Origin of the sequence: Streptomyces sp. NPDC002785 (genome assembly GCF_040295565.1) — a bacterium.
Taxonomy (GTDB): Bacteria; Actinomycetota; Actinomycetes; order Streptomycetales; family Streptomycetaceae; genus Streptomyces.
The window spans coordinates 1-43,619 of the sequence record NZ_JBEOVN010000043.1 but is presented as its reverse complement, the minus strand read 5'-3'; the positions used below and the strand labels follow the sequence as shown (position 1 = coordinate 43,619).

At 69.4% G+C, this 43,619-nt stretch carries 47 protein-coding genes and 1 pseudogene; 24 read left to right on the top strand and 24 right to left on the bottom strand.

All coding sequences use genetic code 11. The features are described 5' to 3' along the window. Both ABTZ94_RS13705 and ABTZ94_RS13700 read left to right on the top strand, forming a co-directional pair. Positions 1-920, top strand: a 920-nt coding sequence (locus tag ABTZ94_RS13705; RefSeq protein ID WP_351200681.1) for a C40 family peptidase, incomplete at its 5' end; no start/stop codon positions are given. 320 nt (positions 921-1,240) lie between these two features. Beyond that, a complete protein-coding gene (locus ABTZ94_RS13700) occupies positions 1,241-1,972 on the top strand; it encodes a phosphatase PAP2 family protein (RefSeq protein ID WP_351200679.1) in 732 nt (243 codons plus the stop codon). A gap of 74 nt (positions 1,973-2,046) precedes the next feature. On the opposite strand, the gene ABTZ94_RS13695 is transcribed toward ABTZ94_RS13700, so the two are convergent. Continuing rightward, positions 2,047-3,669, bottom strand: a complete 1,623-nt coding sequence (locus ABTZ94_RS13695; RefSeq protein WP_351200677.1) for an FAD-binding oxidoreductase — start codon at positions 3,667-3,669, stop codon at positions 2,047-2,049. Between the two features lie 87 nt (positions 3,670-3,756). Continuing rightward, positions 3,757-3,945: a hypothetical protein gene (locus ABTZ94_RS13690; RefSeq protein ID WP_351200675.1), complete on the bottom strand. Its 189-nt coding sequence runs from the start codon at positions 3,943-3,945 to the stop codon at positions 3,757-3,759. Positions 3,946-4,079: 134 nt separating this feature from the next. Here ABTZ94_RS13690 and ABTZ94_RS13685 point away from each other — a divergent pair, with 134 nt between their 5' ends. After that, the gene (locus ABTZ94_RS13685) at positions 4,080-5,039 is read left to right on the top strand and encodes an SCO4651 family lipoprotein (RefSeq protein ID WP_351200673.1); all 960 of its coding nucleotides are present in this window, start codon (positions 4,080-4,082) and stop codon (positions 5,037-5,039) included. 98 nt (positions 5,040-5,137) lie between these two features. Beyond that, on the top strand, positions 5,138-5,329 hold the full coding sequence (locus ABTZ94_RS13680) for a hypothetical protein (protein ID WP_351200671.1): 192 nt from the start codon (positions 5,138-5,140) through the stop codon (positions 5,327-5,329). Positions 5,330-5,407: 78 nt separating this feature from the next. Here the strand turns inward: ABTZ94_RS13680 and ABTZ94_RS13675 are convergent, their stop codons facing one another. Further along, the gene (locus ABTZ94_RS13675; protein ID WP_351200669.1) at positions 5,408-5,767 is read right to left on the bottom strand and encodes a metal-sensitive transcriptional regulator; all 360 of its coding nucleotides are present in this window, start codon (positions 5,765-5,767) and stop codon (positions 5,408-5,410) included. Positions 5,768-5,967: 200 nt separating this feature from the next. Here ABTZ94_RS13675 and ABTZ94_RS13670 point away from each other — a divergent pair, with 200 nt between their 5' ends. Further along, positions 5,968-6,588, top strand: a complete 621-nt coding sequence (locus ABTZ94_RS13670; RefSeq protein ID WP_266416320.1) for a DUF47 domain-containing protein — start codon at positions 5,968-5,970, stop codon at positions 6,586-6,588. Positions 6,589-6,593: 5 nt separating this feature from the next. Then, the gene (locus tag ABTZ94_RS13665; RefSeq protein ID WP_351200667.1) at positions 6,594-7,592 is read left to right on the top strand and encodes an inorganic phosphate transporter; all 999 of its coding nucleotides are present in this window, start codon (positions 6,594-6,596) and stop codon (positions 7,590-7,592) included. A gap of 232 nt (positions 7,593-7,824) precedes the next feature. On the opposite strand, the gene pstB is transcribed toward ABTZ94_RS13665, so the two are convergent. The 11 genes from pstB to mshD form a co-directional block, all read right to left on the bottom strand. Beyond that, a complete protein-coding gene (gene pstB / locus ABTZ94_RS13660; RefSeq protein WP_093899726.1) occupies positions 7,825-8,601 on the bottom strand; it encodes a phosphate ABC transporter ATP-binding protein PstB in 777 nt (258 codons plus the stop codon). A gap of 28 nt (positions 8,602-8,629) precedes the next feature. Further along, a complete protein-coding gene (pstA, locus tag ABTZ94_RS13655; protein WP_351200665.1) occupies positions 8,630-9,715 on the bottom strand; it encodes a phosphate ABC transporter permease PstA in 1,086 nt (361 codons plus the stop codon). Then, a complete protein-coding gene (gene pstC, locus ABTZ94_RS13650) occupies positions 9,712-10,707 on the bottom strand; it encodes a phosphate ABC transporter permease subunit PstC (RefSeq protein WP_351200663.1) in 996 nt (331 codons plus the stop codon). Before pstC ends, pstA begins: the two co-directional genes overlap by 4 nt. Before the next feature lie 163 nt (positions 10,708-10,870). Next, complete coding sequence (gene pstS / locus ABTZ94_RS13645; protein WP_351200661.1) at positions 10,871-12,010, bottom strand: phosphate ABC transporter substrate-binding protein PstS; 1,140 nt, start codon at positions 12,008-12,010, stop codon at positions 10,871-10,873. Between the two features lie 188 nt (positions 12,011-12,198). Then, positions 12,199-12,609 (bottom strand): NUDIX hydrolase, encoded by a 411-nt coding sequence (locus ABTZ94_RS13640; RefSeq protein ID WP_351200660.1) that lies wholly within the window; start codon positions 12,607-12,609, stop codon positions 12,199-12,201. Beyond that, positions 12,606-13,604, bottom strand: coding sequence for a CHAD domain-containing protein (locus ABTZ94_RS13635; protein WP_351200658.1), 999 nt, complete (start codon positions 13,602-13,604; stop codon positions 12,606-12,608). The genes ABTZ94_RS13640 and ABTZ94_RS13635 overlap by 4 nt, the downstream gene beginning before the upstream one ends. Beyond that, complete coding sequence (locus ABTZ94_RS13630) at positions 13,591-15,846, bottom strand: RNA degradosome polyphosphate kinase (protein WP_351200656.1); 2,256 nt, start codon at positions 15,844-15,846, stop codon at positions 13,591-13,593. The genes ABTZ94_RS13635 and ABTZ94_RS13630 overlap by 14 nt, the downstream gene beginning before the upstream one ends. A gap of 280 nt (positions 15,847-16,126) precedes the next feature. Then, positions 16,127-17,119 carry an ABC-2 membrane transporter-related protein gene (locus ABTZ94_RS13625; protein ID WP_351200654.1) on the bottom strand — a complete coding sequence of 331 codons (993 nt, stop codon included), beginning with the start codon at positions 17,117-17,119 and terminating at the stop codon, positions 16,127-16,129. Continuing rightward, complete coding sequence (locus tag ABTZ94_RS13620) at positions 17,116-18,012, bottom strand: ABC transporter ATP-binding protein (RefSeq protein ID WP_351200652.1); 897 nt, start codon at positions 18,010-18,012, stop codon at positions 17,116-17,118. Before ABTZ94_RS13620 ends, ABTZ94_RS13625 begins: the two co-directional genes overlap by 4 nt. Further along, complete coding sequence (locus ABTZ94_RS13615) at positions 18,012-18,419, bottom strand: GntR family transcriptional regulator (protein WP_351200651.1); 408 nt, start codon at positions 18,417-18,419, stop codon at positions 18,012-18,014. The genes ABTZ94_RS13620 and ABTZ94_RS13615 overlap by 1 nt, the downstream gene beginning before the upstream one ends. Before the next feature lie 90 nt (positions 18,420-18,509). Then, the gene (mshD, locus tag ABTZ94_RS13610; protein WP_351200649.1) at positions 18,510-19,433 is read right to left on the bottom strand and encodes a mycothiol synthase; all 924 of its coding nucleotides are present in this window, start codon (positions 19,431-19,433) and stop codon (positions 18,510-18,512) included. 378 nt (positions 19,434-19,811) lie between these two features. Here mshD and ABTZ94_RS13605 point away from each other — a divergent pair, with 378 nt between their 5' ends. After that, a complete protein-coding gene (locus ABTZ94_RS13605) occupies positions 19,812-21,635 on the top strand; it encodes a bifunctional metallophosphatase/5'-nucleotidase (RefSeq protein ID WP_351200647.1) in 1,824 nt (607 codons plus the stop codon). A gap of 181 nt (positions 21,636-21,816) precedes the next feature. Here the strand turns inward: ABTZ94_RS13605 and ABTZ94_RS13600 are convergent, their stop codons facing one another. Together ABTZ94_RS13600 and ABTZ94_RS13595 are read right to left on the bottom strand one after the other, a co-directional pair. Then, positions 21,817-22,500 carry a DUF5701 family protein gene (locus ABTZ94_RS13600; RefSeq protein ID WP_351200645.1) on the bottom strand — a complete coding sequence of 228 codons (684 nt, stop codon included), beginning with the start codon at positions 22,498-22,500 and terminating at the stop codon, positions 21,817-21,819. Positions 22,501-22,688: 188 nt separating this feature from the next. Beyond that, positions 22,689-23,132 (bottom strand): ATP-binding protein, encoded by a 444-nt coding sequence (locus ABTZ94_RS13595; protein WP_351200643.1) that lies wholly within the window; start codon positions 23,130-23,132, stop codon positions 22,689-22,691. A 247-nt stretch (positions 23,133-23,379) separates the two neighbouring features. On the opposite strand from ABTZ94_RS13595, the gene ABTZ94_RS13590 reads away from it, so the two are divergent. From ABTZ94_RS13590 to ABTZ94_RS13575, 4 genes are all read left to right on the top strand, one after another. Further along, positions 23,380-24,231, top strand: a complete 852-nt coding sequence (locus ABTZ94_RS13590) for a helix-turn-helix domain-containing protein (protein ID WP_351200641.1) — start codon at positions 23,380-23,382, stop codon at positions 24,229-24,231. A gap of 13 nt (positions 24,232-24,244) precedes the next feature. Then, positions 24,245-24,439 carry a DUF397 domain-containing protein gene (locus tag ABTZ94_RS13585; RefSeq protein ID WP_351200683.1) on the top strand — a complete coding sequence of 65 codons (195 nt, stop codon included), beginning with the start codon at positions 24,245-24,247 and terminating at the stop codon, positions 24,437-24,439. A 333-nt stretch (positions 24,440-24,772) separates the two neighbouring features. After that, positions 24,773-25,168 carry a hypothetical protein gene (locus ABTZ94_RS13580; RefSeq protein WP_351200639.1) on the top strand — a complete coding sequence of 132 codons (396 nt, stop codon included), beginning with the start codon at positions 24,773-24,775 and terminating at the stop codon, positions 25,166-25,168. A 295-nt stretch (positions 25,169-25,463) separates the two neighbouring features. Further along, positions 25,464-26,357 carry a phosphatidylinositol-specific phospholipase C gene (locus ABTZ94_RS13575; RefSeq protein ID WP_351200637.1) on the top strand — a complete coding sequence of 298 codons (894 nt, stop codon included), beginning with the start codon at positions 25,464-25,466 and terminating at the stop codon, positions 26,355-26,357. Between the two features lie 404 nt (positions 26,358-26,761). Here the strand turns inward: ABTZ94_RS13575 and ABTZ94_RS13565 are convergent, their stop codons facing one another. Beyond that, a complete protein-coding gene (locus tag ABTZ94_RS13565; protein ID WP_351200635.1) occupies positions 26,762-27,613 on the bottom strand; it encodes a LysR family transcriptional regulator in 852 nt (283 codons plus the stop codon). A gap of 81 nt (positions 27,614-27,694) precedes the next feature. Here ABTZ94_RS13565 and ABTZ94_RS13560 point away from each other — a divergent pair, with 81 nt between their 5' ends. Then, a complete protein-coding gene (locus tag ABTZ94_RS13560) occupies positions 27,695-28,189 on the top strand; it encodes a dimethylsulfonioproprionate lyase family protein (protein ID WP_351200633.1) in 495 nt (164 codons plus the stop codon). A gap of 226 nt (positions 28,190-28,415) precedes the next feature. On the opposite strand, the pseudogene ABTZ94_RS13555 reads toward ABTZ94_RS13560, so the two are convergent. Beyond that, positions 28,416-28,652 (bottom strand): annotated as a pseudogene (locus tag ABTZ94_RS13555) (histidine kinase dimerization/phospho-acceptor domain-containing protein); the annotation flags it as partial. Between ABTZ94_RS13555 and ABTZ94_RS13550 the strand changes: the two are divergent. The 5 genes from ABTZ94_RS13550 (at position 28,605) to ABTZ94_RS13530 (ending at position 32,217) form a co-directional block, all read left to right on the top strand. Beyond that, a complete protein-coding gene (locus ABTZ94_RS13550; protein ID WP_351200685.1) occupies positions 28,605-28,796 on the top strand; it encodes a hypothetical protein in 192 nt (63 codons plus the stop codon). The pseudogene ABTZ94_RS13555 and the gene ABTZ94_RS13550 sit on opposite strands and share 48 nt — an antisense overlap. A gap of 303 nt (positions 28,797-29,099) precedes the next feature. Continuing rightward, entirely contained in the window at positions 29,100-29,537 is a 438-nt protein-coding gene (locus tag ABTZ94_RS13545) for a hypothetical protein (protein ID WP_351200631.1), read from the top strand. Between the two features lie 54 nt (positions 29,538-29,591). Then, a complete protein-coding gene (locus ABTZ94_RS13540) occupies positions 29,592-30,902 on the top strand; it encodes a DUF7224 domain-containing protein (RefSeq protein ID WP_351200629.1) in 1,311 nt (436 codons plus the stop codon). Then, the gene (locus tag ABTZ94_RS13535; protein ID WP_351200627.1) at positions 30,890-31,474 is read left to right on the top strand and encodes a hypothetical protein; all 585 of its coding nucleotides are present in this window, start codon (positions 30,890-30,892) and stop codon (positions 31,472-31,474) included. Before ABTZ94_RS13540 ends, ABTZ94_RS13535 begins: the two co-directional genes overlap by 13 nt. Continuing rightward, entirely contained in the window at positions 31,471-32,217 is a 747-nt protein-coding gene (locus ABTZ94_RS13530) for an ATP-binding cassette domain-containing protein (protein ID WP_351200625.1), read from the top strand. Before ABTZ94_RS13535 ends, ABTZ94_RS13530 begins: the two co-directional genes overlap by 4 nt. A 139-nt stretch (positions 32,218-32,356) precedes the next feature. On the opposite strand, the gene ABTZ94_RS13525 is transcribed toward ABTZ94_RS13530, so the two are convergent. The 6 genes from ABTZ94_RS13525 to ABTZ94_RS13500 all read right to left on the bottom strand — a co-directional run bounded on the left by ABTZ94_RS13525 (position 32,357) and on the right by ABTZ94_RS13500 (position 37,927). After that, positions 32,357-33,784 carry a sensor histidine kinase gene (locus tag ABTZ94_RS13525; RefSeq protein WP_351200623.1) on the bottom strand — a complete coding sequence of 476 codons (1,428 nt, stop codon included), beginning with the start codon at positions 33,782-33,784 and terminating at the stop codon, positions 32,357-32,359. Beyond that, complete coding sequence (locus ABTZ94_RS13520) at positions 33,781-34,509, bottom strand: response regulator transcription factor (RefSeq protein ID WP_351200621.1); 729 nt, start codon at positions 34,507-34,509, stop codon at positions 33,781-33,783. The genes ABTZ94_RS13525 and ABTZ94_RS13520 overlap by 4 nt, the downstream gene beginning before the upstream one ends. 42 nt (positions 34,510-34,551) lie before the next feature. Next, positions 34,552-34,728 (bottom strand): hypothetical protein, encoded by a 177-nt coding sequence (locus ABTZ94_RS13515; RefSeq protein ID WP_351200619.1) that lies wholly within the window; start codon positions 34,726-34,728, stop codon positions 34,552-34,554. Positions 34,729-34,738: 10 nt separating this feature from the next. Then, entirely contained in the window at positions 34,739-35,842 is a 1,104-nt protein-coding gene (locus tag ABTZ94_RS13510; protein WP_351200617.1) for a S1C family serine protease, read from the bottom strand. Positions 35,843-36,004: 162 nt separating this feature from the next. Then, complete coding sequence (locus ABTZ94_RS13505) at positions 36,005-37,045, bottom strand: LacI family DNA-binding transcriptional regulator (RefSeq protein WP_351200615.1); 1,041 nt, start codon at positions 37,043-37,045, stop codon at positions 36,005-36,007. A gap of 78 nt (positions 37,046-37,123) precedes the next feature. Continuing rightward, on the bottom strand, positions 37,124-37,927 hold the full coding sequence (locus ABTZ94_RS13500; protein ID WP_351200613.1) for a winged helix-turn-helix transcriptional regulator: 804 nt from the start codon (positions 37,925-37,927) through the stop codon (positions 37,124-37,126). Positions 37,928-38,239: 312 nt separating this feature from the next. Between ABTZ94_RS13500 and ABTZ94_RS13495 the strand changes: the two genes are divergently transcribed. The 7 genes from ABTZ94_RS13495 to ABTZ94_RS13465 all read left to right on the top strand — a co-directional run bounded on the left by ABTZ94_RS13495 (position 38,240) and on the right by ABTZ94_RS13465 (position 43,520). Next, positions 38,240-39,148: an alpha/beta hydrolase family protein gene (locus tag ABTZ94_RS13495; protein WP_351200611.1), complete on the top strand. Its 909-nt coding sequence runs from the start codon at positions 38,240-38,242 to the stop codon at positions 39,146-39,148. 41 nt (positions 39,149-39,189) lie between these two features. Then, positions 39,190-39,444 (top strand): MoaD/ThiS family protein, encoded by a 255-nt coding sequence (locus ABTZ94_RS13490; protein ID WP_351200609.1) that lies wholly within the window; start codon positions 39,190-39,192, stop codon positions 39,442-39,444. Positions 39,445-39,454: 10 nt separating this feature from the next. Further along, positions 39,455-40,879, top strand: coding sequence for a hypothetical protein (locus tag ABTZ94_RS13485; protein ID WP_351200607.1), 1,425 nt, complete (start codon positions 39,455-39,457; stop codon positions 40,877-40,879). Positions 40,880-41,011: 132 nt separating this feature from the next. Continuing rightward, positions 41,012-41,701: an LmeA family phospholipid-binding protein gene (locus ABTZ94_RS13480; RefSeq protein WP_351200605.1), complete on the top strand. Its 690-nt coding sequence runs from the start codon at positions 41,012-41,014 to the stop codon at positions 41,699-41,701. Between the two features lie 358 nt (positions 41,702-42,059). Beyond that, positions 42,060-42,167 (top strand): putative leader peptide, encoded by a 108-nt coding sequence (locus ABTZ94_RS13475; protein WP_350983699.1) that lies wholly within the window; start codon positions 42,060-42,062, stop codon positions 42,165-42,167. Between the two features lie 168 nt (positions 42,168-42,335). Next, positions 42,336-43,181, top strand: a complete 846-nt coding sequence (locus tag ABTZ94_RS13470; RefSeq protein ID WP_351200603.1) for a sulfurtransferase — start codon at positions 42,336-42,338, stop codon at positions 43,179-43,181. Positions 43,182-43,232: 51 nt separating this feature from the next. Beyond that, positions 43,233-43,520, top strand: a complete 288-nt coding sequence (locus ABTZ94_RS13465; RefSeq protein ID WP_351200601.1) for a DUF1416 domain-containing protein — start codon at positions 43,233-43,235, stop codon at positions 43,518-43,520. The last annotated feature ends 99 nt before the right edge of the window (positions 43,521-43,619 follow it).

Genomic DNA, 43,619 nt, shown 5'->3' with positions numbered 1-43,619 from the left:
CCGGACTCGTCGGTTCCGGCAGCAGCGGAGCCGTCGGGCTGGCGAAGGGGGCCGTGCCCGCGAAGTTCCAGCCCCTGGTGCAGAAGTGGGGCAACCTCTGCCCCGCCATCAACCCGGCCCTGCTGGCCGCCCAGCTGTACCAGGAGAGCGGGTGGAATCCCCGGGCCGAGAGTCCCGCCGCCGCTCAGGGCATCGCGCAGTTCATCCCGGGCACCTGGGCCGGACACGGGATCGACGGAGACAACGACGGGGACCGGGACGTATGGGATCCGGCCGATGCGATTCCGTCCGCCGCGTCGTACGACTGCGAACTGGCCGGGTACGTGAAGAAGGTGCCGGGAGATCCGACGGACAACATGCTGGCCGCGTACAACGCCGGTGCGTACCGGGTGATCCGGTCGGGCGGAGTTCCGGACATTGCGGAGACGCGGAACTACGTCACCATCATCCGTTCCCTGGAGAAGAGCTTCGCCCGGCCCGTCGGACGGGTGCAGCCCTCGCAGCAGGCGGCCGGGGCGATCTACTTCGCGCAGAAGAAGCTCGGTACGAAGTACCTGTGGGGCGGCATCGGCACGGCCGAGCAGGGCGGGCGGTTCGACTGTTCGGGGCTGACCCAGGCCGCGTACCGCACCGTGGACATCGAACTGCCCCGGGTGGCGAACGATCAGTACAACGCCGGTCCGCACCCTTCGCGGGACGAGCTGCTCCCGGGTGACCTGGTGTTCTTTTCGGACGATCTGAACAACTCGCGGGCCATCCGCCACGTGGGGCTGTACGTCGGGGGCGGGTACATGATCAACGCTCCGTACACCGGGGCCGTGATCCGGTTCAACAAGATCGACACGCCCGACTACTTCGGAGCGACGCGCGTGACCAAGGACGGGGCCGCGGCCCTTCCGACCGCCCTCCCGGAGGGATGACACAGGGACGGCGGTGGCCGGAACTCTCCGTGAAGCTTGGGCCCTGAGCTGCGACGATGAGTCACTCTTCGATAACGTCATGGTGATCATTCGGTGGAGAGTGGAACGTACGCGCGGAGCGCGTCGTTCCCTGGGTGGACCGGACAGTGGTGCACTGACCGTGCGGCGCTGACCGGGCAAGTCCTCACGGGTGGAGCAGCTACGCAGCACGGATCCACGCAGTACGGATCCACACATTGATCGAACCGACACGGGGGTTCGTCAAAGCGGTGCACATGGGTGTGGACCGTGGCAGCCGACAAGACAAGGGGCCGCAGCAGATGGCTGGACTCGCACTGGATGGGTCGAACCCCGATGTCAGCCTGCTGTACGACATCAATGGGCTCGCGAAGTCCGCTCCCTCCTGGTTCGACCGGGTCATGGAGTTCGTCGGCGAGTACGGGATCATGCTCGGCATGGTCCTGGTGGTCCTGTGGTGCTGGTGGAGCGTGCGTCGGCGCGGTACGGCCGATGATTCGGTGACGGCGGTTGCCGGGATCGTCTGGGCGCCGCTTGCCGCCGGGATCGCGCTGCTCATCAACATCCCGATCCGCGGCTTCGTGGAGCGGCCGCGCCCGTTCCGGGACCACCAGGGGCTGGATGTCCTGGTGGACGGGAAGAACGACTTCTCCTTCGTGAGCGACCACGCCACGATGGCGATGGCTCTGGCCGTCGGGCTCTTCGTGGCCAACCGGAAGTTCGGCATCGCCGCGATCGCGCTCGCCCTGCTGGAAGGCTTCTGCCGGATCTACATGGGTGTGCACTATCCGACCGACGTCGTCGGCGGATTCGCGCTCGGCACGGCAGCCGCTCTGCTGCTCGCCCCGCTTGCGATGATGCTGTTGACCCCGTTGGTGGCGGCCGTTTCCCGTTCGGACCGGTTCGGGTGGCTCGTACGGTCGCGCCGGCCGGTGCCGTCGGCAGCGGCCGACGGGCGGGCCGGGGCGTTCGGGATTCCCGAGCCGCGGCCGGGGACGGGCGGCGGGAACGGGGAGAAGGACCTGGCCGCGTAGGAGGCGGCCGGGGTCCATCGGTGACCGGAGCCGGAGCCGAGCCCGTGACCGTGCGCCGAGCCCGTGACCGTGTGTCAGAGGGCCTGAGGGAAAGTGAAGAGGCGGCCGGGGTCGTACTGCTTCTTCAGCTGGGTGAGACGGTCGGCCGCCGAGCCGTAGTAGGCCCGGCGCCAGTCGGTCAGCGTCGGGTCCGTGTAGTTCTGGTACGCCGCTCCGGACGCGTACCGGCGCATGGCCGCGTGGGTGTTTTTCAGCCAGTCCTGCTGGGCGCCGCCCGCGGTGCCGGGGCGCCAGGCACCGATGTACTGGGCGAGTACGCGGGAGCGGCGGTGGACGAAGGCCGTCGCCTGCGGGGAGATCCGGTTGATCGCCCCGCCGAGCGCGGTGAGCGCGATGGAGCCGCCGCCTCCGCCCTGGGCCACGGGAATCCGGGTGAACGCCTCGGCCCGGTCGAGCAGGGCACGCACGCCCGCCGGGGGCAGGGAGCGGTCGTAGAAGTCGGACGCGGCGGCGTACGTCTCGCGCCGGAGCGTGCCCTGGGCGGTGCGGCCGGGCGTCGTACCCGGCAGATGGCACTGGGCATTGGTGATGCCCGAGCAGCCCGCGTACACGAGCATCGCCTCCTGGTAGCTGCGGCGGCGCAGCGAGACGGAGGAGGCCGGGGCACCGATCCGGTCGGCGAGGCGGTCGACGGCGTTCTGCAGGTCGCCGTACGTACCGAGGCTGAACGCTGCGACCGACACGGTCGGGTTGCGGCCGCCCGGTCCCGCCGCGAGATGTGCGGAGGACCAGATCTCGTCCGGCTGGTTCGGGCCCCACTCCTGCCAGGCGGCGATGACGGACCGGGCGCGCGACCACGGCCACGACATGTACGCGGTGACGGTCTGCGGGGCCGGGCGGGTACGGAACGTCAGCTCGGTGACCACGCCGAAGTTTCCGTTGCCCGCGCCGCGCAGTGCCCAGAAGAGGTCCGGGTGGTGCTTGGCGTCCACGGTGAGGGTCTTGCCGTCGGCCGTGACGACGGTTGCCGCGGTGAGGCTGTCGCAGGTCAGGCCGTACGCGCGGGACGCGACGCCGTGGCCGCCGCCGAGGGTGAGGCCGGAGATGCCGACCGTGGGGCAGGAGCCGCCGGGGATCGTCAGGCCGTGGCGGGCGAGGCCCTGGTAGACGTCGATGAGCTTGGCACCGGCACCGATCGTGCCGTTCTTGTCGACGCGGGACAGTGACGAGACGTCAAGGACGAGGCGTCCGTTGCCGCTCGACCAGCCGGCGTAGGAATGACCGCCGCTGCGGATGGACACGGGGGTGGCGGTGCGGCGGGCGAAGGCCAGGCACTCGCGGATGTCCGCCTCGTGCTTGACGTATGCGACGGCAGCGGGTTTCTGGCCGTCGAAGCGGGTGTTGTAGAGCTGACGGGCGGTCGGGTAGGCCGCGTCCTGGGGACGGATGAGGGCGCCGTCGAGACTCTTGGCCAGGGCGGACCAGTTCGCCGGGCCGGAGAGGGAGGGCTTCGACGGGACCGATGAGGCTGGTGAGGCGGCAGTGGAGCCCGTGGTGACCAAGGAGTCGCCGTTGGTGCCGGAGCTCGAATCGGAGCCGGACGCGCCGCTGCAGGCGGTCGCGGTGACGCCGGTGAGTGCTGCCGCGGCGCCCGCGGTGAGCAGGGTGCGCCGGTCGGGCAGGGGCGGCAGGTTCATCGGACCTCCGGGTCATGGCGCTCAGGGCCGGTCGGTGGGCAGAGGCCAGGGGGGTGGGAGAGAGATCAGGGCAGGGTGGGAGAGAGGTCAGGGCGCCGCGCTGTGTTCCGCGGCGTCCGTACGGGCCCGGTCCCGGGAGCGGCGGGCCGGCCCGGACCAGCCGCAGCTGCAGCGGGCGGTGCAGAACGAGCCGCGTTCCACGGTCGTGGGCTCGTGCCCGAAGGACGCGGGGGAGGGGGGAGTCTGCGGGACCTCTTCGGTGTGTTGGACATACACCCGTCCACGGTACTGGGCACGGCCACTCGGCGGTGCGGCGTACGGGAGCGGCGTTACGGGGGACACGGGCTGTCGTTATGCGGAACGGATGGGGGGGCTCGGGCAAACGGTACGTCGTTGGGGGTTGGCAGGCGATGGTGGTGCAGCAGCACAGGTCCGGAGGCGGGGCGCGCGCTGTCTGCGCCCTTGCCGTGGTGGGCATGATGGCGGCGACCGCCGGATGCTCGGGCGGCGGTGGCGGCGCCGACCGTGCCATGGCCGATGAACGGGGCGGGGCCGATTCCCTCGGCGCGGTCCACCGCGCGGCCGCGGTGCTCGCGGGTACGACGAGCGGGTCCGGGACGTGGACGGTGGCCGGAGCCGCCGCCCCCGGAGCCCGGTCCGTCGCCGGAAGCGCCGAGGTGCGTACGTCGATGGAGACCGCGGCGGGCGGGACACGGGTGACGATCAGGGGCCGGGGAACGTACGACTTCCGCAACCAGGTGGGCCGGCTCAAGGTCGTGCTGCCCGAGGACGTCGCCGGCGAGGACGAGCACCGTCCCATCACCGAACTGCTGGCCCCCGGCGCGCTCTACATGATGAACCGCGGCGCCGGAGTGCCCGCGGACAAGTGGGTCAGGATCGACACGACGGCCCTGGAGGACGGCAATCTGGTCACCGGCGGAGTGACCGATCCGATGGCCGCCGCCGAACTGCTGCGCGGGGCACGGCAGGTGACGTACGTAGGAAGGACCGAGCTCGCCGGGGTGACCGTGCGGCACTACCGGGGGACCTCGGACATCGGCCGGGCGGCGCGCGAGGCCTCGCCGAAATCACACGGGGCACTGGCCGCGGCGGCGAAGGGGTTCCACACGGACACGGTGCAGTTCGATGCGTATCTGGACGAACAGGGGCGGCTGCGCAAGGTGCGCCACCGGTTCAGCTTCGCCAACGAGGGGCCGGCGGTGCAGGTCGTGTCGACGACGCTGCTGTACGGATTCGGGGCGCCGCTCTCCGTACGGTTGCCGGACGATCGCGACATCTACACCGGGAAGATCCAACAGGGACAGCCGGGCGGCACACGGGCGAGGGTACGGACGAAGGCGGGGACGTAGGCATGCGGCGGGCGTGAAATGGTCCGTCCGTGCCATGCGCGTCGTGTGGTCCGCTCCCTACGCTAGGAGGTCGGCGACGGCAGTGAGAGGTGAGTGACGTGGTGACGCTCGGCACGCGAACCGTATCCGACCATGTGGCTCTCGCCGAGATCGAGCTCTGTGGTGAGCTGATGATCGCCGCGTCGGCCGCGATCGGGGAACGGCTCAGTGCGGACCGTATCGACGAGGTGCTGAACGTCCGGGTGATCGCCGAACGAACCACCGTCCCCCGGCAGACCGACCGGGGGTGAGTGCGGGGCCCCGCCCCGCACCAGGCATCCCAACCGCACCAGGCATTTCCCGTATCAGGTACCGGGCATTTCCCCGTATCAGGTACGGAGCAGGCGGGCGATGGCCTTCGTGGCCTCCTCGACCTTCGCGTCGATCTCCTCGCCCCCCTTGACCGCCGCGTCGGCGACGCAGTGCCGCAGGTGCTCCTCCAGCAGCTGGAGCGCGAAGGACTGGAGCGCCTTCGTGGACGCCGAGACCTGGGTGAGTATGTCGATGCAGTAGACGTCCTCGTCGACCATGCGCTGCAGACCGCGGACCTGGCCCTCGATCCGGCGCAGCCGCTTGAGGTGCTCGGCCTTCTGGTGGTGATAGCCGTGTATACCCCGGTCGTGGTCGGTGACGACCGGTTCCGTCTCCGCGGTGGCGGCGGTGGTCCCGGCGGCCTCGGTGGTGGTCATTGCTGCCTCCCGTTTTCCCTTTACCCTGCGATGTATATACCCCTGGTGGGTATATCCTAACGAATTCTGCCGAAACGTGACCGGGGGCCCGTGCTGATCGCAGTTCGCGATGCGCGACACTGAAGAATGCCGGTTAGCCGTGGCCGGATGATGCGCCTAGCATCAGCCTGACCGAATCCAAAGCACCCCGAGGACCCCACGTGCGCTTTCGTCTGACCCCCAGGGAGACGAGCTTCTACGACATGTTCTCCGCATCCGCGGACAACATCGTCACGGGCTCGAAACTCCTGATGGAACTGCTCGGGGCGGACTCTGCCTCCCGAGTCGAGATCGCGGAGCGCATGCGGGCAGCGGAGCACGCGGGGGACGACGCGACCCACGCGATCTTCCACCAGCTGAACTCCTCTTTCATCACGCCGTTCGACCGCGAGGACATCTACAACCTCGCTTCGTCGCTCGACGACATCATGGACTTCATGGAGGAGGCCGTCGACCTGGTCGTGCTGTACCAGGTCGAAGAACTTCCCAAGGGCGTCGCGCAGCAGGTCGAGGTGCTGGCCCGGGCGGCCGAGCTGACCGCCGAGGCGATGCCGGGTCTGCGGACGATGGACAACCTCACCGAATACTGGATCGAGGTCAACCGTCTGGAGAACCAGGCCGACCAGATCCACCGCAAGCTGCTGGCCCATCTCTTCAATGGCAAGTACGACGCCATTGAGGTGCTGAAGCTCAAGCAGATCGTGGACGTGCTGGAAGAGGCCGCCGACGCGTTCGAGCATGTCGCCAACACGGTGGAGACCATCGCGGTCAAGGAGTCCTGAACCACGTGGACACCTTTGCGCTGATCGTGACCATTGGTGTCGCGCTCGGCTTCACGTATACGAACGGCTTCCACGACTCGGCGAATGCCATCGCCACGTCCGTCTCCACCCGTGCACTCACGCCACGTGCGGCACTGGCGATGGCCGCGGTGATGAACCTTGCCGGTGCGTTCCTCGGCAGCGGTGTCGCCAAGACCGTCAGTGAGGGTCTGATCGCGACCCCCGAGGGGAACAAGGGGATGGGAATCCTCTTCGCCGCGCTCGTCGGTGCGATCATCTGGAACCTTGTCACCTGGTACTTCGGGCTGCCGTCCTCGTCCTCGCACGCGCTGTTCGGCGGCATGGTCGGTGCGGCGCTCGCCGGCGGGACGCTGGTGCACTGGGACGGGGTGCTCGACAAGGTCGTCATCCCGATGTTCCTCTCGCCGGTCATCGGCCTGGTTGTCGGCTACCTGGTCATGGTCACGATCATGTGGATGTTCCGGAAGGCCAACCCGCACAAGGCCAAGCGCGGCTTCCGGATCGCCCAGACGGTCTCGGCCGCAGGCATGGCGCTCGGCCATGGTCTGCAGGACGCGCAGAAGACGATGGGCGTCGTCGTGATGGCCCTGGTCATCGCCGGTGTCGAGAGCCCGAGCGACCCGATTCCGGTCTGGGTGAAGCTCGTCTGCGCGCTGATGCTCTCGCTGGGTACGTACGCGGGCGGCTGGCGCATCATGCGGACGCTCGGCCGGAAGATCATCGAGCTGGACCCGCCGCAGGGGTTCGCGGCGGAGACGACGGGTGCGTCGATCATGTTCGGCTCGGCGTTCCTGTTTCACGCACCGATCTCCACGACCCATGTGATCACCTCGGCGATCATGGGTGTGGGCGCCACGAAGCGGGTGAACGCGGTGCGGTGGGGTGTTGCCAAGAACATCATCCTGGGGTGGTTCATCACGATGCCGGCCGCGGCGCTGGTCGCTGCCGCGAGTTACGGGGTTGTGGTGCTGCTGTTCGGGTGACGGGGCTGTGGGGTTGCCGGGGTCGTCCGGTCGCCGCTTCGTCCTCGAGCGCCGGACGGGCTTGATTTCGGCCGGCTGCCTGTGATGCGGGGGCTCGATCTGCCGGCTGGGCCCGGTGCCCGCGCAATGGTTTGAAGACGGGTCCGCCCCGCTCCCCCTGCGAGGGGAGCGGGGCGGACCCTTTGCCTTACGGGTGGCACCGCCATGCAGCACCCAAAGGCCATCCTTGGGTCTATCCGAAGCGGCCCGAGATGTAGTCCTCGGTTGCCTGGACGGACGGGTTGGAGAAGATGCGTTCCGTCTCGTCGATCTCCACGAGCTTGCCGGGCTTGCCGACCGCCGCGAGGTTGAAGAACGCCGTGCGGTCCGAGACGCGGGCCGCCTGCTGCATGTTGTGCGTCACGATGACGATCGTGAAGCGCTCCTTCAGTTCGCCGATCAGGTCCTCGATGGCGAGGGTGGAGATCGGGTCCAGGGCGGAGCACGGCTCGTCCATCAGCAGCACCTCCGGCTCGACCGCGATCGCGCGGGCGATACACAGGCGCTGCTGCTGGCCACCGGAGAGACCGGAGCCGGGCTTGTTCAGCCGGTCCTTGACCTCGTTCCAGAGGTTGGCGCCCCGCAGGGACTTCTCGACGATGTCCGACAGCTGGTTCTTCTTGTACGAGCCGTTCAGCTTGAGGCCCGCCGCGACATTGTCGAAGATCGACATGGTCGGGAACGGGTTCGGACGCTGGAAGACCATGCCGACCGTGCGGCGCACGGTGACCGGGTCGACGTTCGCCCCGTACAGATTCTCGTCGTCCAGCAGCACCTTGCCCTCGACGCGGCCACCGGGGGTGACCTCGTGCATCCGGTTCAGGGTGCGCAGGAAGGTGGACTTGCCGCAGCCGGACGGGCCGATGAAGGCGGTCACGGAGCGGGGCTCCACGGTCATCGAGATGTCCTCGATGGCGAGGTGGGAGCCGTAGTAGGCGGACAGACCGCTGACGTCGATGCGCTTGGCCATCTGAATCACTGCTTCTTTCGTGCCGCGGTCAGCGGCCGGTCTTCGGGGCCTTCCAGCGGGCGATGCCGCGGGCCACCAGGTTGAGGATCATGACGAAGGCGATCAGGACCAGAGCGGCGGCCCAGGCACGGTCGTAGGACGGCTCGCTGCCGATCTTGTACTGCTCCCAGATGTAGAACGGGAGCGAGGACTGTGCACCTTCGAACGGGTTGGTGTTGATCAGCTGGCTGCCGAAGACCAGCAGCATGATCGGCGCGGTCTCACCGGCGATCCGGGCGATCGCGAGCATCACACCGGTGGTGATGCCGCCGATCGCGGTGGGAATGACCACCTTCAGGATGGTGCGCCACTTCGGGATGCCGAGGGCGAGCGATGCCTCGCGGAGCTCGTTCGGGACGAGCTTGAGCATCTCCTCGGTGGAGCGGACCACGACCGGGAGCATCAGGATCGTGAGCGCCAGCGAACCCATCAGGCCCGACGGCTGGAGCTTCGCCATCAGCATGATCGACAGGATGAAGAGACCGGCGACGATGGACGGGATTCCCGTCATCACGTCGACGAAGAAAGTGACGGCCTTGGCGAGCGCGCCCTTGCCGTACTCCACCAGGTAGACGGCGGTCAGCAGGCCGATCGGGGCGGAGATCAGGGTGGCGACGCCGACCTGCTCCAGGGTGCCGATCAGCGCATGGTAGACACCGCCGCCCGGCTCGATGCCGGGGACACCGGCCATGGAGTGGGTCAGGAAGTAGCCGTCGAAGACCTTGGCGCCGCGGCTGACCGTCGTCCAGATCAGCGAGAACAGCGGGACGACGGCAAGGAGGAAGCACACCCAGACGACGCTGGTGGCGAGGCGGTCCTTGGCCTGGCGCTGGTTCTCGACGACCGTCGTCGTGACGTACGAGATGACGAGGAAGAGCAGGGCGGAGAACAGTCCCCACTGGGTGCGGCTCTGCCAGCCGGCCGCGGCGCCGATGCCCACGCCCAGCACGATCGCGACGGCCGCGAAGACGAGGGGGGCCCAGCGGGGAAGGGCCCGGCTGCTGAGGCTGGTCCTGCTCACGGGCGCCATCGGGGTGGGGCGTTCCTGTATGCCGGTGTTGGCTGCCTGGCTCATGCGTTGGCCCCCGAGTATTCCTTGCGGCGGGCGATGATCAGCCGGGCCGCGCCGTTGACCAGCAGGGTGAGGACGAAGAGCACGAGGCCGGAGGCGATCAGGGCGTCGCGCCCGTACGCGTCGGCCTCGTCGAACTTCGCCGCGATGTTCTGGGCGAAGGTTCCGCCCCCCGGATTGAGCAGATGCCCGGAGATGAGGAAGCTCGGCGACAGGACCGTGGCGACGGCCATCGTCTCGCCGAGCGCACGGCCCAGGCCCAGCATCGAGGCGGAGATCACGCCGGAGCGGCCGAAGGGGAGCACCGAGAGGCGGATGACTTCCCAGCGGGTGGCGCCGAGGGCGAGGGCGGCTTCCTCGTTCATCTTCGGGACCTGGAGGAAGACTTCGCGGCTCACGCTGGTCACGATCGGCAGGATCATGATCGCGAGCAGGATGCCGACGGTGAAGAGCGAGCGGGCGACACCGACCTCGGTCTTCTCGAAGATGTACGTCCAGCCGAAGAACTGGTCGAGCCAGAGGTTCAGGCCCTCCAGGTACGGGACCAGGACGAGGGCGCCCCAGATGCCGTACACGATGCTCGGCACTGCGGCGAGCAGATCGACGACGTACGCGAGGGGCGCGGCCAGCTTGCGCGGCGCGTAGTGCGAGATGAACAGGGCGATGCCGACAGCGACCGGGACGGCGATGGCCATCGCGATGACCGAGCTGACGATCGTGCCGAAGAGGAGGACCGCGATGCCGAAGACCGGCGGGTCGCCGGCCGGGTTCCAGTCGAAGGTGGTGAGGAAGTTGCCTTCGTCCTTGGAGACGGCGAGCGCGGCGCGGTAGGTGAGGAACACGGCGATCGACGCCATGATCACGAGCAGCAGGATGCCCGAGCCCCTTGAGAGGCCCAGGAAGACCTTGTCGCCCGCGCTCCCGGTCTTGGGCCTGGCGGGCTTGCGCGCCACCGGCGGTGCCGGCGGCGTGTCTGTCGGTGTGGTGGAAGCCATGGTCTTTCCGGTCTGTGTGGGGGAGCGGTGTGGCTCCCCTGGCGGCGGTGCACCGGATGGGGTGGTGGCGGGCCGGTCCGGAGGGGTGCACCGGACCGGCCCGCCGTGTGTTGCTGGTGTTGCTCGCGTGCGTGAGGCTGTGTGTCTCGGCCGGGCGCCTCGGTTACGAGAGGGAGCCGATGGTCTCGCGGACCTTGGCGTTGATCTCGGTCGGGATCGGCGCGTAGCCGGCGTCGGTGAGGATCTTCTGGCCCTCGTCACCGGCGGTGTAGTTCAGGAAGGACTTGACCGTGGACAGGGTCTCGGCCTTGTTGCCCTTGTCACAGACGACCTCGTACGTCACCAGGACGATCGGGTAGGCGCCCTCGGCCTTGGTCGTGTAGTCGAGGTCCAGGGCCAGGTCCTTGCCGGTGCCCTTGATCTTGGCGGCGGCGATGGCCTTGGAGGCGTTCTCCGGGGTGGCCTTGACCGGGGCGGAGCCACCGGTGTTGATGTCGACAGTGGGGATCGACTGCGAGGTGGCGTAGCTGAGCTCGAAGTAGCCGATCGCGCCGTCGACCTGCTTCACCTGGGCGGCGACACCGGAGGAGCCGGACGCGGCCTGGCCACCGGGGGCCGGCCACTTCTTCTCGGCCTCGTACTTCCAGTCGCTCGGGGCGGCCGCGCCCAGGTACTTGCCGAGGTTCTGGGTGGTGCCGGAGTCCTCGGAGCGGTGGAAGGCCTGGATGGCCTTGTCCGGGAGCTTCGCGCCGCTGTTGAGCTTGGCGATCGCCGGGTCGTTCCACTTCTTGATCTTGCCGTTGAAGATCTTGGCGAGGGTGGGGGCGTCCAGTGTGAGGCTGTCGACACCCTCCAGGTGGAAGCCGATGGCGATCGGGCCGCCGACCATCGGGAGGTTGATGCCCTGGCCGCCCTTGCAGATCTTCTTCGAGTCGGCGACCTCTTCGGGCTTCAGCGCCGAGTCGGAACCGGCGAAGCCGACCGTGCCCTGGTTGAAGGCGATGATGCCCTCACCGGAGGAGGACGACTTGTAGTTGATCTCAACGTTCTTGCAGGCGCTGCGGTACGCGTTGGTCCACAGGTCCATCGCGTTCTTCTGCGCGCTGGAGCCGGAGGCGAGCAGCTGGCCCTTGGCGTCGTCACACTTGATGTTCGACGCGGCGCTCGTCTTGCCGCCGTTGCCGCCGGTGGACCCGTCGCCGCTGTTGTTGTCCGAACCGCACGCCGTGAGGACCAGGGCGCCGGAGACGGCGAGGGCACCGAGCGCGGTGGCACGAAGCCGGTTCTTGCGCTGAAGCTTCACTTTCGGGTGTTCCTTCCAGAAGCCGCCGAGGTCTTTTCGTTCTACGACGGCGTGCGTTGTGGTGGGTGCTTCGGCGTTGCGCCGCGCACCGTGCACTGCCGAAGTTAGGCAGAACAGGTGAAGCGGCCTACGGGAGAGAGTGAACGGGAGGTGAACCGTGTCGGACGGTGTGGTTCTGAAAGGCCCCGTCAGATGCTCGGCAGGCCGGCGAGCAGGGCGTCCAGCAGGTCCCGGTCGCGGGGCTGGGTGAGGCGGGCCCGGGCCGCCGCCGGGGAGAGCCAGTTCACCCGGTCGACCTCGGCGTTCGGTACGAAGGCGCCACCGGTCGTCTCGGCCGCCCAGTAGACGACCTCCTTGGGGCGCCCGTTCACGACGTAGCGGACCGTGGGGAGCTCGGCGCCCGGTGCGCAGTCGTGGCCCGTCTCCTCCAGAACCTCGCGCCGGGCACCGTCCAGCGCCGACTCGCCGCGCTTCAGCTTGCCCTTGGGGTGCGACCAGTCGTCGTAACGGGGCCGGTGGACCAGACAGATCTCCAGCTCGCCGGAGTACTCGGACCGGCGCCACAGCACGCACCCCGCGGCGCGCACGGGGCCGCTCATGGTGCGATCACGGCCGCGGAGGCGTGCGGCCAGCTCTCCCGGAACACACTGCGCGCCGCCCCCACCTCGTGCCGCTGATCGGCGTGGAGGATCCCCAGGGCGTACGCGGTCGCGGGCGCGATCCGGGGCGTGCGGGCCGCCGATGCCGCCGCCGCGGCCGCCTCCGACGCGTCCCGGTGCAGATCGAGCGCGTGCCCCGGCGCGGCCAGGACCGGGTCGGGGGCGCCCCGTACCACCTCGTGGGCGTAGCGGTGCAGGCGCAGCAGCAGCCGGGTCCGGTGCCAGGGCGCGTCCTGCGCCTCGTTGTACGGCTCGACCGCCTTGTCCGGGGGGAGCGCGGCCACCGCACCGAGCAGTTGCTGTTCGGCCCGGTCGGCGGGCCCGTGCAGCATCTCCTCGGCGGGAGCCGTGGCCGCCGGGGCGAGCGGCACCTCGGAGGCGAGCAGCGCGACGGCGTCGGCCACCGCGTGGAAGCGGGAGGAGCCGAGCGCCTGGAGCGCCGCGGAGTGGGCGCGGGTCCGGGCGAGGGTCAGCTGCCGTTCGAGCAGCGCCCCGGCCCGGGCCGCGCCGACGCCGAGGGCGGCGCGCTCCTTGTCACCGGCGGCATCGGAGCCGGATCTCGTGCGGGCGGCGGGCAGCGAGGTGCCGGACAGGGTGTGCAGGGCTTCGAGGAGCCGGTTCAGCCGGGTCGCGTAGGCGTGCTCCCGGGCCAGGGTGCCCGACAGCCAGGCCAGTTCGGCGCGGAGCTGCTCGGCCCAGGCCGCGTCCAGCGCCGCCCGGAACGTGTGCAGTGTGCCGCCGATCCGGCGGGACGAGCGGCGCAGCGCGGCGGCGGCTTCGTCGGCGGCGTGGGTTCCGGCGTCCGTGGGGGCGCTGTTCTCGCGGTGCAGGCGCAGGCTGCGGAGGAATTCGGCGGCCTGTTCCTGCAGGTAGGGCGCGAGCACCGCCCCTGCCGTAAGGTCCGCCTGCGTCGTCTGGTGGTCATGGCGTCGCACGCCGGCGCCTCCGGGCGTCAATGAGCATTTCCTGTACGTGCCGCAGCGGTTGGCCGTCCGCGTCCGTGGCGTGCCGGGTCCAGTTCCCGTCGGAACCGAGGTGCCAGGAGGAGGTGGTGTCGGCCATGCCGGTCTCCAGGAGCCGGCTGAGCGCGGCGCGGTGGGCGGGGTCGGTGACCCGGACCAGTGCTTCGATCCGGCGGTCGAGGTTGCGGTGCATCATGTCGGCGCTGCCGAACCACACTTCGGGTTCGCCGCCGTTGCCGAACGAGAAGATCCGTGAGTGTTCGAGGAAGCGGCCCAGTATCGAGCGGACCCGGATGTTCTCGGAGAGGCCGGCGACGCCGGGGCGGATCGCGCAGATGCCGCGTACCCAGATGTCCACCGGTACGCCCGCCATCGCGGCCCGGTAGCAGGCGTCGATGACCGCCTCGTCGACCATGGAGTTGACCTTGATGCGGACGTAGGCGCTCCGCCCGGCCCGCTGGTGCGTGATCTCCTTGTCGATACGGGTGATCAGCCCGTCGCGCAGGGACCTCGGGGCGACCAGGAGGCGGCGGTAGGTCTCGCGGCGGGAGTAGCCGGAGAGCCGGTTGAAGAGGTCGGAGAGGTCCGCGCCGACCTGCTGGTCGGCGGTCAGCAGGCCGAGGTCCTCGTACAGCCGGGCGGTCTTGGGGTGGTAGTTGCCGGTGCCGACGTGGGCGTACCGGCGCAGTGTGTCGCCCTCCTGGCGGACGACGAGCGAGAGCTTGCAGTGGGTCTTGAGGCCGACGAGTCCGTAGACCACATGGCAGCCGGACTCCTCCAGCTTGCGGGCCCACTTGATGTTGGCCTGCTCGTCGAAGCGGGCCTTGATCTCGACGAGTACGAGGACCTGCTTGCCGGATTCGGCAGCGTCTACGAGGGCTTCCACGATCGGGGATTCGCCCGAAGTCCGGTACAGGGTCTGCTTGATGGCCAGGACGTCGGGGTCGGCGGCGGCCTGCTCCAAAAACGCCTGGACGGAGGTGGAGAACGAGTCGTACGGGTGGTGCAGGAGTACGTCGCGTTCGCGCAGGGCGGCGAAGACGTCGGGCGCGGAGGCGGTTTCGACCTCGGCGAGATCGCGGTGGGTGCCCGCGATGAATTTGGGGTACTTCAGCTCGGGCCGGTCCAGGGACGCTATGCCGAAGAGCCCGGTCAGGTCGAGCGGTCCGGGCAGCGGGTAGACCTCGGCGTCGGACACCTTCAGCTCGCGTACCAGCAGGTCCAGTACGTACGGGTCGATGGACTCCTCGACCTCCAGGCGGACCGGCGGGCCGAAGCGGCGCCGCATGAGCTCCTTCTCCAGGGCCTTGAGGAGGTTTTCGGCGTCGTCCTCCTCGACCTCCAGGTCCTCGTTCCTGGTGACCCGGAACATGTGGTGGGCGAGGACCTCCATGCCCGGGAAGAGCTCTTCGAGGTGGGCGGCGATGACGTCCTCTATGGGCACGTACCGCTGCGGCGAGGCCTCCAGGAAGCGGGTCAGCAGTTGCGGCACCTTGACCCGGGCGAAGTGGCGGTGGCCGCTGACCGGGTTGCGTACGACGACGGCGAGGTTGAGCGAGAGGCCCGAGATGTACGGGAAGGGGTGCGCCGGGTCGACGGCGAGGGGGGTCAGCACGGGAAAGACGCGTTGCCGGAAGAAGGTGAACAGGCGGCCCTGTTCCTTCTCGGTCAGCTCGGGCCAGCGGATCAGCTGGATGCCCTCGTCGGACAGGGCGGGGGCGACGTCCTGCTGGTAGCAGGCGGCGTGCCGGGCCATGAGCTCGCGCGAGCGGGTCCAGATCAGGTCGAGGACCTCGCGGGGCTGGAGTCCGGAGGCGGATCGGGTGGCGACTCCGGTGGCGATACGGCGCTTCAGTCCGGCCACCCGGACCATGAAGAACTCGTCCAGGTTGGAGGCGAAGATGGCGAGGAAATTAGCCCGTTCGAGGAGGGGCGTCGCGGGGTCCTCGGCCAGTTCGAGCACCCGTTCGTTGAACGCGAGCCAACTGCGTTCCCGGTCCAGGAATCGGCCGGGGGGCAGTTCGCTGCCGTCGACATCGGGTTCGTACGCGTCGACGTCGGCGTCGATGTCGGGATCGAGGTCGGCCCGGGTCGAGAGTATGGCGCCGTTGGACGCCGACGAGGCGAGGGCGTGCGGCCGCTGCGCGGCGAGCGAGCCGACCGACGGCTGCACGGCGGGCTGGACCGGGACCTCGGAGCTGGGCTGCTGGCTCATGGCCCCATTGTTCCGCGTCGGGGGCTCGGAGGGCGCGCCGGAAGGTGCGCAGACCGCGGGAAACTCACGGTTCGTGTGATTCGCACGGTCGCCACCGGGATTTCTCCCGTTGCGGAGGGTCGGCACAGCTGGCTGCATCCTGAGAGGGTCGCAAGCCCTTCTTAATGGCTGGTAACGGCGACATGACGTGCAGGAAGCGGTGTGCGGTGGGTGGATGGGCCATATGCACCGTGTCCGGGCCCTTTCGAAGGGCCCGGACACGGTGCGTGAAGGCGGTCTCTCAGCCGTGGCGGCGGCGCAGCACCCGGAAGGCGAGGGCGACGGCGAGCGCGGCCAGGGCGAGCAGGATGCCGGTCTCGACCAGCTGGAGCGGCCAGAAGTGCGAGGCGGGGTGGTAGTCGACGAAGGTCGTGATGCCGCCGCGGTTCCGCAGGCAGCCCGCGAGGTCCCCGCCCGGGTCGGCCCGGATGCAGTCGGCCCAGTGGATCTCCTTGCCCGAGGTGGTGAGCATGCCCGACTCGATGTGCCAGATGTCACTGCTGGGGTAGTCGATGCCCAGGTGGCGGACGGTCGGCCAGAGCTCGTAGCGGCGCTTGCCGAGCCCCACCATGACCGTGCCCAGGACGAGGGCCGTGAGGCTCATGGACAGGACGGTACGGCGTACGACCACGGCGCACAGGGCGCCGACGGCCACGGCCAGCAGGGCGTAGGCGACGGCGGTCGGGCCGAGGGCGGGCTGGATACCGCTCTGAAACCAGTCCAGTCCGAAGGCGTGCGGGTTGCTGCCTATGCCCGACCAGCCCCATCGGTAGACGAGGACCAGAGTCGTCATCCCGGCGGTCGCCAGAGCCGCAGGAAGGGCCAGCCGGGCCGCCAGCCACTGGGCCGGGGACGCCGACTGGGCCCAGGCGAGCCGGTACGTGCCGCTCTCCAGTTCACGGGCGATCAGCGGTCCGGCGACGAAGACGCCGATGAGACCGGCGAGCAGCAGGACAGCGGTACCACCGCTCGCCAGATAGTTCTCGGCGGAGGTGCGCGCGTAGGTGGGCTGGTAGGAGCCGTCGCCGCAGCGGCTGGTGTCGCCGTCGGCGCAGAGTTCGCCGGAGCTCGCGACCGCGACCCATATCCGGAGCCCGACCACGATGGAGATGCCCAGCACCAGGAGGGCGCCGGCCGCCCACAGGGAACGGCGGTGCTGGCGGAGAAGGACACGGACAGGACCCTGCAACCCGGCGGCGGGTGCGACGGGCGTACGCAGACCGATGGCGCTCATACGGCAGCCACCTCCCTGGCGGCCTCGGTGCTCGGCGTCAGCAGCGCGGGCGCCTGTGGTGACCGCAGATGCGCCAGCAGCAGCTCCTCCAGCGACGGTTCCGCGATCTCCCAGGCCGCGTCGTCCACCGGGCCCTCCCTCCGTACCAGTGCGGTCAGCCGCCGCCCCGTCGTGCGGGACTCGACGACGGTGTGCGGTGCCAGGTCCTGTACCGGACCGGTGAGCAGGGCGTGCGCGGCGAGGAGCTCGTCCGTCTCGCCGCCGAGGCGGACCCGGCCGCCGTCGACGAGCAGGAGGTAGTCGCAGGCGCCCTCCAGCTCGGCGAGGATGTGCGAGGACATCACGATGGTGGTGGAGTGCTCGGCGGCCTCGGCCATCAGCGCGCCCATCAGCTGGTGGCGGGCAAGCGGGTCGAGGTCGGCCATCGGTTCGTCCAGCAGGAGTAGTTCGGGCCGCTTGCCGAGGGCGAGGGCCAGTGCGAGACGGGTGCGCTGGCCGCCGGAGAGGTTACGGACCACGGCGTCGCGCGGGAGCTGATCGGCGATGCGTTCGGCGGTGTCCTGGTCCCAGGTGGCGGGGTTCAGCTCGGCGCCCGCCCAGAGGGTCTCGGCGACGGTCAACTGCGGGTACAGCGGCTTGTCCTGGGCCACGAAGGCCATCCGGGCCCGTGCCTCCCCGGCCGCCCCGCCCAGCACCCGCACCGTGCCCTCCGCCGGCCGCAGGAAACCCGCCGCGAGGGCGAGCAGGGTGGACTTGCCCGCACCGTTGGGGCCGACGAGGGCGCATACGCGCCCGGCGGGCAGCCGGAACGAACAGTCGCGCAGTGCCCAGCCCCCGCCCCTGCTCCGGTACTTCATGCCGAGGCCGGCGGCCTCGATCGCAGCGCCTGTCATCAGGCCTGATCTCCCTCGAAAGTCTTGTCCAGTACGGCGGTGAAGAGCGCGCTCACGTCGTCCTTCTCCAGTCCGGCCGCGCGGGCCCGGCGGGCCCAGTCGGCGAGCTCGGCGCGCAACGGCGCGTCGTCGGCGGCCACAGCGCCGCCGAGGGTCCGCGTGACGAAGGTGCCGAGCCCGCGCCGGGCCTCGACGAGGCCCTCGCGCTCCAGCTCCCGGTAGGCCTTGAGCACGGTGTTCGGGTTGATGGCGGTGGCCTCGACGACCTCGCGTGCGGTGGGCAGCCGGTCGCCGGGCTCCAGCAGGCCGAGGCGGAGGGCCTGTTTGGTCTGCTGGACGATCTGGAGGTACGTGGCGACGCCGCTGCGCCGGTCGATGCGGTACTCGACCGCTGCGGACTCTGCCATGCTCACCCCTTTCACTAATTAAGTAGTGAAAGGGTGGCGCAAAGAAGGGGCGGCGTCAAGCGACGCCGCCCCCGGGTGAGTTGTGGCTGGTCAGGACTCCGTGCGGTACATCAGGTCCACCTCGTGCGTCGCGAAGCCCATCCGCTCGTAGACGGTCAGGGCCGCCTTGTTGTCCGCGTCGACGTAGAGCATCGCGGTCGGCAGTCCCTCGGCGGCCAGGTGGCGCAGTCCGATCGCGGTGAGCGCCTTGCCGAGCCCGCCGCCCTGCGCGTCGGGCCGGATGCCGACGACGTACACCTCGCCGAGGTGCTCATCTGCGTGCACCTTCGTCCAGTGGAAGCCGATCAGCTCGCCCTCGCGCTCGGCCAGGAAGAACCCCTTCGGGTCGAACCAGGGCTCCGCCTTGCGGTCGTCCAGGTCGCGCTGGGTCAGCGAGCCCTGTTCGGGGTGGTGGGCAAAGGCGGCGCGGTTCACGGCGAGCCAGGCGGCGTCGTCCTCGCCGGGCACGAAGGTGCGGACGGTGACGCCGGGCGGCAGCACCGGCTCCGCGATGTTCAGCGGGCTCAACGGGCGGCGCAGCTGACGCAGTTCACGGAAGAGGGAGAGGCCGAGGACCTGCGAGAGATGCCGGGCCGCGGACTTCCCGCCGTGCGCCCACACCCGCAGCCGCTTCCCGGTCGCGGCGAGCAGTGCCGCGCCCAGCGCCCGACCGTGTCCCTGCCCGCGGTACGCCGGATGCACGACCAGCTCGGCGGCCGGTGCCTCGACGGGGTCGGTGTCCTCCAGCTGCGCATACCCGACCAGGACCGACCCACTGGTGAGCAGCAGATGCCGCACCCCCTCACGCCGCCCGCCCCGCAGCTGCAGCCGCCCCTGCTCGGACACGGCCTGCCTGCCGTCGGACCGGGCGGCCTCGGCGAGCAGGTCGCAAACGGCTCCGGCCTGTTCGGGGGAGAGCACGTCGAGCGTCTGGAGCTCGCGTCCGGGGGCGGGGAGAGGTACGTCAGTCGTCATGTGTACGAGCGTACGGGGGGTGAGCGGGCGCCGGGCGGGTTGCGGTGGGACCGTCGGTACGTGCCGACGGGCGGCAGCCTTCCCCGGGCGCTTGCCGGCGTGAGCCGGGAGCCGGCCGACGGCCACTTTGTTCGTTGCCCGTCGATCCCGTGGCGCACACGCTGTACGACAGTCAGGTGCGTCATGACGTTTCCGCCCGCATATGTATGCCCTGTGGGTGATATGCGGAATTCGGCCCCGATTCCGACCGCATGGCAACCAGTTCGTAACCGCGGAAACCTGTCGCGCTACGCGCGTTGACCCTAGGCTGCGGCACGGCACGAAGTCTCCAGACTCGCCACCACTCCCAGACCTCCCGCTGAACTCACAAGGGGACCGATGTCAGCGACACCGCAGAAGAACCGCGCGTCCCGGCGGGTGCTCGCCGCCGCGGCCGGGCTCGCCACCGTCGGCGCGCTCGTCGCCGCGATGCCGGCCGGCGCCCAGGAACAGGGCCACCACACGCCGGCCCGTACCGTCGACGTACAGCTGCTGTCCTTCAACGACCTGCACGGGAACCTGGAGCCGCCGGCCGGCTCGGCGGGCACGGTCACCGAGACGCAGCCCGACGGCACGGCCAAGGCGATTCCGGCCGGTGGTGTCGAGTACCTCGCGTCCTCGCTGCGTACCGCGCGCAAGGGTCACCCGTACTCGATCACCGCGGCCGGTGGCGACATGGTGGGCGCGAGCCCGCTGCTGTCCGGTCTCTTCCACGACGAGCCGACCATCGAGGCGCTCAACAAGATCGACCTCGATGTGACGACCGTCGGCAACCACGAGTTCGACGAGGGCGCCACCGAGCTGGCCCGCCTCCAGAACGGCGGCTGCCACCAGGTCGAGGGGTGCTACGAGAAGGACAAGAAGTTCGAGGGCGCCGACTTCCCCTACCTCGCCGCCAATGTGACGAGCGAGAAGACCGGCGCGCCGATCCTCAAGCCGTACACGGTGTGGAAGAAGAACGGCGTCAAGATCGGCTTCATCGGGGTGACCCTGGAGGGCACGCCGAACATCGTCACGGCCAACGGCGTCAAGGGCCTGAAGTTCCACGACGAGATCGAGACGATCAACAAGTACGCCAAGAAGCTGGACCGCCAGGGCGTCAAGTCCATCGTCGCGCTGATCCACGAGGGCGGGGCGCCCGCCTCCACCGCGTACAACTACGACTGCGACAGCTCCGGTGCCGGTGACGGCATCTCCGGGCCGATCACCGACATCGCCAAGGGCATCACGCCCAAGGTCGACGCGCTGGTCACGGGCCACACCCACCAGGCGTACGTGTGCACGATCCCGGATCCGGCGGGCAACCCGCGCATGGTCACCTCGGCGTCGTCGTTCGGCAAGCTCTACACCGACACGACCCTCACCTACGACCGCCGCACCAAGGACATCGTCCGTACGTCGGTGAAGTCGGCCGGCGCCTCGAACCCCAAGGCGGCGAACCACATCGTCAGCCGGGACCAGCCCAAGGCCACTGACATGACGGCCCTGATCGCCCGCTGGAACGCCCTCGCGGCGCCCATCGCGAACAAGCCGCAGGGCTACATCACCTCCGACATCAACGGCCGCGGCTCCACGGCCCCCGAGAAGCCGCTCGGCAACCTGATCGCGGACGCCCAGCTGGAGGGCCTGGCCCCGGCGGACAAGGGCGGTGCGGTCGTCGCCTTCATGAACCCGGGCGGTATCCGGGCGGACCTGGTCCACAAGGCGACCGGCAGTGAGGGCGACGGGGTGGTGACGTACGGGGAGTCGTTCACCGTGCAGCCCTTCACCAACATGATGAACGTCGTCGACCTGACCGGCGCCCAGCTGATCAGCGCGCTCCAGCAGCAGGTCAGCGGCTCCAACGAGGCAAGCCCGAAGATCCTTCAGGTGTCCAAGGGCCTCACCTACACCCTGGACATGACGAAGGCGGGCGCGGCCCGCGTGGCCACCGACACCATCAAGCTGAACGGTGCGGCGATCGACCCGGCGAAGACCTACCGCGTCGCGATGAACGAGTTCCTGGCAGGCGGCGGCGACGGCTTCGCGGCACTCGGCCAGGGCACCAACAAGCTGGTCGGCCCCTCCGACCTGGACCTGTTCAACGCCTACCTGGCGGCCCACTCGACGGCCGCCGCGCCGCTGGCCCCGCCGGCGACGGACCGCATCACCGTCATCAAGTAACTCCCGTACGCGGCGGGGACTCCCGTACGCGACGGTTCGGGGCGGTGGGCCGGTCGGGCCCACCGCCCCTTTCTGTTGCCTGGCGGGAGTCGGCCGGGGCGCGGCCTCCCGGGCCACGCGCTCCAGCCGGTTTTGGTGGGGTTCTCCCACGCGGCCTTCCCCACCACCTGGTGGCGCGCCTTTACGAGCCCTGGACCCGGCGGCCCGTCGCGGAGGCGAAGCCCAGCCAGGTGTGCCGGTTGCCCGCCCAGCACCAGCCGACCTTGGGAGCGTCGCGGCGCTCGCGGCCGTCCCGCCCGGTGCCGTTGCTGATCCAGATCGCAGGCGTGCGGGCGTCCAGGGTGCCGTTGGCTTTGCACAGCCGGGAGCCGATGGTCATGAAGCAGCGGTTGCGTTCCAGGACGGCGGGCTGCTGCAGCACCCAGTGGATGCCCTCGGTGAGCAGCAAAGGCGTACGGGCCTCGGCCGTCAGGGCGGGCAATGCCTCGTCCGGGCTCCAGTTGGCCATCCGGTCGCCGCGATCGACGCCGGTGAGGAGGTAGAGCGGGGCGTCGGGCAGCGCGACCGTGTCGAGCGGAGCGAAGAGGTCGACATCGGGCATGTCGACAACGACGAACCCCGGCTTGCTCTCGCGGCGCAGCAGCGGCGCGAGGACGGAGGCAGGGGCCTGGTCCGGGTGAACGGCGAGCAGGGCGCCGTCGCAGCCCCCAGCGGCCTGGGCAGCGGCTTCGGCGAAGCCCCGAAGCTCGGCGGCGGGCAGTCCGGCGATCTCGTGCACTCCCAGCTCGATCAGCCGCTCGGCCTGCGCGCTCAAGGCGGGGAGCGAGGAGGGAAGGGTAGGGGTGGCGGACGTGGTTTCGGGCACGATGCTCCCTGGGATAGCGATGCGGACGGGCCCAGAGGGAACGCGATGGCTCGCGGGAATGTTCCCGGCGCCACTGTCGCCTCCGTCCGGTCCGGACGTGTCAACGACCCCTGCCTTCCCCGCGGCTGAAACGTGATTACGTGCTTCACCGGGCGGTTTTCCGCATGCCGGCGGACACCTCCTGGGTCTCAGGAGGCTGACCCGAGCGTGAACCAGACCGCCTTCCGGCTCGGAACGCCGCCGCCGAGGATGGTCGCGCCCCAGGCCAGGGCCAGCCGTTCCACGAGCAACAGCCCCTGGCCACCGATCCGTTCTGGTTCAACGCGGAAGTCCGTCGGCTCCGGCAGCGCCCAATGGGCGTCGTCCGTGACCGCGACCGTGACCCGCGAGTGCAGGACGATCGCCTCGACGCCGATCACTGACGTACGCGTATGGCGGTGCGCGTTGGTGACCACTTCGGTGACGCACAGGCGTGCGTCGTCGACGAGATCGCGGTGACTGCTGAGGTTGAGCAGCGATGCGATGAAGTCCCGTGCGAGCTTCGCGGCGCATGCGGTGCTGGGCAGGGCGAGCCGGTAGGTCTCGCCGTCGAGTGGGTTCGGCGGCAGGGGAGTTGCGGTGGCGGTGCTCATGTCGTTCTCCCAACGCGGTGCGGTCTGAACGGGTGCGTCGCACGTTGATCCGTGGCAATGGCCGGACGGGGGCGCGGTTCAACGCGCGTTCGTACGGCTGCACTTCGGGTTTACCGACGTGCGGCGCGGTGTTGTGAGGACCCTAACCGACACACCTCACATGTTGGACGGCTTTGTGTAATGTCATGAACGAGGTGCAGCTTCGTTAGGTCACGGGCCACACTGGGCTCGGGGAGAGGAGAGTCCGATGCCATCAAGGAAGGCGCCCACGGCGCGCCAGCGCCGACTCGGCGCCGAGATGCGCAAGATGCGGGAGCGTACGGGGCTTTCGCTCACGGAAGCGGCGGCGATGCTCGGCGCGGACCGCACCACCGTGAGCAACATCGAATCGGGGCGATTCGGTGTGAGTGCCGCGCGGGTGCGCACGTGGGCCGGTCACTATGGGTGCTCCGATCCGGCGTATGTCGACGCGCTTTCGGGCATGGCAACGGAACGTATAAACGGGTGGTGGGAGGACTATCGGGGCGAGCTCACCAGCGGGGCACTCGACTTGGCCGAGCTGGAGTATCACGCTGCCGGCTTCCGCTCGGTGGAGATCATGCACATGCCTGGCTTGCTCCAGACCGAGGAGTACGCCCGTGCTGTGTTCACGGAAACCGTGCCGCCGCCGAGTCCGGCCCGCCAACGGCGCCAGCTCTCCCACCGGCTGAAGCGCAGGGATGTGCTCGACCGCGCGGATCAGCCCCGCTGTACGTTCCTGATTCATGAGGCCGCGCTGCGGATGACCTATGGCGGCTCCGATGTCGCTCGCAGCCAGCTCGATCACCTGTTGAAGCAGTCGGACCGTGACAACGTCACCATTCGTGTGATCCCGTTCGCGGCAGGCGGTTTCCCGCATGCCAGCAGTTCGGCACACTACGTCTACGGGCCGGTGCCGCAGCTCGATACCGTGCAGACGGATACCGCGACCGGCCCGAGGTTCCTGGATGCCGAAACGAGTCTTGAGAACTGGCGAGTTGCGTTGGATCGGACGGAAGAACGTTCGCTCGCCCCGGAGAGTTCGCGAGACTTCATTCGTACCATCGCACTACAAGTATGAAGGCGTGAGAACAATAGAGATTCAGTGGAGAAAGTCGTCGAAGTCTTCGAATGCCGAGGGCAGCAACTGCCTTGAGCTTGCTGAGTACGGTGGCGAGATTCTGCTCCGTGAGAGCGAAAACCCGGACGTGGTTGTCCGTACGAGCCGCGCCAAGCTGCGCGCCTTCCTCGGTGGCGCCAAAGAGGGCGAGTTCGACGATCTGGCCTGATTCGTAGCGCTCTCGCTTCGGGCGGTCCCCATCGGCGCAGATGGGGGCCGCCCGTCGTGTGTGTGGATGGCTTGATTGGTTCGTCATGGCGATACATGTCGACGAGTTCGCCTCACTCGTTAGACGTCAAACGCTTGAAGCGGGCTCGCACAAAGGGCTAGCTTGCCGTGTGTCGCCCATCGGGCCGGCTCCCTGAGCGAGTCAGGCCCGCAGTGGCACAACTCCCCTGACTCCTGCGCCGGTTGGGGAGTTCGAAAAGGGCGCCCCTTGCCCACGCTCGTCACGCCGGCGGTGGGCAAGGGGTGGCCCCGATGCTGCGTCAGGAGCCCAGCCATGCGCGAGTCGGAAGAAGCCACCGTCCCCGTCACGACGGCGTACTGGTGCGAACGCGTTACCTACAGGTCCATGGAGGCCGACGAGGTGGCTGACGTATCACGGAGCACGGCCGCCGACCCCGCCGAGGCGGTCCGCCGCATCCGCTCGGCCGTACGCGACCTCGCGTCCGTCCTCGTGCCCATCGAGCGTTACCGCGCGCTGAGTTGGGTCGACGGCGGCGGATGCATCGGCGCGATGGGTGCCCTGCACCGCGGCGAACCCTGCGGCTTCTCGCTCAGTCACCGGGGCACGTGGATCGAGTGGACCGTACGGCCGTATCTCGTCATTCGCGTCGGCGGCAGGCATCTTCTGCCTGTCCTGTCCCACGAGGGCTCTGCCCGCAGAGGCGAATGAGGCCTGTCCGGAGGCCGGATGCTGTGCATCGCTCCGGTGAATGAGTCTGGGCGAGGTCGGGGCGGACTCCTCGCATGGACGGCTGAAGTGGCTGAGTCAGGTTGTTGACGGCTGATGACATACGAACCGTCACAGCCGAGTGCGGCCAGTCCGCCGCGCGTGAACGGGCCTCGGTCGGGGTGACCTTGAGGTGGCGGAGCCGGCCCGGCCCGAGAGCGCCGCCCTGTTCCGGTAATGACGTGCACCCGTCATAATCTGACGGCTGACCCCCCACGGCAGACGGAGGCACCCCCGCATGAGCCCGTACACCGGTACGCGTCGGAACTTCCTGGTCGGCGCCCTCGCCGCCACCGCCACTATTCTCAGCGGCGCGGCCCCCGCCGGTGCCGTCACCCGCCAAGCCCTCACCACCCAGGACTGGATGGGCACCATTCCCGGCACCACCGCACTGCCGCTCCTCACGATCCCCGGTTCGCACGACTCCGGCGCCCGCTACGGCGGCCCCTGGACCGAGTGCCAGAGCACCACGATCGCCGACCAGTTGAACAGCGGGCTGCGCTTCCTCGACGTGCGGTGCCGGGTCACCGGCGACTCGTTCGCGATCCACCACGGTGCCTCGTACCAGAACCTGATGTTCGGCGATGTGCTCGGTGCCTGCTGGGACTTCCTGGCAGCGCACCCCACCGAGACGGTGCTGATGCGGGTCAAGCAGGAGTACTCCGAGGAGAACGACGAGACGTTCCGCCGCATCTTCGACGACTACCTCGACCGCAGGGGATGGCGGCCACTGTTCCGGATCGACCCGGCGCTCCCGTCGCTGGGCGAGGCGCGCGGCAAGGTCGTACTGCTCGCCGACAACGGCGGGCTGCCCGGGGTCCGTTACGCCGACTCCGCGCTCTTCGACATCCAGGACGACTACATGGCGGAGCCGTTCGCCAAGTACCCGAAGATCGAAGCCCAGTTCCGCAAGGCCGCCCAGCAACCCGGGAAGCTGTACATGAACTACGTCAGCACGGCCGCCCTGATGCCGCCGCGCTGGAACGCGGACCGGCTCAACCCGCAGGTGCAGTCGTTCCTGGACGGATCGGAGGCGGCGGGCTGGACCGGGCTCGGAATCGTCCCACTGGACTTCCCCGCCACCCGGCCCGGCCTCGTGGAGTCACTGATCCGGCACAACCCGGGGCTCTGAGAGCCCGAAGCGGTGCCCCGCGACCACCTGCCCAGCCGGACTGCACATCGCGGGCATCTTCCTCTGGTCCGCCCGATGACCTGAACGAGAGCCCGCGCGATCAGGCAGCGAAGCTTCGGGCGGAGGTGGGTCGGCCGGGGGATGGCGCTGAGGCGTGATCCGGACGGAGGTCCGTACGACCGGCTCATCTCCACGTGCTCGGTTCGGTACATCCCGCTCCCGTGGCTGCACCAGGTGAAGCCCGCCGGTCGCATCCTGGCCGGGACGGGGTGATTGGCTCTGTACGCGAGAAGTTGTGCCAGAACCCGAGAAGGGACAGCAGATGTTCAACACTTCGGGAGGCAGTCCCGGAGGCCGCGGCGTTCGAATTGTTCACGAGCTGCGGCAGCATCGGTTGCCAGCGCTCAGCGACGGTACGCGGCTGTCGCGATCTCGATGAATGATCGGATCAACGGGTTGGTGTCACCTTCGTTCCACACCGCTACCACTCGGCTCGGCGTCATGTCGGTCAGCGGTACCACGGCCAGCTCCGCGGGCAGGTCGTGTCCGAGCGGGGCCAGGCCGACCGTGCCGTTCCACAGCACGGCCTGCAGGCATTCCTGGACTGCGCGCACCACGGGGCCCTCGCGCGGCCTGCCGCCGTTCCAGTACGACTGCCAGATGGGGTCGGTGCCCTGCGGAAACTGGAACCAGCGGCGGTCGCTCAGCTCAGCCAGCCGCAGCCGGTCGCAGCGGGCCAGCGGATCGTCGGCGCGCAGGACCACGCCGACCGGATCAGTTCGCAGCGCACGCACCGTCAGGGTGGTCTCGTCGAACGGCGCCCGGGTGAGGGCGACGTCGACCAGTCCGGCGCGCAGCCCGCACGTCGGGTCGGTCAGATCGGTGTCGCGGATGCGGATGTCGATGCCGGGGTGGCGTCGTCGGTAGGCGGCGGCCAGCCTGGATACTCCCGGGTCGGTGCCGTCGCCCAGGATGCCGACGGTGAGGGTCGCGACGCCGGCCGCCGCGCTCACGCGTACACGGACGCGGTCGGCATGGTCGAGTAGGGCCCGCGCCTCGTCGAGCAGCACCGTGCCCACCGGAGTGAGCGTGACGCCGGTGGGCGAGCGGGCGAAGAGCAGGGCCCCGACGTCGGCCTCCAACTGCTTGATCGCCCGGCTCAGCGGCGGCTGACTCATGTGCAGTCGGGTGGCGGCCCGGCCGAAGTGGAGTTCTTCGGCGACCGCCACGAAGTAACGCAAGGTCCGTAGCTCCACGCTGCAACGATACCCACGAGGTATCGCCGCTGCGGGATGGGTCTTGGACACTGGCAGGACCTCGGCGGTGCACTGGTGAGCATGACCGAAGAAGCGAAGACCAGCGAGCCGCAGGCCGACCCCGCCGTATCGGTGGTGGGTCCCGGCGACGGCGAGACGATCGTTCTGGGCACCACGCGCATGCGCGTCCTGGAGGACGGCAGCCACACTGGGCACCGCCTCGCGATCACCGAGTCCATCCTCGCCCCGCACACCCAGGGACCGCCGCAGCACCACCACGCCCAGCACGACGAGGGCTTCTACGTCCTCTCCGGCACCGTGCGGTTCACCGTCGGGGACGAGGACCACGACGCCACCACGGGCACGCTCGTGATGGTTCCGCCAGGCACCCCGCACACCTTCGCCAACCTGACCGACCAGCCCGCCGTCATGCTCAGCACATTCACCCCCGACCTGTACGTGCAGTACTTCCGAGACCTCCAGGAAGTACTCGCCGGCGGCCGGCCGCTGACGCCACAGGCCAACACCGACGCGATGAGCCGCTACGCAACCGAGCCCGCCACCGACCTCGCCTGAAGCCGATGGGACGGAACGGCCCAGCCACCCTTCTTGCGACCGGCGCGGCCGTGGCGCTGCCGCCTTTCCCGTCCGGCCCCCTCGGACGACGGACCGGGCCTTCTCCAGGGGCTTCCCTGGCAATCGACGCAATCGACGGGGCCCCGGCGAACCGGTGGCCCATGAACGGGAACGATGAACATCGCCTACTGGATCGTCGCCGGACTGCTCGCCCTCTTCTACTGCTGGGGTCCGCCGCGTCGGGGCGGGACAGTTCCTGGAGGTCGCCGATGAGCGAGGCCAACTCGGTCATCTGCGCCTTGACCGACTTCATCAGCGCCTTGCGGTCGTTTGGCGGGATGGCCCGGCCGGTGTCGTCGCTGCGGGCGAGGAGTTCGATGTTGGTGCGCAGGAACGTCAGCGGCGTCCGCAGCTCGTGGCCGGCGTCCGCGATCAGCTGGGCCTGGCGGTCGCGGGAGCTGGCGGCGAGATCCCTTACACGCTTGTGGGGCGTCACCGCCGCATCCGCCTCGTCGACCTGCGTCAGTACCTGCGTGAGGGCGACGCGCACTGCAAGGACGCGGCCGACGAACTGATTGAGCTGGACCAGGAGTTGGGTCTTACCTGAGAGGGTGCTCGATGTGGGCGAATCGCCCTCTCGGTTCCACTCGCTCTGCGCCCCTTTCCGGTCAGCCTGTTCAACCGGTAATAGATCCGGGTGCCTTCCGGTTCGTGTGAAGAGGCCAATGCTTTGGCGTGTTCGCGCATTTTCTCTTGTAGAGGTGCCCTTCCGCTTGACGGTCGGCTCCCTGTGGCGTCCTGAATTAGCCCTTGTGGCAAATGGTGACGGAGTGACTACAGTCACTTCTTCCCGCCACGTTTGGACTGGGCCGATCGTGTTTTGGGGCCACAGCACAACCGGGGGGAACTCGTGCGAATACGGCGTGCAGGAATTGTCGCCTCAGCCACCGCAGCAGCCACGCTGCTGTCCATGTCGGCGGCATCGGCCGAGGACTATCTGTGGTACGGCCACTGGCGCGACGCCGGTAAGGGTGCAGAATCCAGAAGATGGGGCGACGAGAAGTACTCGGAAGTCATCTACAGGAACTGCAGCGGAGCCAGAAGCTCCGGCGGTAGCACACCGTACAAGACTGACGTGCAGATGCACCGGGCCATGTCCATGTGGCCAGATACCAACTACGCCACGAAGTCGTTCACCGAGTGCTTCAAGGGCTATATGCATCAGAGCAAGGGCGCCTGGCACGACCTGCCCAAAGGCACCTACTACTTCAGTGTGGCGGGAGTCTGGGGCGGGGTAGGAAGACTGGACGTCGAACTCGTCATGGTCGACAACACGGCGGCGGACTAACAGGTCACAGGACTGTGATCCCGTGCACGGGGTGGCCGCCCCCCGATCCCGTGATTGAGGCGGCCACCTGTCTCGTACACCGCACCGACCGGGAAGACCGTGAAGCTCACCACCCTGTTCCGTACTTCGGCCGCGCTGTGGGCCGCTCCTTTCGCTCTTGCGCTGCCTCTGCTGTATTACCTCGGTGGGCCTGGACACCCCCCGGCCGACGGATTGGGGCACGCGCCTGAGATCGCGTCATATCCGCTGCGCTTCGCTTATCCGTTCGCCTACGCCGTGACATCGGCGCTTGCTGCCTGGGTGTCCGGAACCCTGCGAGAGGCCGGCGTGTGGGACATGAACCACGCCCGCTCCCGATACCGGATCGCGGCCCAGGCACTGATACCGGTCGTCGTCCTCGCGTGGACAATGCTGGTCCTTCCCCCGGTGATCGCACTTGCGGGGGAAGGCGTGTGGCCGACATGGGACAGCGTCTCTCCGCTGGTCGTTGGAATGATCGTGTGCGTGGAGCATGCGGTGATTGGATTCACGGTCGGCCGACGGGTGCCGAAGGTCATCGCGGCGCCGGTCCTCGCGGTGGTGACGTGGGTGGCAGTGGCGTTCACCGTGGCCATGGACCCCCCCTGGGTGCGGCACGTGTCGGGCGCGTTTCCCGAACAGCTGATGTTTGGCGAAGCACCCGCGTGGGGAGCGCTGTGGCCGCACACCGCGTTCACTGGCAGCATCGCTGTCGCCCTGATCGTGGGGTGGTCTCCGGTGAAGCACCGGGCAGTCGCGTGGGCGGCCGCCCTGGCCGTCGCCGTCGCGGGTATCACGAGTACCTACGAGGCGGTCAAGGACTACGGCTACAACCCTCCGCTGAAGACGTACGCGCTCACCATGAAGTGTGCTCACGCGGGTCGGACTGACATCTGCATGCCGAAACAGACAGCAGGGGCGCTGCCTCACGCCGTCGATGCCACCCGCAAGGTACTGGCCGACTTGGAACAGGCCGGTGTCCCGAGGCATCCGAAGACCATCATCGACACCTTGCCCGAAGGGCGCTTCCATACGCCGTCGACGGCCTCGACCTGGCGCATTCCCCTGACGGCCGCGACGGACCGTCACGACACCGCGTTCGCCGTCACTCTGGCCGCGACGGGCATGAACTGCCCGCGCCCGGATCCGCTTCTGCGCCGTGTGGTCATCGCGTGGGCCGCAAACGTCACGGGCACCACACAGTCGTGGGAACGGCTACGGAGGACCATCGACGGGCAAGGCTCGCCAGGGGATGTCGACGGCATGCTCCGAACCGTCCTCAACCGCCCGGCCAAGGAGCAGGCCGCCTGGTTCACCAACGCTTCCAGGAAGGCGTGCGAAGTCTGATGCGCTGGTGGCTCAAGACCCGCCGCGCCTTCACCATGGTGACGGCCGCGATCGTGGTGTCGATGGGGCTCACGGTATTGATCGGCGGAGAATACGTTTTCCTGCCGTCGTTCTTCTCCAACAGCCACCGGGCCGTGCTGACCGTGTTCCTCCCGGTCCCCGTTGTGGCGGTGCTGTCCCTGTCCCTGGAATCGAGGCTGGCCCCCTTCGAGACAGCCGCAGTGCGCCTGGTTCCCGCACGGGACGTGATACTCATCGTGGCCGCCCTCTCCGCGTGCCTGGGGCTCGCCGGAGTCCTCTGGTCGGCCGCAGGCGTGTCCGTGGCCCGCAACGCCGCGTTCTTGACCGGCTTGATGCTCCTGGCCCGGCCGTGGGCACGCCAGGCAGCCGTGATGATTCCGATCATGTGGATCGCCTTGGTCGTGTTCTTCTCCCACCGCCCCTACCCCGACCCCGACCCGTGGACCGTCCTGCCCGAGCCCGCCACCGCCGCGCATGCCGCCATCGCCGCTCTCGTCGTGCTCGCTGCCGGTGTCACCGTTTTCCTTCGTGCCCGCCAGGAGCCCTCATGACGATCCACATCGACAACGTGACCTATGCATACCGGCGATGGAGCAGGCCAGTTCTCGCCGACTTCACCTACACCCTCCCGGACGGACTGACCGTGCTCCTCGGCCCGAACGGTGCGGGCAAGTCCACCCTGCTCAAACTCGCCGCAGGTACCGTACGCCCCGCACACGGCACGGTCAGGCTCGATGAAACCCCCTCCACCGCAACCGCGTACCGGCGCGCGGTCGGGTGGCTGCCGCAACACGTGCAACCGATGCCGCAGCTCACCGCACGGGAGTACGTTGCCTATGCCGGCTGGCTCAAAGGCATGACAACCGCCACCGCGCATGCGAGAGCTGCTGCGGCGCTCGGCGACGTCGACCTCACCGAGCACGCCGACACGAAGACCCACCGGCTCTCCGGTGGACAGTTGCGGCGTCTGGGCGTCGCAGCCGTGCTTGTCCACGACGCCCGGGTTCTGTTGCTGGACGAGCCGACCGCAGGTCTGGACCCACAGCAACGCAGGGTGTTCCGCAACGTGCTGGCCACCCTGACCGGCAAGGTGCGGATTTTGATGTCCACGCACGACATCCAGGATCTCGCGGAGGAAGTCGACCACGTCACCGTCCTCCATGCAGGCCGGATCCTTCATGCCGGCACCACAGAGGAGTTTCTCGCCCAGACCCCGCCCGATACCGCCTTTGGCCGCGCTGCCGAAGGCGCGTACACCGCCCTACTCGGCCGCACCCATGACCAAAACAGCTGAGAGTCAACTTCTGTCACATCGTGATCGGAAACGAGCTGGTGGAACGCGCGGCGGCTCGGGCATCGGAGTGGGCGCCTTCACCACACACCACTGAACCAGCCGCAGATCGTGAGCCTCATCGTCGCGGCGAGTCCCCCGCTCACAGCTCCGGCGGCGGCTGCGGTGCACCCGGCAGCCTGATCGACGCCTCGGTGCCGTCTCCCTCCGCCGCCGGGCGCAGGGCCACTTCGCCGCCCGACTGCTGGACCGTGCGGGCGACGATCGAAAGGCCCAGGCCGGAGCCGGGGAGCTGGCGGGCGGACGGGGAGCGCCAGAAGCGTTCGAAGACGTGGGGGAGTTCCTCGGCGGGGATGCCGGGGCCGTGGTCCCGTACCGTCAGTTCGCCGTCCCGCAGCGCGACCTCGATCGTGCCGCGGGGCGGGCTGAACTTGACCGCGTTGTCCAGGACGTTGACCACCGCCCGCTCCAGCGCGGCCGGTTCCGCCCGTACGTACCAGGGGGCCAGGTCCGCCCTGATCGTCAGCTCGGGGCCGCGCAGGCGGGCGCGTTCCAGGGCCGTGTCCGCGATGTCGTGCAGGCCCACGACCTGGAGGGGGCCGGGGTCCGCCGCGTCGGGGCGGGACAGTTCCTGGAGGTCGCCGATGAGCGAGGCCAGCTCGGTCATCTGCGCCTTGACCGACTTCATCAGCGCCTTGCGGTCGTTTGGCGGGATGGCCCGGCCGGTGTCGTCGCTGCGGGCGAGGAGTTCGATGTTGGTGCGCAGGGACGTCAGCGGCGTCCGCAGCTCGTGGCCGGCGTCCGCGATCAGCTGGGCCTGGCGGTCGCGGGAGCTGGCGAGGGAAGCGGTCAGCGAGTTGAAGGAGCTGGACAGCCGGGCGATCTCGTCCTCGCCCTCGACCGGGATGCGGACGGTGAGGTCCTCGGTACGGGCGACGTGCTCGACCGCCTCGGTGAGCTCGTCGACGGGGCGCAGGCCGGTACGGGCGACCCAGAGACCGGCCGCGCCCGCACCGACGACGCCGATGCCGGAGACGACCAGGAGGACCCAGGCGAGGGTGGCGAGCGGTTCGGTGATCTCGCTCAGCGGGCGGGCGACGGAGACCGCGAAGCTGTTCGGCAACAGGCCCGGCACCGGGTTGCGGGTCTCGTACGTGTAGCTGTAGACGCGCATCTTCGTGCCGTTCTTGGCCCTGGCCGTGTGCAGGGTGTTGTCGCGCACGCCGGCGGCCACGGCGATGTCGGAGGCGGTCACCCCGATCGGTGACGCCTCGGCAGCGGTGCAGGTGCTCCCGGACACGGTGACGAGCTGCACGGCGTATGTCCCGCCGATCTGCGGTGCGGCGGCCTGGCCGGGGCGCGTGCAGGCGGCGACCAGGGCCTGCACATAGTCGTCGTCGACCTTGACGTTGCGCAGCGAGGTGTCCAGCTGATGCTCCAGCTGCGCCCGCGTCACGAACCAGCAGGCCGCCGCGACCGCCGCCACCGCGACCGCCACCGCTGTCGCCACCAGCAGCGCGAGCCGGGAGCGCAGCGGCAGGGCGCGGAGCCGGCGCAGGGTCCCGGTCATCCGTCACCGCCCCCGGTGCGGAGTGCGTAACCGACCCCCCGCACCGTGTGCACGAGCCGCGGTTCGCCGCCCGCCTCCGTCTTGCGGCGCAGATACATCACGTACACGTCCAGGGAGTTGGAGCTCGGCTCGAAGTCGAAGCCCCACACCGCCTTGAGGATCTGCTCGCGGGTCAGCACCTGCCGCGGGTGCGCCAGGAACATCTCCAGCAGGGTGAATTCGGTACGGGTCAGCTCCACCCGGCGCGTGCCCCGGGTGACTTCGCGGGTGGCCAGGTTCATCCGCAGATCGGCGAAGGCCAGCACATTGTCGTCGGGGACGCCGCCTGCCGCGGCGGCATACGAGCTGCGGCGCAGCAGGGCCCGGATGCGGGCGAAGAGCTCGTCCAGCTCGAACGGTTTGACCAGGTAGTCGTCGGCGCCCGCGTCGAGACCGGTGACACGGTCGCCGACGGTGTCGCGGGCGGTGAGCATCAGGATGGGTGTGGTGGTGCCCGCGGAGCGGAGCCGGCGGGCCGCCGTCAGTCCGTCCATCCGCGGCATCTGGATGTCGAGGACGATGAGGTCGGGGGCGTACGACTCGGCCCTGGCGAGGGCGTCGAGACCGTCGACGGCGACCTCGGTGCCGTAGCCCTCGAACGCGAGACTGCGCTGCAGGGCCTCACGCACGGCGGGCTCGTCGTCGACGATCAGGATGCGTTGCGGATCGTCTTCGGCGGGGCTCATCGTTCGTTGTCCTCTTCTCGTTCCGTGCGTACCGGGCTGCTCTCAGACTCGCACGGCCGCGGCACGTCGTCGCGCGGCCCGGCGCTTGCGGCCTGCGGCGGCATGGACCTCCGGGGCGCGGAGCGTCCCGGTGCTCCCGTGCGTGGCCAGTTCCGTTACGAGGGCGAGCGGCAGGGCCAGGTCGGCCGGGCCGGTGGGGGTGTGCGTGGGGTGGTGCATGGCTGTCTCCTCAGGAGCTGTTGCCGGCCCGCAGGGTGTCGAGGTCGGCCTTGAGTGTGTTCACCGGGATCGCGAAGCCGAGACCTACGCTGCCCGCCCCGGCGCTGCTGGATCCGCCGGACGAACTCGCCGAGTACATCGCGGAGTTGATGCCGATGATCTCGCCGTTCATGTTGATGAGCGCCCCACCGGAGTTACCGGGGTTGAGCGAGGCGTCGGTCTGAATGGCCTTGTACGTGGTGGTGGAGTTGCCGGTGTCGCCGTTGAACTGCCGGCCGCCGAACTCGAACGGCCACTGCTCGCCGCCGCCCCGTCCGCCCTGCCCCTGGCCGCTGCCGTCCTCCTTGGCGACCGTGACATCACGGTCGAGGGCGGAGACGATGCCGCTGGTGACGGTGCCGGTGAGGCCCTCCGGCGAGCCGATCGCGACGACCTGGTCGCCGACCGCGAGCGCCGAGGAGTCGCCCAGCGTGGCCGTCTTCAGCCCGCTCGCACCCTGGAGCTTGATGAGCGCGAGGTCCTTGCCGGAGTCGGTGCCGACGACCTTCGCGTTGTACGTCTTGCCCGTGCTGAGCGTCACCTTGATCGACGAGGCGCCGGAGATGACGTGGTTGTTGGTGACGACCTCGCCGTCGGACGTGATGACCACGCCGGAGCCGGTGGACTCGCCCGCGTTCGAGGTCGCGTTGATCTCGACGATCATCGGCGAGACGGCCTGGGCGACACCGGCGACGGTGCCCTTGCTGCTCTGCGCGACGGTGGTGCCGGGGACGACGCCGCTGCCCGTGCTGTTCGCATCGTTGCCGGTGAGCTGACCGATGACGGTGGCGGTGCCGCCGCCGACGACCGCCGCCGCGATCGCCACGGCCGCCAGGAGGGCCACCGGCCGCCGGGCCCGGCGCCGGGGCGCGGCCGGCTCGGGTGCGGGCTGCGGGAGGCCGGAGCCGTAACCGCCGTTCCCGCCGCCGCCCTGGCCGGGCCACACGGTGGTTCCGGGGCCCGTCGCGATCGGCTGCGCGGGCTGGTGGGACGGCGGCGGCGGGTAGGACGCGTCACCGTTGCCGTACGAGGGGTACATCGGGTACTCGCCGCTCGGGCGCTGGCTCTCTGTCATGTCCAAGAGCGTGTCCGGCGAAGATGAGAGAAGCCTGAGCACGTGCTGAGAAGCCCGACAGAACCTCGTATGCCCGATATAAGGGAGTACGGAGATAGGGCTACGAGGGAGTACGGGGATACGGCATGAGGGAGTAACGGGAGTACGGCCCGACAGGGCCTGTCACGCCCCGGCCGTGGGCTCCCCGCAGCCGCACGACCGCCGTACCACCAGCGCCGACGGGAACTGCTTCAGCCGCTCCCGCCGCGATCCCGACACCCGCAACGAGTCGTCGAGCACGAGGTCCACGGCCGCCCGTGCCATCGCCGGGCGGTCCGAGAAGACCGTCGTCAGCGGCGGATCGGTCAGACCTGCTTCCTTCACGTCGTCGAAGCCCGCCACCGCGAGATCCCCGGGCACATCGATCCGCAGCTCGCGCGCGGCGCGCAGCACACCGATGGCCTGGTCGTCCGTCGAGCAGAAGATCGCCGGCGGCCTGTCCGGCCCCGCGAGCAGCTTCAGCGCCACCTGATAGGCGTCGTAGCGGTTGTACGGGGCCTGGAAGAGCAGGCCCTCCGTCGAGCGCCCCGACTCGTGCATCGCACGGCGCCAGCCCTCGACGTGGTCGGCGACCGGGTCACCGACCGCCGGGGTCGACTCCACGCCGCCGAGGCACGCCACGTACTCGTTGCCGTGCTCCAGCAGGTGCCGGGTGGCCAGCTGGGCGCCGCCGATGTCGTCCGTGACGACCGCGACGTCGTCGATCGCCTCGGGCCGCTCGTGCAGCAGCACGACCCGCGCGTCCCATGCCTCGATCTCGGCCGCCGCCCGCTCGCTGGGGCCCTGGCTGACCAGGATCAGCCCGGAGACCCGCATGCCGAGGAAGGCCCGCAGATAGTGGACCTCGCGCTCGTCGCGGTAGTCGGAGTTGCCGACGAGCACCATTTTTCCGCGTTCGGCGGCAGCCTGTTCGACCGCGTGCGCCATCTCCGCGAAGAACGGCTGCCGGGCGTCCGGCACGATCATCCCTATGAGGTCGGTCCGCCGCGAGGCCATCGCCTGGGCGACCCGGTCCGGGCGGTAGCCCAGCTCCTTGATCGCGGCGAGTACCCGCTCGCGCGTGGCCGGGGCGACCGGCCTGGGTCCGTTGTTGATGACATAACTGACGACCGCGGTCGACGTACCCGCCAGTCTCGCCACATCGTCCCGCGTCACCTTGGCCACGCGCGGCAGTCTACGCGGATGGACCAGGCGGGTGACAGATGGATCAGGCCAGGCTCGCGGGGTCTGGAACGCACCCCGCTACCGGTTGGCAGGCCGGACCGGGGCTTCTTCCGCGGCCTCGGCCCCCGTCGGCTGCTCCGGACGGGGTACGGATTCGGCGGCCGCCTTCGCCGCGGCCCGCGCCTTGGTTTTCTCGGCGGCTCGCTCCAGCTTCTCCGATGCGACGAAGCGGTAGCCGACGTTGCGGACCGTACCGATCAGCGACTCGTGTTCGGGGCCGAATTTGGCGCGCAGCCGCCGCACATGGACGTCGACCGTCCGCGTACCGCCGAAGTAGTCGTAGCCCCAGACCTCCTGGAGCAGCTGGGCGCGGGTGAAGACCCGGCCCGGGTGCTGCGCCAGATATTTGAGCAGTTCGAATTCCTTGAAGGTCAGGTCCAGGGCCCGGCCCTTCAGTTTCGCGCTGTACGTCGCCTCGTCGACCGACAGATCACCGTTGCGGATCTCCATCGGGGAGTCTTCGGAGCTGATCTGCTGCCGGCCGGTGGCCAGCCGCAGCCGGGCCTCGACCTCGGCCGGTCCCGCCGTGTCCAGCAGCACGTCGTCGATGCCCCAGTCGGCGGTGACGGCCGCGAGACCGCCCTCCGTCACGACGAGGATCAGTGGACAGCCCGGTCCGGTGGACCGCAGCAGCCGGCACAGCGACCGCACCTGCGGCAGATCGCGGCGGCCGTCGATCAGGATGACGTCGGCACCGGGGGTGTCGACGAGAGCGGGGCCTTCGGCCGGTGCCACCCGCACGCCGTGCAGCAGGAGACCGAGGGCCGGAAGCACCTCCGTCGACGGTTGAAGCGCATTCGTCAGGAGCAGCAGTGAACTCATCGCCGCCCACCTGCCCGGGTCGTCGGTCGGTGATCGTGCACAGTTCGCTCGCCCATTACGTCGGTCCTCCTCGTTCCCTGCGAGAGGGGCACTCCCGGGCTCGGGCCCGGGGGAGTATGCGGCACTTCTTCGTACGTTTCCTGTTGGCTTTCGCACTGCTTGCCGTACGACGTCTGCCATACGGGTTTCACGGGTGCGGTCCCGCGCCCCGGGGCCGCTGAGCTTGTGGAAACTTCGTCGTAACAACGCTTGGAAAGCACGAAAGGACCCGGGGGCTGCTTTGCCCGGATCCTTCCCAGCAGAATAGCCCACATGAGTTCAGTGTCCGAGGGACGATTTCGGAGTTCCTCTGTTCCCTTGATCACGCCGGTGATCACGCCGGGTCCTGTGCGCACCACATTGCGGACCGATGACGGGGTCCATATCGAGGCGGTGTACGAGCCGTGTGCGGCCGATGCCGGGAATGCTGCGGAAACATCCTTCGACGGTACTGCGATCGTGGTCGCGCACGGTTTCACCGGTTCGGTGGACCGGCCCGCGGTGCGGCGTGCCGCCGGGGTTCTCGGCCGGCGTGCGGCCGTGATCACGTTCTCCTTCCGGGGGCACGGCGGGTCCGGCGGGCGGTCGACGGTGGGCGACCGCGAGGTGCTGGATCTGGCGGCTGCGGTGGAGTGGGCGCGCGCTCTCGGGCACCGGCGGATCGTGACCGTCGGGTTTTCGATGGGCGGTTCCGTGGTGCTGCGGCACGGGGCCCTGTACGCGGGACGATCGACGGCCGGCGCGGAAGCCGGTGGCGTTGCGGAGCGTGAGGGGTGCATCGAGGCGCGCACGGAGGCGCACGCGGATGCGGTGGTGGCCGTGAGCGCCCCGGCCCGCTGGTACTACCGGGGCACGGCCCCGATGCGCCGGCTGCACTGGGTGGTCACCCGGCCTGTCGGCCGGCTGGTCGGCCGCTACGGGTTCCGCACCCGGATCGACCGCGGCGACTGGAATCCGGTGCCGCTCTCGCCGGTCGAGGCGGCCGGCCTGATCGCCCCGGCCCCCCTGCTGATCGTGCACGGCGACCAGGACCCGTACTTCCCGCTGGACCACCCCCGGATGCTGGCGGACGCGGCGGGCGACGGCGCCGAGCTGTGGCTGGAGCGCGGCATGGGCCATGCCGAGAACGCCGCTGACGAGAGCTTGCTCACCCGCATCGGCGACTGGGCGGTGGCGCGGTGATTCATGATGGACAGCTGATGCGAGACGAAGGGAGCGCCGCCATGCCTGCGGGAACGATCCGCTACTGGGCCGCCGCCAAGGCCGCCGCCGAGGTCGCGGAGGAGCCGTACACAGCCGCGACCCTCGCCGAGGCGCTCGACGCGGTGCGAGAGCGGCACCCCGGTGAGCTCACCCGAGTGCTGCGAAGGTGCTCGTTCCTCATCGACGGTGTCCCCGTGGGGACCCGCAGTCATGAGACCGTACGCCTTGCCGAGGGCGGCACGGTCGAGGTGCTCCCGCCGTTCGCAGGAGGGTGAGCCGCAGAACATGAGCAGCAACGATCAGCAGCATCCGTACGGACAGGACCCGGGCTACGGGTACGGGCCGGGGTACGACCCGCTGAACGGCCAGGAGCCGCAGCCCGCGCAGCCTTACGGACAGCAGCAGCCCTCGCAGCCGTACGGGGAACAGGTGTACGGCGGGCAGCCCTATGGCGCGCAGTCGTCCGGGGACCGGTCGTACGGCGACCAGTCCTACGGTCAGCAGTCGTACGGGGGCGAGTCCTACGGCGCGCAGTCGTACGGTCAGCAGGCCCAGTACGCAGCCCCGTACCAGGCACACGGCCCGTACGACCCGAACCAGGCACCCCGGGCGAACCCCGGGTCCGTGTGGCCGACCGGGCACACGCAGGAGCCCGCCGCGCACGACCCACAGGATCCCGGTGTCGCGCAGACCTGGGAGGGCCAGACCTGGGACACCCAGTACCAGCCGGCAATCCAGCCCGCGCAGCAGCCCGCTCCGGCCGCCGCCGAGCCCGGTTATCGCCGGCCGCAGGGTGCCTCCGGCTCCTACCCGCTGCCTCCCGAGGCCCCGGTCGCGCCCGCCGCCGCCGAGCCGGCCCGGGCAGCCGCACCGGCCGACTCGGCCCCGGTCGCCGCTTCGTCCGGGAATGACGCCGCCGGATACAGCGCGCCCACCACCCTGGGCAACAGCCGGATCACCGACGCCCAGCGCGCCCGCGCCGAGGGCCGCTCGCCGATCATCGCGCCGGGTATGCAGCCCGCCGGGATCACCGCGGGACTCGGACTGCTGCTCGCCCTCGGCGCCGCGATCGGGCCGTACGCCCTGGTCGTACCCCTGGTGCTGCTCCAGGCCGTGACCGCGGCCGGCTGGTTCCGGCTCAACGGCATGTGGCCGGCCCGGCAGGGCATCGCGCTCGCGTTCGCCGGTGGCTTCGTCGCCGACATCGCGCTGCTCGTCGCGGGCCGCGAGAACGGACCGGCCGCCATCCTCGGCACCCTCGGCATCTGGGTGCTGCTCACCGTGGTCCTCCAGTTGCGCAGCCACGCGAGCGCCGACGAGCGGATGCAAGGGCTGATGGCCACGGTGGCGTCGGCCGCCCTCGCCGTCCTGGCCGCCGGACATCTCGCGGCGGTCCCGGACGCGGTGACGGTGGGCGCGGTGGCCGTCGCGGTCGCCGTCCTCGTCCGCGTGCTGCCGCTGCCCGGACCCGTATCGGTCGTGGTGGCGCTCCTCGCCGCCGCGGGCGCCGGTGCGGTGGCCGGGGCGTTCACCGACTTCGGTACGAAGGGTGCGCTGCTCGGCCTCGCTGCGGGCGGTTGCGCACTGATCGGGCTGCGGGTGGCGAGCTACGACTACCCGTCGCGGTTCGTCCACATGACGGCCGGTGTGGCGCTGCCGCTCACTGCCGCGGCCCCCGCCGTCTATCTGATCGGCCGCGCGATCTCGTAGCGCGGACCGGTATCGCCCCCGGGAACCGAAGGGGGGTGTCCGCTCGTCGATCACCTCGGGCGCGCCGTGCATCCATAGTGGACGCATGGGCGCCGGGGGTCCGGCCGGATGCAGGGTGGGGGAAGAGCGGGCATGCGTGCACTGCGAATACTGCTGGTCACAGTGGTGGTTCTGGGCGGGATCTTCGTCGCCGTCGACCGGGCGGCGGTGTACTTCGCCGAGTCGGAGGTCGAGGGGCGGGTCCAGGTCACCGGCGCCACGATCGGCTCGACGGACGTCTCCATCAGGGGATTTCCGTTCCTGACGCAGCTCGCCGGAGAGCAGCTTGACGAGGTCGACGTCAAGATCACCGGCATCGAGACCGACACAGGCGGCCGCAGGGTCCGGATCAGCCGGATGAACGCGGCGCTGCACGAGGTGAAGTTCACCGACGGCTACTCCAGCGCCACCGCCGCCCGGGCCACCGGCACCGCCGTCATCTCGTACGAGGACTTGACCGAGGCCGCCGGCGACGGCGTCGCCGGCGAGTACGGCGGCAACGGCAAGGTGAAGGTGACCGGCACGGTCGACATGCTCGGCCGCCCGCTCTCGCGCAGTGTGCTCTCCACCGTCACCCTGGTCGACGGCCACACGGTCAAGGTGCGCGCGGACAAGGTGCCCGGCGAGGGCATCCCCGGGCTGGAGGATCTGGTGCGCAAGAAGACCGACTTCGAGCGGGAGGTCGGCGGCCTGCCCAGCGGTCTGAAGCTGCAGAAGGTCCAGCCGACCGCCGACGGCCTGGAGATCTCGGTGACGGGCGCGGACGTACAGCTCGCCGGATAAGACCGGCCAGCACATGGGGGGCGGCGTCGCGGGGCCGGCCACGCACATCTGCCGCGTTGTCCATCACCATGGCTCCGCCATACCCCAGTCCAGTTGCACGCACCCAGCCCCGCTGCCTTCTCCCCACCCCCCCATTTGCCGGTCGGTCCAAGACCGACCAGGCAGAGGCTTCAACGGCCCTGCGCGCCACATACTGAGACGGTCGCGTCCGATCTGTAGATGGCTGGCAGGGACCGACGTCGAGGGAGTGACGCGCGAGGCACCGTAACGCTGCTCGCGTCTCACATCGCGGACGATCGCGTCTCGTAATGCGACACGGCGGTGACACGCGCGCCCGCACCTCCCTACGATCGGTCCCATGCAGTGCTCTATTGGCGGTCTCCCACAGCGGGGACGGGCGGATCTCACGAAGCGGCGGGCAGTGGACCTGTGCCGCGTCGCCGCCATGCTCTGTCGCACTGTCTGAGCGGGAGCCTTCGGCGCCCCGCATCCTCCCGGCCCTTCGACCGACGTCAGGGCCCGTCCCGATCGCCTGTGCACGTGTGCCGCACCCTGCGCCGTCGTGCATCCGCAGCACGCACCGTCCGCACCGTCTCGCACCATCTCGCCGCAAACTGCCCCGGAGGAGAACAGAATGAGCCGCAGTGACGTCCTGGTAGACGCCGACTGGGTCGAGGCCCGCATCGACGACCCGAAGATCGCTCTCGTCGAGGTCGACGAGGACACGTCGGCATACGAGAAGAACCACATCAAGAACGCGATCCGGATCGACTGGACCAAGGACCTTCAGGACCCGGTCCGCCGTGACTTCATTGACCAGGCCGGCTTCGAGAAGCTGCTGTCCGAGAAGGGCATCGGCAACGACACCACTGTCGTTCTGTACGGCGGTAACAACAACTGGTTCGCGTCCTACGCGTTCTGGTACTTCAAGGTCTACGGTCACCAGGACGTCCGCCTGCTCGACGGCGGCCGCAAGAAGTGGGAGCTCGACTCCCGCGACCTGGTCGACGGCGACCAGATCCCGTCCCGCCCGGCCACCGAGTACAAGGCCCAGCCGCAGGACGAGTCGATCCGCGCCTACCGCGACGAGGTCGTGAAGGCGATCGGCATCCAGAATCTGGTCGACGTGCGTTCGCCCGACGAGTTCAGCGGCAAGCTGCTCGCCCCGGCGCACCTCCCGCAGGAGCAGTCCCAGCGCCCCGGCCACGTGCCGACCGCCCGCAACATCCCGTGGTCGAAGAACGCCAACGACGACGGCACCTTCAAGTCGGACGACGAGCTCAAGGCCCTCTACGAGGACGAGCAGGTCGACCTCGCGAAGGACACCATCGCGTACTGCCGTATCGGCGAGCGCTCCGCGCTCACCTGGTTCGTGCTGCATGAGCTGCTCGGCCAGGAGAACGTCAAGAACTACGACGGTTCGTGGACCGAGTACGGCTCCCTCGTGGGCGTGCCGATCGAGCTCGGCGCCAACAAGTAACTCCGCACGACCCGGACCAGCACGACCCCCGACCCGTAAGGACAGAACACCATGTGTGGAGCAAAGGCCGGCGGCCCCGACGCTTCGACCATCAAGCCCGGTGAGACCACCATCCAGGGCAGCGTGACCCGCGACGGCGAGCCCGTCACCGGTTACGTGCGCCTGCTGGACTCGACCGGCGAGTTCACCGCGGAGGTCCCGACCTCGGCGACCGGACAGTTCCGCTTCTACGCGGCCGAGGGCACGTGGACGCTGCGCGCCCTCGTCCCGGGCGGCAGCGCCGACCGCACGGTCGTGGCGCAGACCGGTGGCCTCTTCGAGGTCGCGATCGCCGTCTAGTGCTGTGACCGGAAAGGTTTGCCGGAAAGCTCGCGGCGTCCGGTGCGGTGCATCGCAAGGCGGAGCATCACCCGCGTACTGGATGTACTCGGGTGATGC

Coding starts and splice junctions, on each gene's coding strand:
- ABTZ94_RS13595 (WP_351200643.1), bottom strand. CDS start 23,132: ATGAGCACCGCCACCGCAACTCCCCTGCCGCCGAACCCACTCGACGGC.
- ABTZ94_RS13640 (WP_351200660.1), bottom strand. CDS start 12,609: ATGAGCGGCCCCGTGCGCGCCGCGGGGTGCGTGCTGTGGCGCCGGTCC.
- mshD (WP_351200649.1), bottom strand. CDS start 19,433: ATGACGACTGACGTACCTCTCCCCGCCCCCGGACGCGAGCTCCAGACG.
- ABTZ94_RS13700 (WP_351200679.1), top strand. CDS start 1,241: ATGGCTGGACTCGCACTGGATGGGTCGAACCCCGATGTCAGCCTGCTG.
- ABTZ94_RS13475 (WP_350983699.1), top strand. CDS start 42,060: ATGCAGTGCTCTATTGGCGGTCTCCCACAGCGGGGACGGGCGGATCTC.
- ABTZ94_RS13485 (WP_351200607.1), top strand. CDS start 39,455: ATGAGCAGCAACGATCAGCAGCATCCGTACGGACAGGACCCGGGCTAC.
- ABTZ94_RS13580 (WP_351200639.1), top strand. CDS start 24,773: ATGCGCGAGTCGGAAGAAGCCACCGTCCCCGTCACGACGGCGTACTGG.
- ABTZ94_RS13590 (WP_351200641.1), top strand. CDS start 23,380: ATGCCATCAAGGAAGGCGCCCACGGCGCGCCAGCGCCGACTCGGCGCC.
- ABTZ94_RS13480 (WP_351200605.1), top strand. CDS start 41,012: ATGCGTGCACTGCGAATACTGCTGGTCACAGTGGTGGTTCTGGGCGGG.
- ABTZ94_RS13695 (WP_351200677.1), bottom strand. CDS start 3,669: ATGAACCTGCCGCCCCTGCCCGACCGGCGCACCCTGCTCACCGCGGGC.
- ABTZ94_RS13510 (WP_351200617.1), bottom strand. CDS start 35,842: ATGACAGAGAGCCAGCGCCCGAGCGGCGAGTACCCGATGTACCCCTCG.
- ABTZ94_RS13515 (WP_351200619.1), bottom strand. CDS start 34,728: ATGCACCACCCCACGCACACCCCCACCGGCCCGGCCGACCTGGCCCTG.
- ABTZ94_RS13630 (WP_351200656.1), bottom strand. CDS start 15,846: ATGAGCCAGCAGCCCAGCTCCGAGGTCCCGGTCCAGCCCGCCGTGCAG.
- ABTZ94_RS13520 (WP_351200621.1), bottom strand. CDS start 34,509: ATGAGCCCCGCCGAAGACGATCCGCAACGCATCCTGATCGTCGACGAC.
- ABTZ94_RS13525 (WP_351200623.1), bottom strand. CDS start 33,784: ATGACCGGGACCCTGCGCCGGCTCCGCGCCCTGCCGCTGCGCTCCCGG.
- ABTZ94_RS13470 (WP_351200603.1), top strand. CDS start 42,336: ATGAGCCGCAGTGACGTCCTGGTAGACGCCGACTGGGTCGAGGCCCGC.
- ABTZ94_RS13605 (WP_351200647.1), top strand. CDS start 19,812: ATGTCAGCGACACCGCAGAAGAACCGCGCGTCCCGGCGGGTGCTCGCC.
- pstC (WP_351200663.1), bottom strand. CDS start 10,707: ATGGCTTCCACCACACCGACAGACACGCCGCCGGCACCGCCGGTGGCG.
- ABTZ94_RS13500 (WP_351200613.1), bottom strand. CDS start 37,927: ATGAGTTCACTGCTGCTCCTGACGAATGCGCTTCAACCGTCGACGGAG.
- ABTZ94_RS13685 (WP_351200673.1), top strand. CDS start 4,080: ATGGTGGTGCAGCAGCACAGGTCCGGAGGCGGGGCGCGCGCTGTCTGC.
- ABTZ94_RS13625 (WP_351200654.1), bottom strand. CDS start 17,119: ATGAGCGCCATCGGTCTGCGTACGCCCGTCGCACCCGCCGCCGGGTTG.
- ABTZ94_RS13490 (WP_351200609.1), top strand. CDS start 39,190: ATGCCTGCGGGAACGATCCGCTACTGGGCCGCCGCCAAGGCCGCCGCC.
- pstB (WP_093899726.1), bottom strand. CDS start 8,601: ATGGCCAAGCGCATCGACGTCAGCGGTCTGTCCGCCTACTACGGCTCC.
- ABTZ94_RS13495 (WP_351200611.1), top strand. CDS start 38,240: ATGAGTTCAGTGTCCGAGGGACGATTTCGGAGTTCCTCTGTTCCCTTG.
- ABTZ94_RS13575 (WP_351200637.1), top strand. CDS start 25,464: ATGAGCCCGTACACCGGTACGCGTCGGAACTTCCTGGTCGGCGCCCTC.
- ABTZ94_RS13560 (WP_351200633.1), top strand. CDS start 27,695: ATGACCGAAGAAGCGAAGACCAGCGAGCCGCAGGCCGACCCCGCCGTA.
- ABTZ94_RS13530 (WP_351200625.1), top strand. CDS start 31,471: ATGACGATCCACATCGACAACGTGACCTATGCATACCGGCGATGGAGC.
- ABTZ94_RS13615 (WP_351200651.1), bottom strand. CDS start 18,419: ATGGCAGAGTCCGCAGCGGTCGAGTACCGCATCGACCGGCGCAGCGGC.
- ABTZ94_RS13465 (WP_351200601.1), top strand. CDS start 43,233: ATGTGTGGAGCAAAGGCCGGCGGCCCCGACGCTTCGACCATCAAGCCC.
- ABTZ94_RS13620 (WP_351200652.1), bottom strand. CDS start 18,012: ATGACAGGCGCTGCGATCGAGGCCGCCGGCCTCGGCATGAAGTACCGG.
- ABTZ94_RS13675 (WP_351200669.1), bottom strand. CDS start 5,767: ATGACCACCACCGAGGCCGCCGGGACCACCGCCGCCACCGCGGAGACG.
- pstA (WP_351200665.1), bottom strand. CDS start 9,715: ATGAGCCAGGCAGCCAACACCGGCATACAGGAACGCCCCACCCCGATG.